The sequence below is a fragment of the Hymenobacter rubidus genome (assembly GCF_016734815.1).
In the GTDB taxonomy this organism is placed as follows: domain Bacteria; phylum Bacteroidota; class Bacteroidia; order Cytophagales; family Hymenobacteraceae; genus Hymenobacter; species Hymenobacter rubidus.
Genome location: NZ_JAERQF010000025.1, coordinates 1 through 57671, shown reverse-complemented (window position 1 = coordinate 57671; position 57671 = coordinate 1). Strand labels below are relative to the sequence as shown.

General features: G+C 60.5%; 48 protein-coding genes (1 of these 48 running past the window's edge). 23 read left to right on the top strand and 25 right to left on the bottom strand.

The genetic code is table 11. The features are described 5' to 3' along the window. The 3 genes from JKL48_RS16130 to JKL48_RS16120 form a co-directional block, all read right to left on the bottom strand. Positions 1-483: the start of a 5-methylcytosine restriction system specificity protein McrC gene (locus JKL48_RS16130; protein WP_201984467.1), read on the bottom strand. The gene continues 558 nt to the left of window position 1, outside the view; only the first 483 of its 1041 coding nucleotides appear in the window; the start codon lies at positions 481-483; its stop codon lies beyond the left edge, outside the window. A gap of 333 nt (positions 484-816) precedes the next feature. Then, positions 817-2148, bottom strand: a complete 1332-nt coding sequence (locus tag JKL48_RS16125) for an AAA family ATPase (RefSeq protein ID WP_201984460.1) — start codon at positions 2146-2148, stop codon at positions 817-819. A gap of 89 nt (positions 2149-2237) precedes the next feature. After that, on the bottom strand, positions 2238-3086 hold the full coding sequence (locus JKL48_RS16120) for a hypothetical protein (RefSeq protein WP_201984446.1): 849 nt from the start codon (positions 3084-3086) through the stop codon (positions 2238-2240). A 154-nt stretch (positions 3087-3240) separates the two neighbouring features. Between JKL48_RS16120 and JKL48_RS16115 the strand changes: the two genes are divergently transcribed. The 3 genes from JKL48_RS16115 (at position 3241) to JKL48_RS16105 (ending at position 7728) form a co-directional block, all read left to right on the top strand. After that, positions 3241-4218, top strand: coding sequence for an isopenicillin N synthase family dioxygenase (locus JKL48_RS16115; RefSeq protein WP_201984443.1), 978 nt, complete (start codon positions 3241-3243; stop codon positions 4216-4218). A gap of 145 nt (positions 4219-4363) precedes the next feature. Beyond that, a complete protein-coding gene (gene chrA, locus JKL48_RS16110; protein ID WP_201984438.1) occupies positions 4364-5674 on the top strand; it encodes a chromate efflux transporter in 1311 nt (436 codons plus the stop codon). A gap of 284 nt (positions 5675-5958) precedes the next feature. Further along, entirely contained in the window at positions 5959-7728 is a 1770-nt protein-coding gene (locus tag JKL48_RS16105) for a hypothetical protein (protein WP_201984435.1), read from the top strand. A gap of 210 nt (positions 7729-7938) precedes the next feature. Here the strand turns inward: JKL48_RS16105 and JKL48_RS16100 are convergent, their stop codons facing one another. Next, a complete protein-coding gene (locus tag JKL48_RS16100; protein ID WP_201984431.1) occupies positions 7939-9288 on the bottom strand; it encodes a lysophospholipid acyltransferase family protein in 1350 nt (449 codons plus the stop codon). Between the two features lie 110 nt (positions 9289-9398). After that, positions 9399-9890, bottom strand: a complete 492-nt coding sequence (locus tag JKL48_RS16095) for a DUF6799 domain-containing protein (RefSeq protein ID WP_201984424.1) — start codon at positions 9888-9890, stop codon at positions 9399-9401. A gap of 521 nt (positions 9891-10411) precedes the next feature. Here JKL48_RS16095 and JKL48_RS16090 point away from each other — a divergent pair. Next, positions 10412-11353, top strand: coding sequence for a J domain-containing protein (locus JKL48_RS16090; protein ID WP_201984534.1), 942 nt, complete (start codon positions 10412-10414; stop codon positions 11351-11353). Between the two features lie 18 nt (positions 11354-11371). Beyond that, positions 11372-11698, top strand: coding sequence for a hypothetical protein (locus JKL48_RS16085; protein ID WP_201984420.1), 327 nt, complete (start codon positions 11372-11374; stop codon positions 11696-11698). A 150-nt stretch (positions 11699-11848) separates the two neighbouring features. Here the strand turns inward: JKL48_RS16085 and JKL48_RS16080 are convergent, their stop codons facing one another. From JKL48_RS16080 to JKL48_RS16060, 5 genes are all read right to left on the bottom strand, one after another. After that, entirely contained in the window at positions 11849-12595 is a 747-nt protein-coding gene (locus JKL48_RS16080; RefSeq protein ID WP_201984417.1) for a ZIP family metal transporter, read from the bottom strand. Between the two features lie 172 nt (positions 12596-12767). Then, positions 12768-13136, bottom strand: coding sequence for a hypothetical protein (locus JKL48_RS16075; RefSeq protein ID WP_201984408.1), 369 nt, complete (start codon positions 13134-13136; stop codon positions 12768-12770). 27 nt (positions 13137-13163) lie between these two features. After that, the gene (locus tag JKL48_RS16070; protein ID WP_201984405.1) at positions 13164-13787 is read right to left on the bottom strand and encodes a hypothetical protein; all 624 of its coding nucleotides are present in this window, start codon (positions 13785-13787) and stop codon (positions 13164-13166) included. A 112-nt stretch (positions 13788-13899) separates the two neighbouring features. Next, positions 13900-14766: a carboxylating nicotinate-nucleotide diphosphorylase gene (gene nadC, locus JKL48_RS16065; RefSeq protein WP_394368861.1), complete on the bottom strand. Its 867-nt coding sequence runs from the start codon at positions 14764-14766 to the stop codon at positions 13900-13902. A 483-nt stretch (positions 14767-15249) separates the two neighbouring features. Further along, positions 15250-15651: a DUF4783 domain-containing protein gene (locus tag JKL48_RS16060; protein WP_201984403.1), complete on the bottom strand. Its 402-nt coding sequence runs from the start codon at positions 15649-15651 to the stop codon at positions 15250-15252. 171 nt (positions 15652-15822) lie between these two features. On the opposite strand from JKL48_RS16060, the gene gpmI reads away from it, so the two are divergent. Continuing rightward, positions 15823-17373: a 2,3-bisphosphoglycerate-independent phosphoglycerate mutase gene (gene gpmI / locus JKL48_RS16055; RefSeq protein ID WP_201984401.1), complete on the top strand. Its 1551-nt coding sequence runs from the start codon at positions 15823-15825 to the stop codon at positions 17371-17373. Next, complete coding sequence (locus tag JKL48_RS16050) at positions 17366-17935, top strand: hypothetical protein (protein WP_201984391.1); 570 nt, start codon at positions 17366-17368, stop codon at positions 17933-17935. The genes gpmI and JKL48_RS16050 overlap by 8 nt, the downstream gene beginning before the upstream one ends. A gap of 18 nt (positions 17936-17953) precedes the next feature. On the opposite strand, the gene JKL48_RS16045 is transcribed toward JKL48_RS16050, so the two are convergent. Continuing rightward, entirely contained in the window at positions 17954-19495 is a 1542-nt protein-coding gene (locus JKL48_RS16045) for a hypothetical protein (protein WP_201984386.1), read from the bottom strand. A 238-nt stretch (positions 19496-19733) separates the two neighbouring features. Beyond that, positions 19734-20807: a peptide chain release factor 1 gene (prfA, locus tag JKL48_RS16040; RefSeq protein WP_201984381.1), complete on the bottom strand. Its 1074-nt coding sequence runs from the start codon at positions 20805-20807 to the stop codon at positions 19734-19736. Between the two features lie 113 nt (positions 20808-20920). Here prfA and thrA point away from each other — a divergent pair, with 113 nt between their 5' ends. The 5 genes from thrA (at position 20921) to JKL48_RS16015 (ending at position 28172) form a co-directional block, all read left to right on the top strand. Then, positions 20921-23362, top strand: a complete 2442-nt coding sequence (gene thrA, locus JKL48_RS16035; RefSeq protein ID WP_201984378.1) for a bifunctional aspartate kinase/homoserine dehydrogenase I — start codon at positions 20921-20923, stop codon at positions 23360-23362. Positions 23363-23450: 88 nt separating this feature from the next. Next, positions 23451-24386 carry a homoserine kinase gene (locus tag JKL48_RS16030; protein WP_201984374.1) on the top strand — a complete coding sequence of 312 codons (936 nt, stop codon included), beginning with the start codon at positions 23451-23453 and terminating at the stop codon, positions 24384-24386. Between the two features lie 177 nt (positions 24387-24563). Further along, complete coding sequence (gene thrC, locus JKL48_RS16025; protein WP_201984372.1) at positions 24564-25859, top strand: threonine synthase; 1296 nt, start codon at positions 24564-24566, stop codon at positions 25857-25859. Positions 25860-26051: 192 nt separating this feature from the next. After that, positions 26052-26741, top strand: coding sequence for a c-type heme family protein (locus JKL48_RS16020; RefSeq protein ID WP_201984370.1), 690 nt, complete (start codon positions 26052-26054; stop codon positions 26739-26741). 129 nt (positions 26742-26870) lie between these two features. Next, positions 26871-28172 (top strand): protoporphyrinogen/coproporphyrinogen oxidase, encoded by a 1302-nt coding sequence (locus tag JKL48_RS16015; RefSeq protein WP_236668851.1) that lies wholly within the window; start codon positions 26871-26873, stop codon positions 28170-28172. Between the two features lie 82 nt (positions 28173-28254). Here the strand turns inward: JKL48_RS16015 and JKL48_RS16010 are convergent, their stop codons facing one another. The 5 genes from JKL48_RS16010 to JKL48_RS15990 form a co-directional block, all read right to left on the bottom strand. Beyond that, the gene (locus JKL48_RS16010) at positions 28255-29667 is read right to left on the bottom strand and encodes an MFS transporter (protein ID WP_201984367.1); all 1413 of its coding nucleotides are present in this window, start codon (positions 29665-29667) and stop codon (positions 28255-28257) included. A 94-nt stretch (positions 29668-29761) separates the two neighbouring features. Next, positions 29762-31585 (bottom strand): alpha-amylase family glycosyl hydrolase, encoded by a 1824-nt coding sequence (locus JKL48_RS16005; RefSeq protein WP_201984365.1) that lies wholly within the window; start codon positions 31583-31585, stop codon positions 29762-29764. A 119-nt stretch (positions 31586-31704) separates the two neighbouring features. Further along, complete coding sequence (locus JKL48_RS16000; RefSeq protein ID WP_201984363.1) at positions 31705-32412, bottom strand: SDR family oxidoreductase; 708 nt, start codon at positions 32410-32412, stop codon at positions 31705-31707. A gap of 147 nt (positions 32413-32559) precedes the next feature. Then, on the bottom strand, positions 32560-34470 hold the full coding sequence (locus tag JKL48_RS15995; protein WP_201984360.1) for an alpha-amylase family glycosyl hydrolase: 1911 nt from the start codon (positions 34468-34470) through the stop codon (positions 32560-32562). Between the two features lie 204 nt (positions 34471-34674). Then, on the bottom strand, positions 34675-36021 hold the full coding sequence (locus JKL48_RS15990; protein WP_317191955.1) for a hydrolase: 1347 nt from the start codon (positions 36019-36021) through the stop codon (positions 34675-34677). Positions 36022-36611: 590 nt separating this feature from the next. On the opposite strand from JKL48_RS15990, the gene glgP reads away from it, so the two are divergent. Then, positions 36612-38264, top strand: coding sequence for an alpha-glucan family phosphorylase (gene glgP, locus JKL48_RS15985; RefSeq protein ID WP_201984355.1), 1653 nt, complete (start codon positions 36612-36614; stop codon positions 38262-38264). An 88-nt stretch (positions 38265-38352) separates the two neighbouring features. Here glgP and JKL48_RS15980 read toward each other — a convergent pair whose 3' ends face one another. Both JKL48_RS15980 and JKL48_RS15975 read right to left on the bottom strand, forming a co-directional pair. Further along, on the bottom strand, positions 38353-42345 hold the full coding sequence (locus JKL48_RS15980; protein WP_201984344.1) for a T9SS type A sorting domain-containing protein: 3993 nt from the start codon (positions 42343-42345) through the stop codon (positions 38353-38355). Between the two features lie 156 nt (positions 42346-42501). Beyond that, on the bottom strand, positions 42502-43941 hold the full coding sequence (locus JKL48_RS15975; RefSeq protein WP_201984326.1) for a proprotein convertase P-domain-containing protein: 1440 nt from the start codon (positions 43939-43941) through the stop codon (positions 42502-42504). Between the two features lie 183 nt (positions 43942-44124). Here JKL48_RS15975 and JKL48_RS15970 point away from each other — a divergent pair, with 183 nt between their 5' ends. From JKL48_RS15970 to JKL48_RS15955, 4 genes are all read left to right on the top strand, one after another. Further along, positions 44125-44799, top strand: a complete 675-nt coding sequence (locus tag JKL48_RS15970; protein ID WP_201984317.1) for an SOS response-associated peptidase — start codon at positions 44125-44127, stop codon at positions 44797-44799. A gap of 137 nt (positions 44800-44936) precedes the next feature. Then, positions 44937-45296, top strand: a complete 360-nt coding sequence (locus JKL48_RS15965) for a hypothetical protein (protein WP_201984308.1) — start codon at positions 44937-44939, stop codon at positions 45294-45296. Positions 45297-45539: 243 nt separating this feature from the next. Further along, positions 45540-46055: an SgcJ/EcaC family oxidoreductase gene (locus JKL48_RS15960; protein ID WP_201984305.1), complete on the top strand. Its 516-nt coding sequence runs from the start codon at positions 45540-45542 to the stop codon at positions 46053-46055. A gap of 31 nt (positions 46056-46086) precedes the next feature. Then, a complete protein-coding gene (locus JKL48_RS15955; RefSeq protein WP_201984282.1) occupies positions 46087-48591 on the top strand; it encodes an outer membrane beta-barrel protein in 2505 nt (834 codons plus the stop codon). 152 nt (positions 48592-48743) lie between these two features. On the opposite strand, the gene JKL48_RS15950 is transcribed toward JKL48_RS15955, so the two are convergent. Further along, the gene (locus JKL48_RS15950; protein WP_201984273.1) at positions 48744-48938 is read right to left on the bottom strand and encodes a hypothetical protein; all 195 of its coding nucleotides are present in this window, start codon (positions 48936-48938) and stop codon (positions 48744-48746) included. A gap of 33 nt (positions 48939-48971) precedes the next feature. Then, positions 48972-49409 (bottom strand): septal ring lytic transglycosylase RlpA family protein, encoded by a 438-nt coding sequence (locus JKL48_RS15945; RefSeq protein WP_201984272.1) that lies wholly within the window; start codon positions 49407-49409, stop codon positions 48972-48974. A 69-nt stretch (positions 49410-49478) separates the two neighbouring features. On the opposite strand from JKL48_RS15945, the gene JKL48_RS15940 reads away from it, so the two are divergent. Further along, a complete protein-coding gene (locus JKL48_RS15940; protein ID WP_201984270.1) occupies positions 49479-49709 on the top strand; it encodes a hypothetical protein in 231 nt (76 codons plus the stop codon). A gap of 45 nt (positions 49710-49754) precedes the next feature. On the opposite strand, the gene JKL48_RS15935 is transcribed toward JKL48_RS15940, so the two are convergent. Then, complete coding sequence (locus JKL48_RS15935; protein WP_201984269.1) at positions 49755-50654, bottom strand: glycoside hydrolase family 25 protein; 900 nt, start codon at positions 50652-50654, stop codon at positions 49755-49757. 96 nt (positions 50655-50750) lie between these two features. On the opposite strand from JKL48_RS15935, the gene JKL48_RS15930 reads away from it, so the two are divergent. Together JKL48_RS15930 and JKL48_RS15925 are read left to right on the top strand one after the other, a co-directional pair. Further along, positions 50751-51026: a VF530 family protein gene (locus JKL48_RS15930; protein ID WP_201984268.1), complete on the top strand. Its 276-nt coding sequence runs from the start codon at positions 50751-50753 to the stop codon at positions 51024-51026. A 15-nt stretch (positions 51027-51041) separates the two neighbouring features. Further along, positions 51042-51365, top strand: coding sequence for a hypothetical protein (locus tag JKL48_RS15925; protein ID WP_201984267.1), 324 nt, complete (start codon positions 51042-51044; stop codon positions 51363-51365). Positions 51366-51675: 310 nt separating this feature from the next. Here JKL48_RS15925 and JKL48_RS15920 read toward each other — a convergent pair whose 3' ends face one another. From JKL48_RS15920 to JKL48_RS15910, 3 genes are all read right to left on the bottom strand, one after another. Continuing rightward, on the bottom strand, positions 51676-52059 hold the full coding sequence (locus JKL48_RS15920; protein WP_201984264.1) for an Hsp20/alpha crystallin family protein: 384 nt from the start codon (positions 52057-52059) through the stop codon (positions 51676-51678). A gap of 195 nt (positions 52060-52254) precedes the next feature. Further along, positions 52255-54120, bottom strand: a complete 1866-nt coding sequence (locus JKL48_RS15915; RefSeq protein WP_201984262.1) for a POTRA domain-containing protein — start codon at positions 54118-54120, stop codon at positions 52255-52257. Positions 54121-54186: 66 nt separating this feature from the next. After that, on the bottom strand, positions 54187-54810 hold the full coding sequence (locus JKL48_RS15910) for a hypothetical protein (RefSeq protein WP_201984259.1): 624 nt from the start codon (positions 54808-54810) through the stop codon (positions 54187-54189). A 383-nt stretch (positions 54811-55193) separates the two neighbouring features. Between JKL48_RS15910 and hemW the strand changes: the two genes are divergently transcribed. From hemW to JKL48_RS15895, 3 genes are all read left to right on the top strand, one after another. Further along, positions 55194-56351: a radical SAM family heme chaperone HemW gene (hemW, locus tag JKL48_RS15905; RefSeq protein ID WP_201984256.1), complete on the top strand. Its 1158-nt coding sequence runs from the start codon at positions 55194-55196 to the stop codon at positions 56349-56351. A 115-nt stretch (positions 56352-56466) separates the two neighbouring features. After that, positions 56467-56901, top strand: coding sequence for a hypothetical protein (locus JKL48_RS15900; RefSeq protein ID WP_201984240.1), 435 nt, complete (start codon positions 56467-56469; stop codon positions 56899-56901). 17 nt (positions 56902-56918) lie between these two features. Further along, positions 56919-57581, top strand: a complete 663-nt coding sequence (locus tag JKL48_RS15895; protein WP_201984234.1) for an alpha/beta hydrolase — start codon at positions 56919-56921, stop codon at positions 57579-57581. The last annotated feature ends 90 nt before the right edge of the window (positions 57582-57671 follow it).

The following is a 57671-nucleotide window of genomic DNA, read 5'->3' as shown; positions in this document are numbered from 1 at the left end:
GCTGCCCAGCCGCTGCCGCCGCAGCTCCCGAAACGTAGCGGCCGTGGGCGCCGCCCCCGCATCGGCAGTCAGCGCTGCCGGAAACCGCTGCCGTATCTGGCTCAGCTCGCGGCGCAAGGCCAGCGGTAAATCAGCAGCGTGGGCCAGCACCGCCAGGGTTTGGGCCAACAGGTGGTGCAGGGGCGAAACCGGGCTCAGCTCATCGAACGTGCAAACGGCCCGGCCGCGCTCCAACAAGCCCCGTCCGAGCGTAGGCGCCCACTCGATGCGTCCGCGCAGGCTGGCCAGCTCGGCTTCCCGGGCTTCAAACGTGCGCGGCAGCCTGTTGCGCAGCAAACGGCGCGTGCCGTGCAGCAGCACCTGCGCCAGCAACCCCAGCGGCCGATGAAACGGCGTGGCTGCGCTGGCTTGCAGCACGGCCGGCTCGGGCAGCCGGTTCCAAGCATAGCACAGGAAATAATAGAGGGTGGGCAGCGGTATCACTAGCCAGAAGCACGAACGCGGCTCAAACCGTTAGACTCTTTGTGAAAAACTAAAGACTCAAGCCCCATAGAATGAACAGCGGTGTGGCTAATAAAGAAACAAACAACGCTTTTGATTCCGTGCAAGGCGTATGCAAACGGTGATAAAGGAAATAGGCATATACATCGTACACACCCAAAAAAAGAAGGGTAAGTAGTGTGAAGAACCCTGTTGTATCGCTACTGCCATCAAATAGATTAACTTTTACTAGCCACCCGCCGACCATTAAATTGAGAAAGAGAATGCATCCTGTTCGAAAGTTGAGCATGAGGTTAATCATCAATGAAGGATTTGCTACGCCAGCAGCTTGCGCAACTGGGCGGCGGCCGTGGCCGGTTGCTCGCGCCAGTAGTCGGCCAGCAGCGGGCCTATTTCCTGCTCCAGAATCAGGCGCAGCCATTCAGCGGCTTGCTCGGGCTGCGGTGGTGGCTGGCAGAAGTAGCTATGGCCGATTTCGAAATCCGGGCCTAGCTCTGGGTCGTCGGCAATGGTTTGGTTGAGGGCGGCCATGCGGGTGCAAAGCTGCTCGATGAGTGCATCGGGTACTTTCCTCGCTGCCAGGAATGCCCGCAGCGGCGCCCCAAACTGCGGCCCCAGCGCCACAAAGGCAAACCGACGACGCAGGGCATAATCCAGCGGGCTGAGGGAGCGGTCGGCCAGATTGAGCGTGCCGATGACGTACAGGTTATTCGGAACGAAGAATTTAGGGGCCTCAGGTGGGGCGTAGGGCAGGCGCAGGGCATGGGTCGGGCCGCGCTTGTCGGCCTCCAACAACAGCAGCAGCTCGCCAAAAATGCGCGACACATTGCCCCGGTTTACCTCGTCAATCAGCAGGAAATAGGGCCGGTCAGGGTCGGCTGCCGCGCGCTGGCACAAGAGCGGCAGCACGCCGGGCTCTAGGTGAAAGCGCCCATCGGCATCGGGCCGGAAGCCCAGCATGAAGTCCTCGTAGCCGTAGCTGGGGTGAAACTGCACCAGCTCGACGCGGTGCTCGTCCTGCGCGCTCAGCAGCAGCCACGCCAGGCGCCGCGCCAGAAACGTTTTGCCCGTGCCCGGTGGCCCTTGCAGCAGCAGGTTGCGCCGGCGCTGCAGGCCGGCCAGCGCCGCATCCAACTCGGCTTCCGTGATAAAAAGCTCTGCCAGTGCCTCGGCACGGGAATAAGGCAGTGGCGCGTAGGCGGCAATAGGTTCGGCGGCTTTGGTGGGCAAGATGCTGCCTTCGGCATCTTTTGCCAAGCCGGTATACAGGTCCTCGGCCTGCTGGCGGGCCGTTTCGTCGCCATCGGGCCCCGAGCCCGATGTAAGCACGGGCCGTTTTGTGCTAATGGTGAAGTCCAGACTTTCGAGCAGGGCGTTGGTAGGCGCGCCGGCCGGGCGGGGCCACTGGGCGGCGGGGTTGCCGGTGGCCAGGCGGTAGGCCAGTTCGGCCACGGCGCGGGGTGGGTAGCGGCGGCCCCGGTACACCAGTTCATACACGGTGCCGGGCGGCAGCGGGCGGCCTTCGCGGGCTATCTGGCGCAGGGCGCGTAGTACCTGCTCGCGGGTGAGCAGCGAAGCAGCAGAAAATGATGGAGCGGCGGGCATGACGGGCAAGGTAGCGCCGAAGCAGCAAACGAGGACAAGCAAAAAAGTCCCTTGGCGAGCCAAGGGACCTTCTGCAAATGCTTAACAAAGAAATAACCTAGCTAATAAGCCCAGGCAGCCTAAAAAAGCCGTTAGGGCGCAACCGTGAACTTGCGCGTCACCGAATTGTACGGGCCGGGAATCAGGTTGCCGCTGCTGTCTACCAGCTCCAGTTTCACCGTGTTTTCGCCGGCGGGCAAGCCTTCCATCTGGTAGGGCAACCAGCGGTCGAGCATGAACTCGGTGCCGTTGATGGTGGCGCGCACGCGGTTTCCACCGGGCTCCAGGGTGGTGTTCACCAGGTAAAAGTCCAGCATGATGCGCTTGGCATCGGCGCCAGAGTACGTGTCTTTCGGACGGCTGTAGAACAGGTTCGGCGCACCCACGTTGATGATGGGCGTGGTGGCCGGCTTGACATTGCCCACGTTGATGATGCGCAGGTCGTAGGCGCCGCGGTGCTTCAGGCTCTCGTGGTACGAGCGTGACAGGAAGGACAGCACCACGTGCTGGCCATCGGGAATAGCTTTGGTAAATTTCGTCTCGTAATGGGCCGTGTAGGGCTCATTATCCACAATGTTGTGGATGTGCTGGCCCTTCATCGAATTGGCCATTTCGCCCATGTGCGGACCGCCGCTCATTTTGGTGAGGATAAAATTACTCACCTGGTAGTCGAAGGCCACCTCGCCGCTGGGCACCGTAGAGGCCGAAACCGGCGTGCGCAGCTGGAGCTGGGCCTCCGGAAACTTCGGCGAGTCGCTGAAGGGCGTCAGCCGAATGCCGTTCGACTCCATGCTTTCGCCGTTGGTGGTGGTGCGGCCGGCGGTGGCCGTTTGGCCGCCAGCGTTGGCGCTGACGTCGGTGGCGGGCTTGCTGGTTTCGCAGCTTGCCAGCAGCGCCAGCGTAAGGGTCGTGCTGCACAGCAGCCAAATGGGGCGTTTCATGTAAGAGAAGCGTAAATAAGGGGAGGGTAGTGCGTATTTCATAGGTTTATGGAGCTTGCCCGCTTACGGCGAAGGCCCGGTGCGGGGTTTTGCTTAACTTGCGGCGTTGCCCACCTCGGGCCATACCCGGCCTCAAAGTAAACCCAAAAATTTTATGCAAGACCAACTTCTTGACCACATTCCCTCGCTCGACCTCGCCGATTTCCGTTCCGGCGACCCCGAGCGCAAGGCCCGTTTCGTGCAACAGCTCGGCGAGGCCTACCAAAATATTGGCTTCGTGGCCCTCAAAAACCACGGCCTCAACGACGAGCAAACCAAGCAGCTATACGCTGATGTGCAGGCCTTTTTTCAGTTGCCCGACGACGCCAAACAGCGCTACGAGAACCCCGAACTGGCCGGCCAGCGCGGGTACATTAGCAAGGGAAAAGAGCACGCAAAGGGCCGAAATACCGGTGATTTGAAGGAATTCTACCATGTGGGCCAGGAAGTAGAAGACGAAAAAGACCCGATTAAAAACGAATACCCCGCCAACGTCTGGCCCGAAGAAGTGCCCGGTTTCCAGCAGAGCACTTTCACGGCCTACCGCACGCTGGAAGCCGCCGGCCAGGACGTGCTGCGCGCCATTGCCCTGTACTTGCATTTGCCCGAAAATTATTTTGACGAAAAAGTGAAACACGGCAACAGTATTTTGCGGCCGATACATTATTTCCCCATCGAAAACCCCGACGCGGTGCCCGCCGATGCCGTGCGCGCCGCCGAACACGGCGACATCAACCTCATCACGCTGCTGATGGGCGCCAGCGCCGACGGCCTGCAGGTGAAGCGCCGCGACGGCAAGTGGATTCCCATCACAGCCTTGCCCGACCAGATTGTGGTGAACGTGGGCGACATGCTCCAGCGCCTCACCAACGGCGTGCTCAAAAGCACTATCCACCGCGTGGTGAACCCGCCCCGCGAAAAAATGAACACCTCGCGCTTCAGCATTCCGTTCTTCATGCACCCGCGCTCCGAAATGAGCCTGGCGGCTCTGGAGCACTGCGTGACGCCCGACAACCCCAAGAAGGAGGCTGACATCACGGCCGGTGAGTTCCTGAACGAGCGCCTGATTGAACTGGGCCTGAAGAAAAAATAAGGAACGGGCAGTAGAATGATAAAAAAGAACGTCATGCTGAGCGCAGCCGAAGCATCTCGCGTGCAGCAGTAATCAAACCTGTTGAACGATTGAGTTACTACCACCCGCGAGATGTTTCGGCTGCGCTCAGCATGACGTTCTTTTTATGACTGCTCCGGCCTCCGTTCCCAATAATTCCCCGCATCCTACTGCTTCCGTTTCGCTCTCGCCCCCCCCGCGGCGATTGGGCAAACGGACGCGGCGGGTGCGGGGCATTATTTTTCTAAAAGACGTGGCCGCGCTGGCCTGCACGGCCTTTGGCGGTCCGCAGGCGCACTTGGCCATGTTTTTCCGGCTGCTGGTGGAGAAGCGGCGCTACATCACAGCGGCCGAGCTGCTGGAGCTACAGGCGCTGTGCGCGCTGCTGCCGGGCCCCACCTCCACCCAAACCATTACCGTAATTGGTTTCCGGCTGGGCGGGCCCAACCTGGCCTACCTCACCCTGCTGGTCTGGATGACGCCGGCCGTGACCCTGATGACGCTGGCCGGCCTCACCCTCAGCCACCTCGACCCGGCCCGCGTGGCGGCGCTGGTGCAGTTTGTGCAGCCGGTAGCGGTGGGTTTCGTGGCATTTTCGGCCTACAAGATTTCCGAAAAAGTAATTCACACCAAAACCTCGGTGGGGCTGATGGTGGCCGCCGCCATGCTGGCCTACTTTTTCCAGCTGCCCTGGATGCTACCGCTGCTGCTGCTGGCCGGTGGTGCCGTGACCACCGTGCGCTACCGCAAGCACGCCATTGTGCAGGAGAAAAAGCCCCTCCGCATCGAATGGGCCAACTTTGTGCTGTGGCTGGGCACGCTGGCCGGGGCGGCCGTGCTGGGCCACTATACCCAGCTGCTGCCGGTGCGGCTGTTCGAGAACTTCTACCGCAACGGCTCACTGGTGTTTGGGGGCGGGCAGGTGCTGGCCCCGCTGCTCTACGCCGAATTTGTGGAATTTAAGCACTACCTCACGGGCACGGAGTTTTTGTCGGGGCTGGGGCTGGTGCAGGCCATGCCGGGGCCCAATTTTTCGGTGGCGGCCTACATTGGGGCGCTGGCCATGCGGCCGGCCGGCGGGCCGGGCATGCAGGTGCTGGGGGCGCTGGTGGGCGTGGCGGGTATTTTTTTGCCGGGCACCTTCCTCATCTTCTTCGTCATCCGGTTCTGGGACCGGCTGCGGCAGTACCGGGTGGTGCAGGCCTCCCTGGAAGGCATCAACGCCGTGAGCGCCGGGCTGGTGTGCGCGGCCACGTTCCTGCTCTACCACCCGCTGCCTTACCGCTTGCTGGACCTGCCATTTCATTTCGGTCCCATCGACACGCTGCCGCTGAACCCGCTGCTGGTGGGCACCACCTTCCTGCTGCTACTGTGGGAAAAGGTGCCAAGCGTGGCCATTATCGTGGTGGCGCTGCTGGCAGGAGCTTTTATCAATTGACAATGAGCAATGAGCAATGAGCAAAAGGAACGTCATGCTGAGCTTGTCGAAGCATCTCGCGTGTGGAAGTAAATAAATCGTTGAAGGAAGCGGTAGAGATGCTTCGACTACGCTCAGCATGACGTTCCTTTTGCTCATTGCTCATTGCTCATTGCTAAACCCCTCCGTGCCAGTACGGACGGAAATATGCCTGCGGGCACGGATTGACGGGTGTGGAAGGGGGGAAGTCCTTTGTGTAAGCCACTGCGGTGGCAATTTCTCCACCACTTTTTTCTGTTTATTCCATGTCACATTCCGCCCTGGGGCGCTGGCTGCCGGCTACTGCCGTGCTAGCCGCTGCCTTGCTTCCCGCCCCGCTGCTGGCCCAAAAGCTGGCCATTGAGAAAACCCACGACGTATCGGGCAAAGCCAAGCGCGGCTTTCTGGACGAGGTGAAAGTGGACGAGGCCGCCAATAAGGTGGACCTTACCTTCTGCACCAAAGCCACCAACCGCAAGGTGAAGTTTGAAACCTATCATTTCGATAAGCAATTCAACTTCAAGAGCATGGATGAGAGCGAAGAGCCCGTGGAAAAGGTGAAACGCTACAAAGGCGATACCTACGACGTGCCCGGCGTGACCGTAGAGCCCAACATGACGGGCACACTGGTGCTGCGCCGCAAGCAGGCCCACTACACTTGGGACTGGTTTTGGGGAGGCTACAACAAGAAGATTGAAATTCTGGAAAAAGTGAAGCCGCGCGGCGACAACGGCTCCTTCTACCAGTATTCGGCCCACGCCGAGTACGACCAAACGGGTAACGTGGTAGTCATCACCTCCAGCAAGGACAAGTTGGGCAAAGGCACCGACCCGCTGCGCATGTACAAGGAGTACCACATTCTAAAATTCAACAAAGACCTGGATTTGGTGTCGGATACGCCGTTGCAGTTCGACAAGCCGCAGTACGTGGTGCAGGCCACCAAGCTGGACCCTAAAGGCGACCAGGGCGAGGATGCTGACGACTCGGCCGACCCCGAGTATGACCTGGGCATTGTGTTTGCGCCGGTGGCCATTGCCGGCATGAAAAAGCAGGCCGACCCGCAGGCCACCAACTACACCTACGTGCGCGTAGGGGCCGATACCAAGCAGAAAGAGCGGGTCAGCATTGCCTCGCCCAACAGCATTTGGCTGGTGAATGGCATGGCGACTTTCCGCGACGGCACAGTGGCCATCTTCGGCCCGGCCAACGACAAGCAGGACGAATATTTCAACGAGGACATCACGGCGCAGGTGGCCAACGAAGCCGTGCGCGGGCCGCTGGAAGACAAGTTCAAGGCGAAAAACTTCGAGCTGCTGAAAATCAAGGACGGGGCGGTGGCTTTCATCACCAACACGCCGGTGGCCGAGTTTGAGCAGAAGTTGCAAACCCCGCCCGCCCAAAAGCGCACCCCCGAATACACCGGCAAGCGCTTCCGGGTGACCGATGGCACGGTGCTGCCCAACGGCGACCTGCTCATCGGTGGCCAGAGCTACGGCCTGGAGCGCGGCGCGCTGGGCCTGGGCGCCCCCAAAACCACGAGTAGCGGCGGAGGCTTAGTGGGTGGCCTGGGCGGCATTATGAGCGGGAAAGGCGGCACCAGCATGGGCACCGCCGCCAACAACCGCGAGTACAAGGACATCATGATGTTTCACTTCGACCCGCAGGGCCACCTGCGCGCCCAGTACGGCGTGCGCCGCCAGGAAAACAACAAGTACAGCGAGCAGAACCCCAACGAGCAGCACACCTACCTCGGCCAGGACGGCCACAGCCTGTACTGGATGATTGGCGAAATCAGCGGCGTGCGCGAAAACAGCGGGATGGAGTCGGGCACGGCCAAAGTGCTCTACTACCCGGCCGTGGCCAAAATCGACCTGACTTCGGCTAAGCTCAGCAACTTCTCCAAGTTCGGCAACGAGCAGTATTTCCTCAACAACTCGATGCCACAACTGCCCATGGGCGGCAAAAACAGCATCGTGTATTTCGGCGAAAACAAAACCGGCAAAACCATGTGGTTTGGCCAGATGCCGCTGGATTAGCGGTGGGGTGAAGTGATAGAAAGAACGTCATGCTGAGCGGAGTCGAAGCATCTGTCCCGCGCCGTTTGTCATGCTGACGAAGGAAGCATCTTCTCGCATTCTGTCGATTCGTTCCGACGTGAGAAGGTCCTTTGCTACTCTCAGGATGACAAGAGGCGCAGTAGAGATGCTTCGGCTGCGCGCAGCATGACGTTCTGTTTTTCAGCCATTCTATCTTGCCAAATACGCCTCTCGCGCCTCCTCCAATTGCGCCACCAACGCGGCCCGCTGCCGAAGCAACTCCTGGCCCTCGGCCGGGGCGCGCCGAAACAGCCGGGCCGCCCGCAACCGCCGCAACCGGGCCGCCAGCGTGTTCCAATAGCTCAGGGCATAGAAGCCGCTGAGGGGCAGGCTGAGCGCATACAGCAGCGTCCAGCGCCAGTCCTGGGTGAAATGGTGGACGGCTGCAATTTGCAGGGTGTAGGCCAGCGGGAAGGTCAACATGCCCACCACCAGCATGATAGGGGCCACGAATTCCACTTCCTTGGTGGCGCGCTTCGCAATTAGCGACGGCAGAATGTAGGGCAAATAGTTGTTCAGCACGCCATAAAGCCACACCGGCACCCCCAAAACCAGGTTGAGCAGGCCCGCCACGGACCCGCGCTGCTGGTCGTCGAGGGCCTGGTCGGTGAGGTGGTGGCGGTGCAGGTCGGCGAGGTAAGTGTTGAGTTGGGCGCGGGCCAGGGTGAGGCGCTCCGGAAACGTCTGCTCGGCCCAGGCCAGGGCTTGCAGCAGCGTGCGGCTGAGCTGGAAGTTGTCGTAGAGCGTGGTGGGGTCGTCGTCCGGGTTCAGGTGGTCGCCGAAGGTGCGCTCAATCTGCTGCACGAAGGCATCGTCGGCCGCGTCCTTGCTCACCACCAGGCGGCGCTCCAGGGCTACACGAATGGCATCGGTGAGTTGGTCGGCGGCCTCGTCGGGGTCTTGGGCGTAGGCGGCGGCGTAGTCGGCCACCACAATGGGCGGCGCCACGTTCAGCAGCACATCGGAGCGAAAGCGCGCCGGGTCGAAGTAGTTGGTGGCAATGGGCACCACGCGCAGCCCCAGCTTGAAGCCGTGCCGGGCCTCGGCGCCCAGCGCAATGCGGGCCGCGCCGGTTTTGAGGGGCCGCAGCCGGCGCTCGCTCACACTGGTGCCCTCCGGAAATATCATGATGGTGCCGCCCCGGCCCAGGTAGTCGTAGCAGCGGCCAAAGGTGGCCTCGTTCTGGGCAGCGCGCTGCTCGGGCGTGGCCGGGCCACCCGCGCCCGCATCCTGCGCCCGGTAGATGGGAATGGAATTGCCGGACTGCATAATGGCCCGCACCACCGGATTGATGAAAAATGTGCTTTTGGCCAGAAACGCCACCGGTTGCCGGCACGCAATGGCCGTCAGCAGCGGGTCCATGAGGGTGTTGGGATGGTTGCCGGCAAAGAGCAGGGGGCCGGGTAGGTTCAGGCGCTCGCGGTGCCGCACCTCCATGCGCCGAAAGAATATCCGCAAGGCCACCTGCACCAGCGGCTTCATCACAGTGTAAAAGAGCATGGGCGGGCATACGTAAAGGCCCGAAAGATAGGAGATGCGAAGCGGCTCCCCGACCAAAAAAAGCGCCGCCGTTTCGAAAAACGGCGGCGCTCAACGGGCTGGTGCAGGTTCTACTTCTCTTTTTTAGCCAATGCTTTTTCGCGTTTCTCCTTCAGCTTAGCTTCCGCCTTGTCGCGACGCTCGCGCTCGGCTTCGGCTTTCTTGCGCTTGCCGGGGTATTTGAGGTCGTAGGCCTGAATCTTGGCAATGCTGTCGGCCTCCATGATGGCCTGCCGGGTGGTGATTTTGCCCGTCAGCGACACCTGGTCGCCCTCGGCCATTTGGGTCGTGGTACCGCCGGGGGCCGTCACCAGGCCGGAGGGACTGATGGTGGTGCCGTTGAGCAGTTTTTTATCGGCGGCCAGCGGGTTGGTAATGCCGGTTTCGGTCACCATCACGCGGCCTTTCTGCATGGTCAGGCCATCTTTCATGCCATCGGCCTTCGCAACCACAACCCGCGGCTTGGGGGCTACGTGGCCGGGGCGAGCGGTCTGGGCCTGCGCAGCCACACTCGTAAAACAGAATATGGCTAGTACGCCACCGAGGAGATGATTGATTTTCATGGAAAAATTAAAAATAGAATAAAGAAAAAAATTAGATGAATTGCCTTGAGGCTGCAAGTTACGGCTTTTATACGGTCCGCTTCATCAAAAGTTAATGCACGAGTGCAAAAGGCTGGCTGGATTTGCGGCAAGTGGCGAAATGACTTTCTACGGCCAACTTCGTTGAATAGTGCAAACCAATTATGGTGCCGTAAATCTTGTTTCCGCGGGGTCTTTGCTTCGCCACCCAGCCCTTCGGCAGTTGCGGACTGTTCTACGCTAAAGCCGGGGCAAACGGCGCAGCATTTGGGTATGGCACTAGGGCCGCACAGGCAGCACTGGTGCCATGAGTTTGGGAAGCCCTATTGCCATAGGACGGACGTGCAAGGAACGGGGTGATTTTTGCAACACTGCATCGAATAGGCCGCGTATAAGCCCATGGAAAAGAGGCGGCGCAGATTTTAGCGCGAAAGAACCCATCTTCGTAGCGCAATTGGCTACCGGGTGTGCATCTGCGCATCTGCTCCCTCACCATTCACCCAATGGAATACAAGGACTACTATAAAGTGCTGGGCCTGGAAAAAACGGCCACGCCCGAGCAAATCAAGAAAGCCTACCGCAAGCTGGCCCGCCAGCACCACCCCGACGTGAACCCCAACGACAAGGGCGCGGAGCAGAAATTCAAGGAAATAAACGAAGCCAACGAAGTTCTCAGCGACCCCGAGAAGCGGAAGAAATACGACCAGTTTGGGGCCGATTGGCAGCGCTACCAGCAGCAGCCCGGCGGGGGAGGCGGCCGCGGCGGCCAGCCCGGCGGGGGCTTCGACTGGAGCCAGTACACCCAGGGGGGCGGCGGTTTTGGCGGCGGGGGCAGCCCATTCGGGGAAGGCGAAGACTTCTCGGACTTCTTCAGCTCGTTGTTTGGCGGCATGGGCGGCGGTGGCCGGCCGGGCGGTACCCGCCCCGGCGCCGGCCAGGACTACCAGGCCGAGCTGGAACTGACGCTAGAAGAAGCCTACCACGGCGGCCCGCGCACCATCACGGTGAACGGCAAAAACCTGCGCATTACCATTCAGCCCGGCGTGGCCGATGGCCAAACCATCCGGCTGCGCGACCAGGGCGGCCCCGGCCGCAACGGTGGCCCCAACGGCTCGCTGCTCATCACCTTCCGCATCCGGCCCGATGCCCGCTACGCCCGCACCGGCGACGACCTGACCCAGGACGTGCCCGTGAGCATCTACAAAGCCCTGCTGGGCGGCGAGCAGACCGTGGAAACCCTCAGCGGCCCCGTCAAAATCAAGCTCAAGCCCGAAACGCCCAACAGCACCCGCCTGCGCCTGCGCGGCAAAGGCTTCCCCGTGTACCGCAAAGAAGGCCAGTTCGGCGACCTGTACCTGCGCCTAAACTTGACCTTGCCGCAGCACCTCACCGAGGAAGAGAAAGGATTGATTCAGCAGCTCGCGGCCCTGCGTCCCGAAGCCTAACCCGATGTTTCGTTTGCTATGGAAGCGCACTTCATCACCCTCACTTTTCAGGAATGCTCGGCCCGCTATGGTCTAGCTCCCGCTGCCCTACACGAGTTTTTGCAGGCCGGCCTGCTGCGCGCCGCCCCCGTTCCCGAAACGGTCATCGTTGACGAACCCGACGACCTGCCCCGGCTGGCCCGCCTTCACCACGAACTGGGCCTGCCCACCGAGGCGCTCGACATCATTCTGGCCATGCGCCGCCGCCTGGTGCGCCTTCAGGCCACGCTGGCCTACGAAACCGCCCGTGCCCGGCAGTTGGAAGAATTTCTGTATGGCACCGGAGCCGTGGAGGACTGTGGCTAACGTAAGGAGCTTTTGTCCAAAGGAAATGTCATGCTGAGCGCAGCCGAAGCATCTCGCGTGCAAGAGTAATCCTTTCGATTCAACGATTGAGTTACTACCACACGCGAGATGCTTCGGCTGCGCTCAGCATGACGTTCATTTTACTCACCACTACGCCACCGCCAGGGCCAGCGCCAGCCCAGCCAGCGTAGCCGCCAGTTTAGGCCAGTTGAGTCGATGCTCGGGGCTGGTTTCGAAAAGAATGGTGGTGGAAACATGCAGAAAATTGCCCGCTACCAACCCCAGCAGCGCCGCATACAATCCGCTGCTAAGCAGCTTCGATAGCACCACGTAATTGCTGACGATGATGCCCACCGGCGAAGCCAGCGCAAAAATCAGCAGCCCCGCCCACACCCGCCGAAAGCTGCCCAGCCGCAGGCGCAGCAGCGTGGCCAGCGCAAACGCCGCGGGCATGTGGTGCAGCGCCACGCCCACCACAATGGCGTAAAAATTCTGGCTCATCTCGCCCACAGCCGGCGTGCGCACCAGAATACTGCCTTCCAGAAACGAGTGCACCACCAGCGCCGCCAGCAGCAGAAACGGCACTTGGCCCGGCCCGTCGTGCCCGTGCGCAGCTTCGTGGTGTACGTGGCCGTGCTCGATGCCCTGCGAGAGCACCTCCAGCAACAGTTGCCCAAAAAAACCTGCCAGCACCCAGTAGCCCACCCGTTCGGGCTGCGCGGGCAGTAGCTGCAGCGCCTCGGGCAGAATATGGGTGATGGTCAGCGTGAATAAGTACGCCCCGCTGAAAGCCAGCAGCGGCTTCAGCCATTGGTTGCCGCGCGCCACCGGCACCCAGGCCGCCGCCGCGCCCGCGCCCAACACCGTGAGCAGCAGCAAAAAGATGGCAAACCCCATACGGAAAGAATGAGGAATGAAGAATGAGGAATGAAGAATTGAGGACCTCCGAGAATTCCTCATTCTTCATTCCTCATTCCTCATTCTGATAATGACGCAAAGCGGCAGCTTTGCGACCGCCGGTTGGCGGGCAAAGCTGCCACTCAAATGAGAATCAATAAGAAACCGGGCCTTAGCGCTGGATTTGGTGGCCGTTGGCCGCCGTGTCGTCCAGCACCGATTTGCCGGCGTCATTCAGCTGGCCGCGCTTGCGCATGCCTTCCTCGGCATTGGCCGAGATGGTGGATTCGGCCGTCGGCTTGGGCTTGGCACCGTGGCCGGCGGCTTCGGCTTCGGCGGCTTCCATCAGCGGCGAATGGACGTTTTCGATGGAGCCGTTGGGAACCGAACGGTCAAAGTTCTCGGTGTCGCGGGTGCCGGGCGCTACCTGGTCGAGCGATACTTTTTCGTTGGGGCGCCAGTCGGAGGGCTCGCTGCTGCAGGAGGTCAGGGCCAACGAAGCAGTGGCAACGGCCAGCAACAGAGTGGAGGTCAGTTTCATCGAAATAAAATTAGCAGAGGTTGAAATTTAGACGGTGGCGGCCCCGGCTTCGGCGGGCAGAAGGTTTTTGCGGCGCAACATGGCCTCAAAAAGCTTGCGGTCGTTGTCGGCGTTGAAAATTTTGTAGGGCAAATGTAGAAACACCGGCACGTCAAATGCACGCGCCATCCAGGCACGCCACGCGGCCGTGCCTTCGGGCGGAGTGCCGGGCTTGAGATAAAGCAGGTAGCTCTCGGCATCGCGGCGGGCCCGGCCAATCATGTCCCAAGTCAGCTGCATCGCCTTCTCGGGACCTACGCGCAGTAGAATCTGCTTGTTGTCCATCTCAAAGTTCATGCGCTCAAACAGCGGCTTGCTCTGCTCCATCTGGGTGATGCCCGTCACCTGCGCCGAGCGAAACAGCACAAACAGAATGGTGAGCACCACGGCCAGCACCAGCCACCACCACGAATGCACAAAAATGGCCGGCAGCAACCCCAGCGCAAAGGGAATCAGGGCATACACCCAGTCTTTTTTCCACACCTCGCCCATCACCATGCGGGTGTAGGCATCGGTCGTAAGCTGCGATTTTTTGGTCCGAATGGCGAGCGACGGTGCCTGCTGGGCCTGGCGAAAGCCGCCACCACTGCCGCGTTGATTAGGTTGGTTCACGATGATAATGTGAAAATGTAGTGATGTGTTGAGTTGTGAAAATGAATCAATTGCAATGTGTGGAAATGCCTATAATGCACCACATTTCCACATCAGCACATTTCCACATTTTTTAATATGCTTTTAAACTCAAATCGAGGCTTTTAACAGAATGGGTAAGGGCGCCTACCGAGATGTAGTCAACGCCGGTGCGGGCCACTTCGGCAATGGTTTGTTCGGTGATGCCGCCGCTGGCCTCGGTTGGAAACCGGCCGGCAACCAGGGCCACGGCTTCCCGTAGCTGGTCGGGCTTCATGTTGTCGAGCATGATGCGGTCGATGCCGCCGGCTGCCAGCGCCTGCTGCACTTCGTCCAGCGAGCGGGTTTCAATCTCAATGGGCAACTGCCGGCCAGTCTTTTCCAGATAAGCGTGCGTGGCCGCAATAGCTGCCCCAATGCTGCCGGCATAATCAACGTGGTTATCCTTCAGAATAATCATGTCGAACAGCCCGTAGCGGTGGTTCACGCCGCCGCCGATGAGCACGCCCCACTTCTCGCAGAGGCGAAAGTTGGGCGTGGTTTTGCGGGTATCGAGCAGCTTGGCGCTGGTGCCGGCAATCAGGTTATTCAGGTGCGCCGTGTAGGTGGCAATACCGCTCATGCGCTGCATGCAGTTGAGTACCAGGCGCTCGGCCGTCAGAATGCTGCGGGCCGGGCCTTCCACGGTGAAGGCGATGTCGCCGTGCTTTACAGGCGTACCGTCGGCCAGTAGCGGCGACATGCTCAAATTGGCGTCCACTTCCTTGAAAATGAGCGGCGCCAGGGCCATACCGGCCAGAATGCCTTCGCCCTTCACCAGCAGGTGGGCGCGGTTGCGGGCGTCGGCCGGAATGGAAGCCAGGGCCGAATGGTCGCCGTCGCCCACATCCTCGGCCAACGCCGTGCGGATAAAGGTGGTCAGGGCTTCGGGCGTGAGATAAGGGGCGGGATGGATTTGCACGGCGCAAAGGTACGGCCCTTGCGGCGGCAAAGAAAACCAGGGCAAAGGATGTCTTTCGTCAGCCTAATTCCCTGCCTATTCTATCAACGTGGGCCCCCATCATGTTAGAGCAGCATCTGTCATGATGAGAAGCTGTTTGAGTTGTTTTTTTAGTCGCCCGACCGGTGTAGAGACGCATCTTTGCGTCTCGTCGTTGAACAAAATCGGCCAACGATGAGACGCATAGATGCGTCTCTACACCGGTCGGCTGCTATGTCTCGCTAACGCAAACAGCTTCTTAGAGCGGTTTCGGCGTCCCTGTACAGTAGCGCGAACTTTGTAGTTCGCGTACCAGAACGATACTCGAACGGCGCGGGGACGCGAACTACAAAGTTCGCGCTACTACCTGCGCTGCCCATTGACTCCGAATCCGCTCTAGCATGACAGACTTTTTTAATGATAAGCCACAAAAAAATCCCCGACCTGTGCGGGCCGGGGATTGGGTTATTCTTTCGTAAAGTCCAGTGTGTCTATCAGCGGAGCGCCACGCGTGGGCTTAAGCTTGACATATACCCGATAGGTACCGCTGCGGCCCGTGTAGCGCCCAACGGCGTACTGAATACCTTCGCCGCTCTGGCCCTGATGAATCAGCTCGAACGTGCTGGGTGCATTCTTTGAGAAAAAGTCTTTCATCACAATTTCGGCCTGCGTCGAATTATAGATGTTTTTTTCACCATCGAAGCCAATCTCAATAGTAGGCGCAAAATACTGCGACAACTCCCGCGAAGAGCCGTTGCGCAGGGCCGACCGAACGGCCCCCATATTATCAGCCTGTGCGTGTGCTGCGCTGGCAAGCAAAAGGAAGAGCCATCCTAAAAATAGCGTCCTAACAAAATAGCGTTTCATTATAGGGGTAATAAGTGCGTCATACGCGAAGACTTTCAAGCGAAAATGGTGCCAGGAAATAAGGATAGTTCCCAGGAAGCTTGTAAACTTAGTAAAAAACCTGACATTTTTAACTACTTGCAAAGGTAGAAAATTTTCAACCCGTGGGCGGGGGTACTGTATCTTTGCCGCATGAGTAAACAGGTTTTGTTGGTGATTCTGGACGGGTGGGGTATTGCCCCGAACACAGCGGTTTCGGCAGTGGATGCGGCTAGTACGCCGTTCTACCACGAGCTGTTGCAGCGTTTTCCGCATAGCAAACTCCAGGCCTCGGGCGAGGCCGTGGGGCTGCCCGAAGGCCAGATGGGCAATTCGGAGGTGGGCCACATGAATATCGGGGCCGGCCGCGTGGTCGACCAGGAGCTGGTGCGCATCGGCAAGTCCATCCGGGAGCGCAAGCTGGGCCAGATGCCGGCTTTGGTGAAGGCGTTTGAGTACGCCATTGCCAACGACAAGCCCCTGCATCTCATTGGGCTGCTGAGCGATGGCGGCGTGCATTCGCACATCGACCACGTGAAGGCGCTCTGCACCATTGCGCACGAGGCCGGCGTGCGGCGCGTATTCGTGCACGCTTTCACCGATGGCCGCGACACCGACCCCAAGAGCGGCGTGCGCTTCGTGAACGAGCTGGAAGAATCGATGGTGCGCAGCGGCGCCAAAATTGCTTCGGTGGTGGGCCGCTACTACGCCATGGACCGCGACCGCCGCTGGGAGCGGGTGAAGGTAGCGTACGACTTGCTGGTGCACGGCATCGGCACGCCTTCGCAAAACCTGATTCAAACCATTCAGGAGCAGTACAAGGAAGGCGTGACGGACGAATTCCTGAAGCCCATCGTGAAAACCGGTCCCGATGGCCAGCCGCTGGCCACCATTCAGGAGGGCGACGTGGTGCTGTGCTTTAACTTCCGCACCGACCGGGGCCGCGAGATTACGGAAGTGCTGACGCAGCAGGACATGCACGCCTTTCAGATGCAGCGCCTGAACCTGCATTACCTGACGCTGACCAATTACGACGACACCTTTGTGGGCGTGACGCCCATTTTTGAGAAGGACAACCTGAACAACACCCTGGGCGAGGTGCTGGCGGCGCACGGCAAAACCCAGATTCGCATTGCCGAAACCGAGAAATATCCGCACGTCACGTTCTTCTTTTCGGGCGGCCGGGAAAATGAGTTTGCCGGCGAAACACGCATTCTGCGTGCCTCGCCCAAAGTAGCCACCTACGACCTGCAACCCGAAATGAGTGCCGCCGAGCTGCGCGACGCGCTAGTGCCGGAGCTGCAAGCCAAGTCGGCTGATTTCGTGGTGCTGAATTTTGCCAACCCCGACATGGTGGGGCACACCGGTGTGTTTGAGGCCGTGGTACGCGCCGTGGAAACCACCGATGCCTGCGCCCGCGCCGTGGTGGAGGCCGCCCTCGAAGCCGGCTACGCCAGCATCATTATTGCCGACCACGGCAATGCCGAGTTTATGCGCAACGCCGACGGCTCGCCTAACACCGCCCACACCACCAACCTGGTGCCCTGCATTCTGGCCGACAACGACTACCGCGGCACCCTGGCCGATGGCAAGCTCGGCGACCTGGCTCCCACCATTCTGGAGCTGATGGGCGTACCCCGGCCACCCGAAATGACGGGCCTGAGCCTGTTGCGCCCCACCACGCTAGCTGCTGCGAATGCGTAAGGGCATCGTATTGGCAACCGGACTGTTGGTACTGGCTGGCTGCGGCGATGCCGGTCCGGCTGCACCGCCCGCCCGGCGGCCGCTTTATTTTGACGTAAAAGGATTACTCGCCCGGCAGGTAGAGCAGCTAGACCAGCGCCACGCCGCCGTGACCAAGCGCGTGAGCCTGCGCGGCAGCATACCGGAAACGGTGCGGGTGCCCACGGTGAAATGGGCCGACGAATTGCAGATTTTTTTTCAGGCCGATATCAACAAAGCGGCTTTGCGTGGGGCGTATGCCGTGGATTCGGTGGTGTTGCCCGGCGGCTTGCTGCGCCGGACCTACACCCGCCGACCGGGCCAGCCCAACGCCCCCGTCGCGCGTTTGACGGTGGTGCAGCGGGGGACGGTAGCCCAGGAAGTATCCGCTACCATCAGCCAGAGCAATCCGTTGTTTTCGGCGCAAAAGCAACTGCGTTTTCAACTGCAAAACGGGCAGCTGCGGCACTACGACGTGCAGGGCACCCAAAAGCTGGTGCTGTTTGATACGCTGCGCTATGCCGCGGGCGGGCAGGTAGAATAGCCGCCGCCTGGCTACGACCTATTCGTAAGCGCCGAGGCTGGGCTGGGTCTGGCTGCGCCGCAGATTCAGCAAATCAACAGGCAGAGGCGCTCCTACCAGGGGGCGCTTTTTGGCCGGCGAAGTATCCTGAAGGCGATAGTCGGGCCGGCTGCTGGTAAGTGTGGTACGCTTAAAAAGCGGGTCGGCGACGGCTACCAGGTTGAAAAGGCCCGGCGCGCCCAGGCCGGGCTTGTCGGTGGCGTTGGTGGCCGCCGCGTAGTCTTTGGTGCGCAGGAGGGTATTGCGAATATTGATGGTGGAGAGGTAGTCGGCGTTGTTCTCCATGTATAGCTCGTTCTCGTAGTTGCCCCACACAATGCTGTTGGTCAGGTTGATAACCAGTGGGAATTTGACGGAATTTCCCTTAGCATCCTCCAGTGCATTTGAAAAATTGAGGGAGGCAGTTTCACGCCGGAACGAGGGCGTGTAGTTCGCGAAAGTGCAGAAGTTGAGGTTGAAGGTGCCGCCGTAGCCCAGCACGGCGTATTCGCCGCAGTTGGTGAGCAGGCAGTTGGTAGCGGTGATGTTGCCCAGCACGCCCACGATGCCGCCCGGCGGCAGGCCCGTGCCCACGTAGCTGGGGTTAGAGCCGGAGATGTTGCGCATCACCACGTTTTCCAATCGCAGGTCGGGCTGGGGAGCGCTGTTCTGCACATTCAGGATGGATGCACCGAAGTTGGCGTTCTTGATTTCGGTGTAGCGAATGACGTTGTTACGGCTGGTAGAGGTGAAGAAGATGCCGCCCCACTGACCCGGAACATCGGCGTAATAAGCTTCGAGTCGGTCGCCCTGAAAGCGTACTGTCGCGGCTTTGGCGGCCGTGGTGTCGCCGGCAGCGGGAGCAAAAGCGGCATTAATCCTGAGCGTGCCGTTGACCTGAATGGTGGCACCCGCGTGGCAATAAATCTTTGCGCCCGGCTGAATTTGGAGAGTAGAGCCAGATTCTACGTACACGCCGATATCTACCGGGCCAGTGGGCTGCGCATAAGGACTGTTGATAATGACATGCGGCTTGTCGCTGCGCCAGATTTCTGTTCGGTTGCCTGTAATAATAAGGGCGCGATGGAAGTAGGCATTTTGCCCATAAGCCACCAGTTTCACGTTCTGGTCGTTGCCATTGGTGAGAAAATGGACTTCATCCGTCACCAGGAAATTCTTGGCTAATCCAGCCGTCCCATTGTCACCAAGCACGGCGCGCACCAGCACCTGTAGGCTGTCGTTGCCCCGAATGGTTATGCCGTTGACTGCGGCGCCGGCGTCGCCGTTGATAATGAGCGAATAGGTAGTGCCGGAAGTACCTTTTAGGCTAACATTCGTTTTCACGGCACCGCTGTTGCGGTTGTACACCCACAGCCGCTTCGTCACGGTTTTGATGGTGGTAAACACTGTATCAAACAGCACCGTGTCGGCGCCCATTTCCAGGCTGCCGGAGGTCTGCACCAAATCTTCCTTGGGCTCGCAGCCGGTCAGGAGGGTGAGCAGGCAGCTCAGAATAAGGAACAGCGGGAAAAGATAGCGCATAAGGAAGCAAAAGCAGTCAACTCCCCTCCTTGCCAAGCAGGGGACGCGGCCGCGAAGCGGACGCTGGGGTGGTTGTGGCGTTGAACGACAGTTGAGAGCAGATAGTATGCTGGTCTACGGTCAATTCAAGAAGCAGACGTGCGGCTCGTTCGGGCGTCGTTCAACGACTTCACCACCCCCGTTTTTGCTTCGCAAAAACTCCCCTCCTTAAACAAGGAGGGGAGTGGTCGTGTTGCAATTACTTCGTCACGCCCTCCTGCAGGCGCTCGGCGCTTTCGGCGATGCGGAGCTGCTCCACGAAGTCATCCACGTTGCCTTCCATCACGCTGGCTAGGTTGTACACCGTATAGCCGATGCGGTGGTCCGTCACGCGGCCCTGCGGGTAGTTGTAGGTGCGGATTTTGTCGCTGCGGTCGCCGCCGCCAATCATGTTTTTGCGCACCAAGCCGTCAGCTTCGTTCTTCTTGGCTAGCTCCATGTCGTAGACGCGGGAGCGGAGCACGGCCAGGGCTTTGTCGAAGTTTTTGAGCTGCGACTTCTGGTCCTGGCACTGGGCCACCAGGCCGGTGGGCAAGTGGGTGAGGCGCACGGCCGAGTAGGTCGTGTTCACCGACTGGCCGCCGGGGCCGCTGGAGCAGAAATAGTCCTTGCGAATGTCGCTCATGTTCAGCTCCACGTCGAATTCCTCCACTTCGGGAATCACCACAATGGAGGCCACGCTGGTGTGGATGCGGCCCTGGGTTTCGGTGGCCGGCACGCGCTGCACGCGGTGCACGCCGCTTTCAAATTTGAGCTTGCCGTACACGTCCTCGCCGCGCACGGCCACGATGATTTCCTTGTAGCCGCCGGCGGTGCCTTCCATGGCGTCCATCAGCTCCATTTTCCAGCCCTGTTTTTCGGCGAAGCGCATGTACATGCGCTGCAAATCACCGGCAAAAATGGCGGCTTCGTCGCCGCCCGCGCCGGCCCGGATTTCCATGATGACGTCTTTCGAGTCGTTGGGGTCTTTAGGCAGCAGCAGGTCTTTGATGACTTCTTCGAGGCGCTCTTTCTCGGGCATTAGCTCGTCGAGCTCGGCCTTGGCCATCTCGCGGAAGTCCTGGTCCTTCTCCGTGGCAATGACTTCGCGGGCGTTTTCGATGTTGCTGAGCACACCCTGGTAGTTGCGGTATTCGGCCACAATCTTGCCCAGCTCCTTATATTCTTTATTCAGTGCTTTATAGCGCTTTAAGTCCGACATCACGTCGGGCTGCATCAGCTCGTCGTTCACATTGTCGTAGCGCTGGCTGATGGCTTCTAATTTATCAAGCATCGGTGTTCGGGAATTAGTCAGTAGTTTGCAAAGATACTGAATCTAAACACCGCTATGTAGGCCGGACGTTCATTCAGAATCATAACCCAACAGCCGCCCGGCGGCCTGAGTTTATGCAAGTGTTGAAATTCGGAGGCACCTCGGTGGCCTCGGCGGAAAATATCCGCAAGTCGCTAGCCATTGCGGCGAAGGCAGCGGAGCGCAGTTCGGTGGTGATGGTGGTGTCGGCGTTGGGCGGCACCACCGATGTTCTGATTGGGGCCGGCCGCGCCGCTGCCGCCGGCGACACTGGGTACCGCGACACGCTGTTGCAGCTGGCCACCCGCCACCGCTTGGCCGTGCAGCAGCTCCTGCCCGCCGCTCATACCCTGGAAGAAGGCCAGCTAGTGACCCAGTTTGGTGAGCTAACCACGTTGTGCAACGGCATTTTTGCCTTGGGCGAATTGTCGAATCGGACTCTGGACCGGCTCATGGCTTATGGCGAGTTGCTGTCGTCGCACCTGATAGCTTCGGTGGCAAAAGTGCAGGGGCTGGATGCTGCGTGGGTTGATGCCCGGCAACTCATTCGCACCAATTCCCGCTTCGGCATGGCCGAAGTGGATGTGGCCACGACGCAAAAGCTGGTGGCAGCATTCAAAACTGAGCATTCGGCGAAAATCTGGGTGGTGCCCGGCTTCATCGGCGCCGATGCCCACGGCACGACGACCACACTGGGCCGCGGCGGCTCCGATTATACGGCCGCCCTGCTGGCTGCTGCGCTGGATGCCGACGTGCTGGAAATCTGGACCGACGTGAGCGGCATGATGACGGCCGACCCGCGCCTCGTGCGCAGCGCCCGGCCCATTGCCCGCATTAGCTACCAGGAGGCCATGGAGCTCTCGCACTTCGGCGCCAAAGTGCTGTATCCGCCTACTATTCAGCCAGTGATGCAGCGCGGGATTCCGCTCTGGATAAAAAACACCTTCGCGCCCGACGACTACGGCACGCTGGTGGAAGTGGAGCCGCCACGTACGCCGGCTGTGGTGCAGGGCATCTCCAGCATCGGCAACCTCACGCTGCTGAATCTGGAAGGCAGCGGCATGGTGGGCATCCCCGGCTTCTCGAAACGGCTGTTTGAGGCGCTGGCAAGGGAGCGCATCAACGTGATTCTCATCACGCAAAGCTCGTCGGAGCATTCCATCTGCGTGGGGGTGAACGCGCAGGACGCTGCGCCCGCCCAAGTGGCCGTGGACGAGGAGTTTGCCACCGAAATTGCCGCCGGCCGCATCGAGCCACTACGGCCCGAGAAGGACCTCGCCATTGTGGCGCTGGTGGGCGAAAACATGAAGGACCATCCCGGCATCAGCGGCAAGCTGTTTGGCGCGCTGGGGCAGAACGGGGTGAACATCCGGGCCATTGCGCAGGGTGCTTCGGAGAAGAATATTTCGACCGTGATTCGGGCGGCCGACGTGCGCAAGGCCATCAATGTGCTGCACGAGGCCTTTTTCGAGGCTACCAAGAAGCAGGTGAACCTGTTCATCCTCGGGCCCGGCAACGTGGGTAGCAAGCTGCTGGAGCAGCTGGCGCGACAGCAGCCGCATCTGCTTGAAAAACTCGGTTTGCAGGTGCGCGTGGTGGCCATTGCCAACAGCCGCCACTGCCTGGTGGATGAAAACGGCCTCGACCTCACGGCCTGGCCAGAGGAGTTGGCGCAAGCTCCCGCTCAAACGTTGGAGGAATTCACGCAGCTCATCATCGGCCGCAACCTGCGCAATTCGATTTTTGTGGACGTGACAGCTAACCCGGCGGCGGCCGGCATTTACGCTCATCTACTGGGAAAAAGCGTGGCCATTGTGGCCTGCAACAAGGTGGCCGCGTCGTCGGACTACGCGCATTATGCGAAGCTGAAAAGCTTGTCGAAGGAATTCAACGCCAGCTATTTGTTCGAAACCAACGTGGGCGCGGCCCTGCCCATCATCGGCACCTTGAACGACCTCATGCGCAGCGGCGACGTGGTGCGGCGCATGCAGGCCGTGCTATCCGGTACGCTCAATTTCGTGTTCAACAACTACGACGGCACCCGGCCCTTTGCCGAGGTGGTGCGCCAGGCCCAAACCGAAGGCTACACCGAACCCGACCCGCGCCTCGACCTGAGCGGTTCGGACGTGGCCCGCAAAATCCTCATCCTCGCCCGCGAAGCTGGGCAGGTAATGGAAATGGCGGACATTGAAATCGAAACCTTCCTGCCACCTGCCTGCCTCGAAGGCGACGTGGAAGCCTTCTACACCCAAATGGCCGCCCACGAAAGCCACTTCCGCGCCCTCTACGACGCGGCCACGGCCGCCGGCCAGCGCCTGAAATTCGTGGCCCGCTACGCCGATGGTCGCGCCGCCGTGGGCCTGCAAACCGTAGCGCCCGGCCACGACCTCTACGACCTGCGCGGCAAGGACAACGTGGTGCTGTTTTATACCGACCGCTACGTAGACCAGCCGCTGGTGGTGAAGGGCGCCGGAGCCGGGGCTGAGGTGACGGCCTCGGGCGTGTTTGCGGATATTATCCGCGCCGCGCGGCTGTAGCACCGTAGCGCGAACTTTGTAGTTCGCGTTTCCGCACCGAATAAATTGTTCTGCCACGCGAACTACAAAGTTTGCGCTATTGCTCCTCATGCCTGATTCCGTTCTTGTTCATTCCCCCGCCACGCTCTCTAATCTGGGCTGCGGCTTCGATGTATTCGGCCTGTCCCTGACTGCGCCTTACGATACCGTCCGGGTCACGCGCAGCGCCACGCCGGGCGTTCGCATCCAACACCTCGACCCTTACAACCTACCCACCGACCCCACCCACAACGTGGCGGGCGTGGCCCTGCTGGCCCTGCTGAAAGAAGCGCCCGATGCCATCGGCTTTGAGGTGGAAATTACCAAAGGCATCATGCCGGGGAGTGGCGTGGGCAGCAGCGCCGCCAGTGCCGCCGGGGCCGTGGTGGCGGCCAACGCCTTGCTGGGCAATCGGTTCAGTAAAATGCAGTTGGTGGATTTTGCGATGGAAGGGGAGGCCGTGGCTTCCGGCGCTCGCCACGCCGACAACATCGCGCCGGCAATTTTCGGCGGGTTCACGGTGGTACGGGCCCTGGAGCCGGCCATTGACATCATTGCGCTGCCCGCGCCGCCCTTGTGGGTGGCCGTGGTGCACCCGCAGATTGAGGTGAAAACCAGCGACTCGCGCAAAGTGCTGCCGGCTACCGTGCCGCTGGGCCTGGCCGTGCGCCAGTGGGCCAACGTGGCCGGGCTGGTAGCCGGCTTTTTGACAGCGGATTATGAGCTAATAGGTCGTTCCTTGGACGACTACATTGTGGAGCCGGCGCGGCTGCCGCTCATCCCCGGCCTGGCCGAGGCAAGAAAGCGGGCGCTGACGGCCGGGGCCATTGGGGGCGGCATCTCGGGCTCGGGGCCATCCATTTTTATGCTCAACAAGACCGAGGCGACGGCGCAGGCGGTGGGCGCGGCGCTGGGTAGCGTGTTCTCCGAGTTGGGGATTGAGTTCAATGTGTACGTCGGGCCGGTGGGTACCGGGGGGGCGTATGTGGTTCCGGAGGAGGAGTAGTCGCTCTCCTCGCCAACCTCACCCCCTGACCCCCTCTCCCAAAAAGAGGGGGCACCGAATATGCCCCAGACGGATGCGGTGATATAATTGTCCTCACGAACCGGTGCCCCCTCTTTTTGGGAGAGGGGGTCAGGGGGTGAGGTTAATGGCTGCGCATTATCGAAAAACCAACTGAAAATGAAATACTACAGCCTCCGCCACCAGTCGCCGCCGGTTGATTTTCGCACGGCCACCATCACCGGGCAGGCGCCCGATGGCGGCCTGTACTTCCCCGAAACTATTCCCAAATTCCTGCCGGGTTTTCTGCGCGAGTTGCGCAGCCTCAGCAAAGCCACCGTGGCCCTGAACGTGATGCGGCCCTACGTGGGCAGCACCATTCCGGAAGCCGACCTCTACCGCATTTGCGCCGAGGCGGTCGACTTTGAGTTTCCGCTCGTGCCCGTGGTGGAAGGCGTGTCGGCCTTGGAGCTGTTTCATGGGCCCACGCTGGCGTTTAAGGACGTGGGGGCGCGGTTTATGAGCCGCTGCCTGGGCTACTTCGCGCAGCGCGGCGACACACCGCCCGTGACGGTGCTGGTGGCTACCTCCGGCGATACCGGTGGGGCCGTGGCCAGCGGTTTTCTGGGCGTGCCGGGCGTGGAAGTCGTCATTCTCTACCCATCGGGCAAAGTGAGTCCGGTGCAGGAGCAGCAGCTCACCACCCTGGGCCAAAACATTACCGCGCTGGAAGTGCAGGGCACGTTCGACGACTGCCAGGCGCTGGTGAAGCAGGCGTTTCTGGACCCCGAATTGGCCCGGCGCCGCTTCCTCACCTCGGCCAATTCCATCAACGTGGCGCGCTGGCTGCCGCAGCAGCTCTACTATTGCTTTGCCATGCAGCAGTGGCCGGCCGGGGCGCCCGCGCCGGTGGTGTCGGTGCCCAGCGGCAACTTCGGCAACCTGTGCGCCGGGCTGCTGGCGCAGGCTTCGGGGCTACCGCTAGGCCATTTCATCGCGGCCTGCAATGCCAACGAGCCCGTACCGGCCTACCTGCGTACCGGGACTTACGAGCCCCGGCCGGCTGTGCCCACGTTCTCCAACGCCATGGACGTGGGTAACCCCAGCAACTTTGTGCGCATTCTGGAGCTGTTTGGCAACGACCTGGGCCGGTTGCGCGCCGCCCTCAGCGCCGATACCGTGAGCGACGCCGATACCGTGGCCGCCATTCGCCAGGTGTGGGAGCAGGACGGCTATATGCTCGACCCGCACGGCGCCGTCGCTTACACGGCGCTGCGCCGCTACCAGACGCAGCACCCCGATGCGGCCGGGATGATTCTCGCCACGGCGCATCCGGTGAAGTTTCCGGACGTAGTGGAGCCCATTCTGGGCCGGGCCATTGAGTTGCCGCAGGTAGTACAGGCGTTGCAGGGCCGCACCAAACGAAGCGTGCCGCTGGCGGTTAACTACGAGGACCTGAAAGCTTACCTGATGTAATGAATACAAATAGCAGGTTCAAGTAATAACGTCATACAGAGGCGCAGCCGAAGCATCTCGCGTGCCACCACTAATTCTGTTTCACTCGATTGGATTACTACTCCACGCGAGATGCTTCGGCTGCGCCTCTGCATGGCGTGTCTTGCGTAAAACTTTCAACGTCACGTTCGAAATACCTTCCTGCTTTTGCCCGTGAAAACCCTGCTGTATAAAATTGCCCCATTGGCCGTGGTGTTAAGCATCGTCGCCTGCCGCCCCGACCAGATTGAACACCTCAAGGACAGCAAACGCATCGGCATCGAAGCCGAGAACTGGGAGGTGAAGCGCATCATGCCCAACGACTTACTGCGCGCGGCACGCTGGGCCGGCGATTCCCTCACCGCCACGGCCGATACCCTGTTGCGCCGCACCATAGCCCGCGAACTGGCAACCGGCGGCGTGGCCCACGCAATGAGCCTTTGCCAGCCCGAAACCTACCGCTTCGTCGATTCGCTGGCGGGCGTGCTAAAGGCTACCACGCGGCGCGTGAGCGAGCGGCCCCGCAACCCCGCGAACAGGGGCGTTCTGCTGCCCGAGGAACTCAAGCCTGACACGGCGCGCAGCATCAAGCGGCTGTCGCAGGAAGTTTTCTTCTACGGGCGGCCCATTGTGCTGAACAACAGCGTCTGTCTGCGCTGCCACGGCGAAATCGGCAAAGACATTTCGGCAGCTGACTACGCCCTTATCAAGCAAAAATTTCCGCAGGACCAAGCCACTGGCTACCGTTTGGGCCAGGCAATGGGCGCCTGGCAGCTCAGCCTACGCCGCGATGGCGTAGCCGAGTTTTGGACCATGAAGACGCGCAAGAAGTGGCGCGAGCACAAGATGCCCAAGCTGTTTTAGCGTTTGGTTTGTTTCGTGTGTGGCTCAAAACGCACGGAAATTGTGCCGGAGCCCAACCTTTCGCGCCCGGCGCCGTGAAGTTCAATGGCCTCTGTTGGCCAAGTGCACCCCTAATCCTTCCGCTCAGCTATGAATCCAGTGTCTAAACCCATTATCATCATCGGGGCTGGCATGGCCGGGCTTTCCTGCGCCACATGGCTGCACCGCGCCGACTGGCCGGTGCTCCTGCTCGATGCCGCCGACGCCGTGGGCGGCCGCGTGCGCACCGATGTTACGCCGGAAGGCTTCCGCCTCGACCGGGGCTTTCAGGTTCTGCAAACCAACTATCCCGAAGCCCGGCGCCTCTTCGACTACGGCGCACTGAACCTGAAGGCGTTTCGCTCCGGAGCCGTCATTCGGCTGGCCAATGGCAGCGAGACAACCTTGCAAAACCCCTTGCAGCATCCGCAGGGGGCTTTTTCGGCGCTCACCTCGGCCATTGGCACCCTGCCCGATAAGCTGCGCGTGCTGAGCTTTGTGCGGCATGTGCTCAAGTACACGCCCGAAGAATTGCTGGCCCGCCCGGCCACCGATACGCTGACCTTCCTGCAACGCTATGGCTGGAGCGAGCAGATGATAAACGCATTTTTTAAGCCGTTTTTTGGCGGCGTTTTTCTGGATAGAGAGCTGACCACGGCCAGCAATTTTTTCGAGTTCGTGTTCCAGCAATTTGTGACGGGCGAGGCGGCCATCCCGGCCCTGGGTATGCAGCAGCTGCCTGAGCAACTGGCGGCCCGGCTGCCGGCGGGCACAGTGCAGCTAAACACGGCCGTGACGGCCATTGTCAACGGCTCGCAGGTGCGGCTGACCACCGGCAAAGTGCTGGAGGCGGCGGCAGTGGTAATCGCCACCGACGGCCTGGCCGCCACGCGCCTGCTGGCCGGCCGCAGCGGCAAGCCCGACGACGCCATCAGCGCCGAAGCGGCGAGCTTCCCGACGGCGGCCCGCCTGACTACCTGCACGTATTTTGCCACCCGCGGTGGGCATTCGCCGGGCCGCAACGACAAGCTGCTGCGTCTCAATGCAGCCTCTAATGCCTTGGTGCACAACGTGGCGTTTCCGGCCGATGTGAGCGGGGCATACGCGCCGGCGGGTCGGGCGCTGGTGTCGGTGAGCACCCACGGCGAGCGCAGCACAAGCGAGGAGGAACTCACGGCAGGTGTGCGTAGGGAATTGGCGGCGTGGTTTGGGCCGGCGGCTCGGGAGTGGGAGCATTTGCGCAGCTACCGCATTGCTACGGCGCTGCCGGTGTACCTGGCCGGGCAGCCGGCGCATCAGTCCCTCCGACTCTCGGATAGCCTCTACCGCTGCGGCGATTGGACGGCTTATCCGTCGCTCAACGCGGCGCTGGCTACCGGGCGCGAAGTGGCCGAGATGATTATCAAAAGCTGATGCCAGCCGATGAAGCATGGCTTGACATGAAAAAGGCTGTCTCTGGTTGAAGAGACAGCCTTTTCTGTCAAAATAAAGCAGCTTATACCTGCGGATTGGCCGGAGCCAGGGCGTCGTAGCCGAGCGTTTCGGCAGGCTCTTCCACGGGCAGCCGAATATCATCGGCGTCGTGAACACGAAGGGTGAGCAGGCCCGATATTATCATCGATACGCCGCCCATGACCAAGGTGTAGATGGGCTGGTCGTGGAACACATGTTTGGTGAGCGGGCCCAGAATAAGGCCGGCTGCGCCCTGCGGAATCACGATGAAAAAGTTGAATACACCCATGTAATAACCCATTTTGTTAGAGGGCAGAGCGCCGGCCAGCATGGCGTAGGGCACTGACAGAATGCTGGCCCAGGCAATGCCCACGCCCACCATCGACAGCAAAATGTAGTGGTAGTCCTGAATGAAATAAATCGAAATCAGCCCCAGGCCGCCAGCCACTAGGGCCAGCATGTGGGTGAAGCGCCGGCTCGTGGCCTTGGCTATAATGGGGAGCAGCAGCGCCACCACCGCCGACAGGCCGTTGTAGACCGAGAAGCACACGCCCACCCAGTCGCCGCCTTTGTTGTAGAGCGCGGAAGAGGTGTCAGTGGTATGGAAAACGTGACTGGTGACAGCCTGCGTGGTATAAATCCACATCGAAAACAGGGCAAACCACGAAAAAAACTGCACCACAGCCAGTTGCTGCATTGTTTTGGGCATGTGAAAAATGCCCTCAAACGACTCCTTCAGACCGTTGGCAAAGCCGGCGGTGCGGGCCTTTTCAGCCTCAAACTCGGCCAGGTTTTCGGGCGGGTATTCCTTGGTGCGCAGAATGGTCCAGAGCACGGCCGAGAAGAACACCAAGCCGCCCACGTAAAACGCATACTTGAGCGAGAGCGAAATATGGCCTGGCTCGGGCGTGTTAGACACGCCAAACCAGTTGGCAAACATCCACGGCAAGGACGAGCCGACGATGGCGCCCACACCAATGAAGAAAGTTTGGGCTCCGAAGCCGGTGGTGCGCTGCTGCGAGGGCAATAAGTCGCCGACCAGCGCCCGAAACGGCTCCATGGAGATGTTGATGCTGGAGTCGAGAATCCAGAGCATGCCAGCCGCCATCCAGAGGGCCGTTACGTTGGGCATCACCACCAGTGCAAGGGAGGCTAGCACGGCACCCACGAAGAAGAACGGGCGGCGCCGGCCAAACCGGGGGCTCCAGGTGCGGTCGGAAAGGTAGCCGATGACAGGCTGCACCAGCAGCCCCGTGATGGGCGCGGCCAGCCATAGGAAGGCAATTTCGTCGGTTTTGGCGCCCATGGTTTCAAAAATCCGGCTCATGTTGCTGTTCTGCAACGCAAAGCCGAACTGAATGCCGAGGAAACCAAAGCTCATGTTCCAGATTTGCCAGAAGCTGAGCCGGGGCTTGATGCTGGTGCTGGTGGTGGGTGCGGCGGTGGGAGCTGCCATAGAGAAGGCGGGGAAAGAGTGAGAGCTGCGAACGCCACCTCAGGGGCGAGCACAGCGTTGAATTTACTGGATTTGCCTCAGTTTTCGGGCCAGATTACCGCGACTTTATCTCAAAAATGTGGGCCGATAGTGGCTCCAAAGTCAGATTAAGCGCGTTGCGCGGCTCCTCGTTGGCCAGGAGGTCGGTGTAGGTGTAGAATTTTTTGGTGCTCAGGCCCATGGCGGCCATGGCTTCGGGCGAGATGGTGAGGGTGGGCCGGTAGGTTTTGTCGGTCGAGAAGTTCACCACCACCAGCACCTGCTGCTTGTCGGTGTAGCGCAGGTAGGCGTAGAGGCGGCGCTGGTCGTACTCTTTGCCGAGGTTGTTGGCGTCCTGCAACTCGTAGAAGCGGCCTTTGCGGATGGCCTCGGTGTTGCTGGCCACGTTCAGCAAGCGGCTGTAGAAATCGCGCAGGCTTTTTTGCTCGGGGCTGAGCCGGGCACCGTCAAACTTGCCCTGATTCAGCCACTTCTGGTGCTCGGGCACGCCCCAATAGTCGAAGATGGTGGTGCGGCCGTCCTCGGCGCTGAAGCCTTCGGTGCCGTGGGCGGGCTCGGCCACTTCCTGCCCGAAATAGAGCATCACCGGGCCGGTGCCCAGCGTGGCCGTCACGGTCATGGCCGGGATGGCGCGCTTGGGGTCGCCGGCAAATTCCTTGGACGCAATGCGCTGCTCGTCGTGGTTTTCCAGGAAGCGCAGCATGTGCGACGAGAAGCCGTTGCTTTCCTCCTTCCAGACGTGGGTGATGTCCTCGGTGGTGCCGCCGCCGGTCATGAGGCGGCGCAGGCCGTCATACAGGCCCACTTTGTCGTATAGAAAGTCGAATTTCCCTTTGTCGAGGTAGGTTTTGTATTCCTTTGGATTGTAGGCTTCGCCAATAAAAATCAGGTCGGGCTTCGCTTTTTTAACTTCCGGAATTACCCAGGTCCAGAACTCGACGGGCACCATCTCAGCCATGTCGCAACGGAAGCCGTCCACATTTTTGCCGGCCCAGAACAGCAGAATGTCGCGCATCTTCTTCCACGTATCGGGCACGGGGTCGAAGTGCATCTTGCGAGCGTTGACATAGTCCACGCCGTAGTTCAGCTTCACGGTTTCGAACCAGTCGTTGATGCTGGGGGCTTCCGAGAAAACGTCGTTGCCGGTGGCTTTGGCAGGGGTTTCGGCAAATTTGCCATCCTCGCGCGGGCCTTTCAGCGGGCCCAGCGGGTTGTAGCCAGCGGGCACCACGAAGCTCTTGCCGGGCAGGTAGTAGAAGTTGTTGTTGGGCGCAAAAGCCTTGGTTTTATCGTCCTGCGCACCCAGGTCGACCACGTTCTGAGGCTTGGCGTCCGACCTGTAGGAGCGGGCCACGTGGTTCGGGATGAAGTCCATGATGACCTTTAAGCCGTGGTCGTGGGTGCGCTTGATGAGGGCTTCGTACTCGGGCATCCGGTTTTTGACCACCACGGCCAGGTCGGGGGCCACGTCGTAGTAGTCCTTGATGGCGTAGGGCGAACCGGCGCGGCCTTTCACCACGTCGGCATCGTCGGGCGGAATGCCGGCGGCGGTGTAGTCCGTCATGGTGGCGTGCTCAATCACGCCCGTGTACCAGACGTGGCTCACGCCCATTTTCTTGATTTCGTCGAGGGCCTTGTCGCTGATGTCGTTGAACTTGCCGCAGCCGTTTTCGGTGATGGTACCGTAGGGTTTGTTCAATGCCACTTTGTTACCAAACAGGCGCGTCATCACCTGGTAAATGACCAGCTTGTGGTCCTGGGGCACCTCGGCGGTGGTATTGGGGTCGGTGGCGTGGGGGTGTTTTTTGTCCACAGGCGGGTTGGGCAAAGAGAAAGCGGCCAAGGTGAGCATGCCGCCGGCCAGCAACAGTTTTTTCATGGTGCGGCAAGATAGTCAATTGGTGAGTTGGTGAAATGGTGAACAGGTGAGTTTGATGTTCTGACAACGCATTCGGTGCAGTTTGCACCTCAAACTCACCAGTTCACCAACTCACCATTTCACCACTCCTGCGTGAGTGGGTGCAGCATCAGTTCGTCCACCACGACGTGGGCTGGCGTTTCCAGTACGTAGCGCACGGCCTGGGCCACGTCGCTGGGGCGCAAGTGGGTTTTTTCGGCCTCGGGGCTGCCGGGGGTGGTGTCGTTGAAATAGGTATCGACCAGGCCGGGGTAGATGGTGCTCACTTTGACGCCGTGCGGGCGCACTTCCTTGCGCAGGCTGGCCAGCACAGCATCCTGGGCAAATTTGCTGGCGCCGTAGGCAGTGCCGTGCGGGAAAGTGCGCTTGGCCACATCGGAGGTGATGCCCACGATGTGGCCCCGCTTCTGGGCTTTAAAGTGGGGAACGGCGGCTTTGCAAAGCAGAAAAGTGCCTTTCACGTTGGTATCGAAAATCCGGTCCCACTCGGCGGCTTCGAAATGCTCCAGCTCATTGAAGGAACCCACGCCGGCGTTGCAGACGAGAATATCGAGGCGGCCGTAGTGGCTCAGGGTTTCGCTGACAATATATCGAGCATCGGTTTCGTCCGAGATGTCGGCCACGATGCAGAGGCCCCGCGTTTTCTGAGTGAGTTCTTCCAACTCCCCCTCGCTGCGGGCCACGGCTACTACTTTGGCGCCCTGCAGGGCCAGCAGCAGCGCAATGGCTTTGCCGATGCCGCGGCTGGCGCCGGTGACGATGGCTACTTGGTCGGTGAGGTCAGTCATGAGCGCAAGGTTTCGCTAAGTTAAAAATCAAGTTTCGCAAAGGCAGCCCAAGAGGCTGCTAGGATAAAATAAAACGAACCGGAAACAAGAAGTTGCAAAACGCTTCGCCTTTGCGAAACCTGATTTTCAACTTAGCGAAACCTTGCGCTACTTCCGCAACTCCACCACCCACACCGTGTGCGCCGGAATGTTCAACGTCTTCAAATCCGAAACCGTCGCCCCGCTCACCACTTCTATCCCCGACGAAAACCCATCAAACCGCTCGGCAAACCGCGTTCCGTCCACCTTTTTCTCGTCCTTGGTGTTGTTGGCAATCACCATTACGCAGGCAGAATCATCGTACCGGAAGTACGTATACACGCCGTCCTGCGGGATAAACTGCATCAGCTTGCCCGAACTCAAAACCGGGTGCGCCTTCCGGTAATTCGCCAGCTTGCTCACGTAGTCGAAGGCCTCGCCCGCCTGGCCACTGGGGCGCGTGGTGAAATAGTCCAGCTTGTCGCCCGCCCAGCCGCCGGGGAAGTCCTCGCGCACCTTGCCGTCGGGGTTCGAAAAGTTCTTCATCAGCACCTCCGTGCCGTAGTACAGCTGCGGCGTGCCGCGCAAGGTCAGCAGCCAGGCAATGCCGGTTTTGAATTTGCCGAAATCCTCGCCAATTACCGAATAGAATCGACTCATGTCGTGGTTATCCAGAAACGGCACGTTGCGCGTGGCATCTACGTACAGCCAGTCGCCCTGCAAGGCATGGTAGAGCTTGCTCAAATCGCCGTTTTCGGTCTTCAACGCATCTGAAATCGCAAAGCAGATTTGGAAATCAAGCACGCCTGGCAGGTTCGATTTAAAGCCGTTTACCGGCGGAAAAATGTTCTGGGCAAAGAAAGCCTGCTCGGCTTCGGTGCCTTCCCAGGCCTCGCCAAACAGAGCCAGCTTGGGGTATTCTTCGCCAATGGCCTTGCCCCAGGCCATCAAAAACTGCGGTTGGGAATAGGGGTAGGTATCAATGCGATACCCGTCGATGCCCGTCGACTCGACCCACCACAGAAAGTTCTGAATAATATAAGTAGCTACCAGCGGGTTGCCTTGGTTCACGTCGGGCATGGTAGTGTCAAACCAGCCGTCGTTGAACAGCTGGTAGTCGCGCTTCGAGCCGTAGGGGTCGTTCAGCGCAAAGGCGTTGTAGTTGCTGCGCGTGAACTTCGGGAAGGCGTGGAACCAGTCGGCCGCCGGCTTGTCGAGGAACAGGTGGTGGTAGCTGCCCCAATGGTTGAGCACAATGTCCTGCACCACTTTCAGGCCGTCGGCGTGCGCGGCTTTCACAAATCGCTGGTACTCTTCGTTGGTGCCGTAGCGCGGGTCGATTTTGTAGCAATCCGTGACGGCATAGCCGTGGTAGCTGGCCTTGGGCATGTCGTTTTCGATGATGGGCGTGGGCCAGATGGCTGTGGCGCCCAGCTTCTTGAAATAATCGAAGTGATTTTGAATGCCTTTCAGGTCGCCGCCGTGGCGGGCGTACATCGAGTCGCGGGCAATGTGGTTCACGCGGGTGCCCTTCACCACGTCGTTCTTCGGGTCACCGTTTGCGAAACGGTCCGGCATCAGCATGTAGATGAAGTCGGCCTGCGTGAGGCCCTGCACGCGGTTGGGGTCGGTGTTGCGGGCCCGCAGCTCGTAGGCATACGTGAGCTTTTTGCTGCCTTTAAATTCCAGCTTCAACTGGCCGGGTCGGGCTTCGGAACCAATGTTGAGGTTGACGACGAGGTAGTTGGGGTTCTCCAGTTTCTGGGTGCCCTCCAAGGCCACGCCAGGGTAAGTAGCCAGGGCCGCCGTGCTGCCGCCAATGCCGGGCGCGTGCACCAGCAGCTGCAGCTTGGGGTTTTTCATGCCCACCCACCAATAGGTTGGGTCGATGCGCACGTCCGGTGCTGCTTGCGTGGCGGCGCTATGGCTGGGAGAAGTGGCCTGCGCGGCCGGAGCAAGCGGTTCGGCCTTGGCTAAAATGGGCGCGATGAGCCCCAAAGGGAACACTGCGGCGGCCAGCAGCAAACGTGGGAATTTCATGGAAAAGAGCGGTAAAATGGCGTAAAAGCCAAAAGTAGCGCTTTCCTTTTCCGGGCCGAAAATGCAACCGTTTCCACTCCAAAAATAAATTTCCCGGCCCTGCTTTAGCAATTCTGTTTCGCTCACTCGCCTAGCTTCTGACCCACAAAAAAGCCTGCCCCCGGAACCGGGAGCAGGCTTTTTCTACTAGTCATTGCTAACGACTCATTGCAGCTTGGCCAACCACAGCGAGGCATTCAGGTGCAGCTTAGCGTGGCTGGCCAGCTCGGTCCAGCCGGGGTACACGGTGTTGCCGGGGCTGCCGGTGCCGTCGTCGGCCGGCGACGAATCGGTGATGCACACCACGCGGCCCGTGCCGTAGGTGCTGCTCAGGCACATGATATTGGTGTTGCCCTGCGAGGCGGTGCTCTGCCAAATCAACGGCACGGCGGCCGAACCCGAGGTTTTGGTGAGGGTGGCGCCGTTCGAGAATTTCAGCTGCGTCACGTCGCCCTGCGAACCGTGCAGAATGGTGTTGGTGGGGCTGGCCAGTACGTTGCTGGTGGTTTCCGAAATGTTGGTCAGCGCAATGCTGTAGCCGAAGGGGTTGGCCTGCACCGAGTTGTTGGTCATCAAATCGTTCCAGATGGCGGGCGAGTCGTAGCCGTCGTTGTTGCGGTCCGATACGGTGTGGTCCGAAATCATGAACAGGCCGCCGCCGTGTTGAACGAAGCTGACGATGGCCGTTTTCTCCGTCGCTGTGAACAACGTGTTCGGCTCGTCCACCACAAACACGCTGTAATTAGCCAAATCCTGGGGGTTCGACGCATTGCCATACGTAATGGCCGTGCCCGCAGGCAGGTTTTCCACGGTGTTGCCCAGCTTCACCAGGGCCACGCCCCACGAGGAGAGGGCGGCGGTCCAATAAGTTTCCGAGGTGCTGGCCGTGATGCCCGACGCGGCCGGCGTGGGGTAGCGCGGCGTCACGCCGCCGTCCACGTCCAGCGCCCAGTCGGCGTTGCCGGCCAGTTCGGCGTGCGAGGCGTCGAACAGGAATTTCTTGCCACCGGTGCCCGTGCCACCGCCGCTGGCGTAGCTTTCCACGGTGATGTTATCGAAGTTGATGCGGTTGGTGCTGCCGTCGGTTTTGCGCACTTGCAGGCGCACGGGGCCGGCGAGGTTTACGGTGAAGGAGGCCGTGCTGAGCGTGGTGCTGCTGGTGGTGATGGTGCTGCCCACTTTGGCATAGCTGCTGCCGCTGTTGCTGCTGGCCCACAGTTCCCAGGTGCCGCTGGCGTCGGAGCCGTACAGGGCGTGCGCCACAATCACCACGCCGGCCCCGCCGGTGAGGTCGAAGTTCATGCTCAATGAGCCACTGTTGCGCACCCTGGCCGATTGCGTGCCGGTTTTGGGGTCCGAGGCAGTGTTGCCCAGCAGGGCATCGTTCAGCGTCCAGGAGCCCGAGCCGAGCGTGACGCTGCCGGTGGCGTAGGCCGTTTTGGTGCCCGTCTCAAACCCCTCGGGGAAGCCGGGCGCCGAAACGTTTTGCGTGGCAACGTCTACTGTTGGCACTTCCGGCGAGGTTTCAGACTTGGAACAGCTTGCCAATAGGACAGCACCCAGGAACGGCGCTATCAGATAACGGCCAAAAAATGTCATGCGCATACGTGAAAAGTTTGTTTGTGAGAATGAAACGATGGAGCCAAAGCTAAAAGGATTAGGTAGATACATCGCACTATTGCTTGTCAAAAGATTATGGCCTTTTGTTGATGAATCGATAATTAAATGGTAAATAATTTTAATTATTTCAATAAAATAATTTTTTATCCAGATTGATTTTCACTGTCATTTTCCAGCAGTTACCTGAATAGACTGCTGCCAGAGGGAGTAATTGTAGCGATGGTTGCCGAGCCATGTGCCGAAGCAAGCAGGTGCCTCATAAAATAGCGACTAGTATAGCCCTGACTATGTAGGGGTTGCGGAGTGCTAACGTTTGCTCAAAGACAGGCTCTGTATCAGAACTTTGCGTTTTTTGCCGAATGCTTCTGACCTTGCGGCGCCAACCCAAGTGGCAGCCGCAGCATTGGTCGCGGCCCGGAAGCGTCATTTTTCACCAGCACCTCACAGTTCCAGTTGCGCGCCGTGGCCCGCACTACCCCTCTATGGCTTTTACCTACAAACCCTACACGCCCGCGGCCAAGTACAAAACGGCCGCCGCATATTTTTCCATGGAATTCGCGGTCGACCAGGCCCTGAAAACCTACTCCGGCGGCCTGGGCTTTCTGGCCGGCTCGCACATGCGCTCGGGCTACGAGCTAAAGCAGAACCTGGTGGGCATCAGCATCCTGTGGAGCTACGGCTACTACGACCAGGACCGCGCCGTGGACCAAACCATGCGCCCCGAGTTTCGCCTGAAATACTACTCGTTTCTGGAGGACACGGGCATCATCTTCCCCATCACCATCCACGGCGCCGATGTGCACGTGAAGGCCCTGTACCTGGCTCCGGAAGTATTCGGCACCGTGCCGATGTTCTTCCTCACCACCGACATTGCCGAGAATGACCACCTCTCGCGCACCATCTCGCACCACCTCTACGACCCAGACTCGGCGGCCCGCGTGGCCCAAAGCATCCTGTTGGGCGTGGGCGGCGGCAAGCTGCTCGACGTGCTCGGCCGCAAAACCGACGTGTACCACCTCAACGAAGGCCACGGCCTGCCGCTGGCGTTCTACCTCTACGAAAAGCACGGCCGCAAGCTGGCCGAGGTGCAGAAGCGTTTGGTTTTCACTACGCACACCCCCGAGCTGGCCGGCAACGAGGAACGCCCCATGAAGCTGCTGACGGACATGACTTTCTTTGGCCCTGTGCCGGAAGAAGAAATCCGTCGAGTGGCCCTCATTGGCACCGGCGACTCGTTGAACTACACCCTCACGGCCCTGCGCTTCTCGCGTAAGGCCAACGCCGTGAGCAAGGTGCACGGCACCGTGGCCAACGAAATGTGGGGCCACTACGAGGGCATCTGTCCCATCATTCCCATCACCAACAGCCAAAACGGCACCTACTGGCGCGACCCGCAGCTGGCTGCCGCCCTCGCCAGCAAGGACGATGCTGCCCTGCTGGCCCGCAAACAGGAGCTGAAAAAAAACCTATTCAAAATCGTGGCCGACCAAACCGGCAACGTCTTCGACCCCAACGTCCTCACCATTGTGTGGGCCCGTCGTTTCGCCGGCTACAAGCGCGCCGATTTAATTCTGCGCCACTTCGAGCGCTTTGTGGAGTTGGCCAACAATGCCAAGCATCCCATTCAGATGATTTGGGCGGGCAAGCCCTATCCGAAGGACTACGGTGCCGTGGCCTTGTTCAATGAAATCATCAAGCGCACGGCCAACCTGAAAAATTGCGCCGTGCTCACCGGCTACGAGCTGGGGCTGTCGGCGGCCCTCAAAAAGGGCTCCGATATCTGGCTGAACACGCCGCGCTTCCCCCGCGAAGCCAGCGGCACCAGCGGCATGACCGCCGCCATGAACGCCAGCGTGAACCTGAGCGTGGCCGACGGCTGGATTCCGGAGTTCTGCCGCGACGGCGAAAACGGCTTCCTCATCCCGATTGTGGACGTGACCCTGCCCGACAACGTGAAGGACGACGCCGAAGCCAAAGCCCTGCTCGACGTGCTCGAAAACACCGTGCTGCCGCTTTACTACGACCAGCCCAGCGACTTCCTGAAAGTGGTGAAAACCGCCATGCAGGATGTAGAGCCGGAGTTCGAATCAGGCCGCATGGCGCGCGAATACTACGAGCTGCTGTACGAGGCGTAGCGTGGGTTATACCCTCGATTGCCCGTAAAAAAGCCCCGATGCTCACGAGCATCGGGGCTTTTTTATGGAAGACTGACCACTCTCCGGATTATTCTTTTACGAAGCGGCGGGTAAGTTGCTGGCCGTCGGCGGTGCGCACTTGGAGCAGGTACATGCCAGCCGGTAGCTGCTGCACAGATACCGTAGCGGAAGCCTCGGCTAACTGGTGCAGCAGCAGCTTGCCCGACAGCGCGTAGATGGTGAGTTCCTGCCCACCTTCGGGGCCGGCCATCAGTACGTGCAGCACATCCTGCGTGGGGTTGGGCGAAAGCTCTACGGTCAGGCGCGCGGCTTTGGTGGAGGCCAGCAGGGCGAGTACCGGCGAGTAATGGAAATCACCGTCCTTATCGACCTGGCGAAGGCGGTAGTACGTCAGGCCCTTGCTGGGCAGCGAGGTAGCATCGGTGAAGCGGTAGGAGTGGGCCGTTGCAGTCGTGCCCGAGCCGGCCACTTCGCCAATGGTGCTGAAGGCCGCACCGTCGGCGGAACGCTGCACGTCGAAGCGCAGGTTGTTCAGCTCCTGGGCCGTAGACCAGGTGAGCAATACCTGGCCGCTGCTGAGTACTTGACCGCTAAAGGCCGTTAGCTCGATGGGTAGGGCGCGGCTGTTACCCAGGGTGACGGCCGACGCGGTATTGCTGGAGCCGATGCTGCACGTGCCGTTGCTGGTGGTGACGGTGAAGGAATAGGCGCCGGGGCTGAGTTTGGTCCGGTCGGTTACGATAAGCACGCCGTTGTTGCCGGATATCTGCAGAGCCGTGCCGGCGGGAATATTACCACTGGCCAGCGCAATGGTGGTGATGGCCCCATCCGGGTCGGAATAAGTCATCAGCACGTCGTTGTTGGCGTAGCTTTCCAGCACCTTTTGCACGCCGGTGGCCTGGGTAGCAGCCTGGTCTGGGCCAAAAGTCAGGGTAAATGTCTTCTGGGTTTGGCCGGTCATTACATCGGTCGTTGTTACCGTGAAGCTAGGAGGCGAAGCGGGCAGGCTGGCGGGTGTGCTCACGCTGAGGGTGCCGTTGGTAGCCAACGCTACTCCCGCCGGCAAAGAGCCTGAGGTGACGGTAGTATTTGTAATAGCACCGTTGCCGTCGGTCGCGCTGTAGAGCACATCGCCGGCAGCATAGCAAGTGGCTTTCTTAATGGAATTGTACGCCACCGCCGTATAAACAGTCGGCTGGTTAATGTCTACCACTTTAGCACTGGCCGCGCTGGTGCAGGTGCCATTGCTGGCCGATACATAGATGGTGCCGGCGGTTGTACCGCTCGTAACGGTAATGCTAGGTGCCGTAGTATTGAGCGTGGTGCCGCCGAAGGGACCAGCGGTAACAGGCGTGGTGGCGGTAATCGCCCAGCCGGTGGGCACCGTCCAGTTGTAGCTCGTCGCGCCACTCACGGCGGTGATGCTGTACACCAGACCCGTTTTAGAGGCTGTCGGAAGCGCTGAGCCGTTGATGGTACCCGGCGCGGTAGAACCAGATGTGACAGCAGCCGTCGCCGTGGGGCTGGTGCAACCGTTGCTATTAGTGAGCGTGGCCGTAATGTTGCCGACCACGGCATTGGTGCCGGGCGTAGCCACTACAGTCGAACTAGTAGGGGTAGTGGTGGGCGTTCCGAACGTCCAGCCCGCGGGACCGGTCCAGGCCACGGTGCCCGCGCCAACTGCAAACGTAGCTGTAAAGGTGTTGGACACGCCGCCGCAGAACGCACTACTGCCGGGAGTGATAACCGGGGCTGCTGGCTGGGCCTGCGGCGTAACGTTGAGCTGGGTGTTCTGCGTAGGCGAGCCGTTGCAGGGCCCTGAAAGCGTTGCCGTGACGGTGCCGGCGGTACTGTTGGGCGTTACGGTAATGGCATTGGTGCTGGTGCTGAAGGTGGTACCCGAGATGCCCGTGGGCGAGGTTACTACCCAGCCGCTGGGCAATGTCCAGTTATAGGTTGCCGCGGTTTGAGCAGTTACCTGGTAGATGTAGCCGCCGTTGTTAGCGCAGGGGTTGGTGCTGTTCGTAGAGCCGCTGCTTGCTGTAAACGAAGGCGCGTTCAGGTTCTGGCCGACGGCCACGGCGTAGCCGGCGCTGGTGGGGCCGGTGCCGCAACTGTTGGTGGCAGCAGCCGTTACGTTGCCCGAGGTCGACCCGGTCGTCACGTTGACGGTAGCCCCTCCCGAGGAGTAGGACTGAATGTTCCAGCCGCTGGGCACGGTCCAGAGGTAGCCGCTGGCGCCGCTCACGGCAGTAGCTGTGTAGCTTTGGCTGGTGTTCTGGCAGGGCGCGGCTGGGCCGCTGATGGTGGGAGCCGTCAGGGTGGCGGAAGGCGCCACCGCGTAGGATGCTGCCGCGCTGGTGCCGCAGGCGTTGCTGGCCGTCACGGTCACGTTGCCGGACGTTGCGTTGGCCGTGGCCGAAATGCTGGTGGTGCCCTGGCCGTAGTTGATGGTCCAGCCGCTGGGCACGGTCCAGGTATAAGTGCTGGCACCGCTCACGGGCGCAATGCTGTAGGTGAGGCCGCCGCTAGCCGAGCACACAGCCGCGCCGGTGCCGGTGATGGCACCCGGCGTGCTGGGCCCGCTGCCGGTCGATACCTTCACCAGCTTGGACGTGTAGTTGTAGGCCGAAGCCGATGCGCCAACGGTTTTGAGGGTAATAACGCCGTCGGCAGTGCCCATCGTGACCGTGATGCTCACGTTGCCGGTGGTATTGGTGGTGTTGATGATGGCCGTGGTGCCGCCGCCCGAAATGGTGCCCGCCGGCGAAGTAGCCGTGATGGTGTAGCCGCTGGGCACCGTCCAGATGTAGCTGGTCGCCCCGCTCACCACCGGCACATAGTACACCTTGCCGGTGCTGCCGGAGCACACTTCGCCGGCACCCGTGATGTCGGTGGCCTTTAGCGAAGCCGTGGGGGCCACGTACTGGCAGCGCGTGGTAGTGGTGGAAATCCCGTAGTTCGTGCCCTGGTTCGTGTTGGCGTTGGAGTCGAATATGTTCGGCAGGTTGTTGGCATTGTTGCCCGACACACTCGGGTCGCAAATGTCAACGGTGCCGGTTACCTGCCCGTTGGAGGTGTTCGTCGAGGTGCCGCCAATGGTGTAGCCGCCGCCGTTGCCGCCAATGGCCTTGTCGTTGGAGAAGTTGCCGATAATCTGCACAAAGCCGTCGTTGCTCAGAATAGAGCCGGTTTTGTTGATTTGGGTAAAGTTGGCCCCGATGCGGATGTTGGCCCCGGCGTAGTTCGAAAAAATGTCGCCGTTGATGAAGTTGCTGCCCACCATCACCGAGTCGGTGTTCATCATCAGCGCGCCGTCGTGGGTTTCCAGGTTCAGCACCCCGATGTAGTTCTCGTTGTTGATGATGGTGCCAGCGGCTTGGTACAGGCCGCCATTCAGCATTTTGAGCCGCCCCGTGGGCCGGTTGTAAAAAGAGGCGTTGGTGCCTTGCAGGAAGAAGCTTTTAGACACGTCAGTTGCAGTGCTCACGATGCGGCCCGTGTTGTCCCACTTGCTGGCCCCGTTCAGCGTCACGGTGCCACTCACGGTCAGCGTGCCGTAGATGGCATCGTTGCGCAGCACCCCATCCGCCTGCAGGATGCTGCCATTTACCGTCAGGTAGCCCTTGTTTTCAATATAGCTGCCCGAATTCCAGGTCTGGCTGGTGTTGAGCGTGGCCGTGGCGTTGTTGGCGAACGTAGCCCCGCTGCCGTTGAAGCTAATCGAGCCAATGTTGACCGTGCCGTTGTTGGTGAAGGTGTAGGCCGCGCCGCCGGTAATGCTGATGGTTTGTCCGGTGCCGGTGAGCGAGGCCCCGTTGGTCACGCTCAGGCCGCCGTTACCGTTCTGGCCCACGGTGAAGGAAATATCCAGCGTCACGGCGTGGTCGACGACCACAAAGTCGCAGGAAGTGGGGACCACGCCGCCCACCCAGGTGCTGCCAGTGTTAAAGTTCCCGGCTTGTGCCGAGCGGATGAGGCGCGGCGTGTTGCAGTCGGCCTGGGCGCGCAAAGCTCCGAAGAGGAACAGGAGACTCAGAAAGCTACGCTTTCGAGCCAAGAGGAGGAAGAAAGTTTGCATAGACGTTACCTTATGGGATGAGTTTTCCCAAAAATAATTTCGCCTACAGCAGACCTTATATAATGTTAGCTGAATATGCTTTTTCGCTCGTTGAACATGTCCTGACACTCCTTGAACGTCCAGCTGTTTTTCGAGCTATTGCTTTTTTGGTACTAACCTTCTGTTGGTATTCAGTGATTTAGTTGCAGTAGATTGCAGCTTCAACTCGATGGGGATGGCCACTACGTTGTTGGTTTCGTCCGATTCCTGGTACAGGTTCAACGGGTCTACTTCCACCACGATGTAGTAGCTCCCGTTGGGCGTCCCCATCGGAATAGGAATGGCCTGTCCCTCGAAGCTGATGCCGTAGTGGTCGATGCCGCCCACGGAAATTCCCTGGGTCGCGGCCTCGCAATCCACGTAGTGCCCAAAGCCGAAATTGGGCAAGGTGCCTTGGCCCACGGTTTGGCCGCGGCCGTTCTGGCACACGCCGTCGGCCTCGCCGCAGTTGCCCGAGTCGAAGAGGCAGTAGCTGGCTTTGGTACCCTTGCCCAGCACGGGCCAGCGGCGCGGGTCGGGCTGGCGCGGGAGGCGGCGGCGCAGGGTAAAGTCGACCCAGGCATCGGCGTGGTAGTGGTTGTGGCCGGGGCGCTCGTCGAAGTAGTTGCTGCCGGCCACGCGGGTGCGCGAGGCCAGGCGGTCGCCTTCGCGGCGGTAAATCACCTGCACAATTTCCTGGCGGGCGCGCTGGCCGTCGGGGCAAGTCACGCGGCCGTCTTTGGCGGGTTGCGCGCCGCAGGTCCAGCGGCCGGTGCCACGCGTTTCCATGGGGCCCCAGCCAATATTGGCCGTGGCCACGGCCAGCCGAATCTGGCGCGGGTAAGTGGCATCGGAGGCGCCGTATTCCTGGTGCAGCTCGCGCAGAATCTTTTCCGAAACCACCAGGTCGGGCAGCAAATCGCAGGTGCCCGTGCCATCGGGGCAGCGGCAGGCGGCGGCGCTTTTGGGGTTGCAGGGTGCAAAATCGGGCTGGGCCGGGTGCGGGCCGAAACTGAGACTCCATTGGTCGAGGCTGCCCGCATTGCCGGCGGCCAGGTCGTGCACCAGCAGGTACCACGTTCCGTTGGGGTTCAGGCCCTGGTTGAAGAATTGCAGCTTACCATCGGGAATGTAGGTGCCGGTGAAGGGCGACTTGCCTTCGTACACGTAGCCGTTGAAGCCGTCCATGCGGAAGCAGGTGGCGCGGTAGTCGGCGCCGTGGTCGCCGCCGTTGCGGTTGGTGAGCCAGACGCTGGTGCCGTCCGGGGCCAGCAGCTCAATTTTCAAATCGGCCGTTTTGGGGTGCGTGATGCTGAGGCAGGCGCCTTCCAGCCCAAACTGCGCCGTAGTCCGGGCCGCCAGCCCCTCCACCACCAAAGGAAACCGGACGGCCTCGTCGCGGCCCGTAAAGTCGGTCACCGGGCCGCTTTTGCCAAAGAAAACCTGGGCCCGTGCCCGCGAGCCAATGCCCGAAATCAGCCATAAGGCAGCAATGGCCCAAAGAAAGAACCCCACTTTTGAAACGACTCGTGGTTGATGAGGGAGGGAATGGGCCATGCGAAAAAAATTTGTCAAAGTAACGCAGCCAGCTGCGCAACTGCGATAGCTGCCGAAGTTTGGGCGGTTGCACCGTTCAGGCTTTTGGCCCTGAGCAGCCCATCACAATTTCAGTCGCTATTTCGGCTGCCAACGAAGGCGGGTATCAGCGCGTAAGCTTCTGGTTGCTTTCCTCTCTTTCCCATGTGTGGCCGCTACACCTTCATTGCCCCCGCGCCCGCCATTGAGCAGCGTTTCGACGCCCAGTTCACCGAGCCGGCCCCCACGACCTACAACGCCGCGCCTTCGCAGCGCCTGCCCATCATCACCAACGCCGCGCCCGGCCAGATTCAGCTGCTGAGCTGGGGCCTGGTGCCCAGCTGGAGCAAGGACCCCGCTGCCGGCCCCAAGCCCATCAATGCCCGCGCCGAGACGCTGGCCGAGAAGCCTTCGTTTCGGCAGCTGCTGGGGCGGCGGCGCTGCCTGGTGCTGGCCGACAGCTTCTTTGAGTGGCAGGCTACGCCGGCGGGCAAGGTGCCGCACCGCATTTTGCTGCGCGACGAGCAGCCGTTCGCCTTTGCCGGCCTGTGGGACGAGTGGCTGGACCGCAGCACCGGCGAGCTGCATCCTACCTTCACCATCATCACCACCGAGCCCAACGCCCTGATGGCCAATATCCACAACCGCATGCCCGTCATCCTGCCCACCCGCGCCGCCGAGCGCGCCTGGCTGGACGACGGCCTGGGCCTGGCCGCTCACCAGCAATTGCTGCTGCCCTACGACGCGGCGGCCATGCGCGAGTACGTCATCAGCAAGCGCGTGAATTCGCCGGCGAATAACGATGCCGAAGTGCTGGACGCTGCGCTTAATGAAGAATGAAGAATGAAGAATGAAGAATGAAGAATGAAGAATGAAGAATGAAGAATTTTGGCCCTGACAGCTAATTATTCATTCCTCATTCTTCATTAAGCGCAGCGTTTACCTTTGCCGGCATGAACTGGCGCAATCCCTGGCTTTTGCCAATACTCATTTTGGTGCTGGCATCTGCCGTGCAGCTGGATTTGCCGTGGTGGAGCGTGGCCGTGGTGGCGTTTGTGGTGGGGCTGGCCATAGCGCCCTCGGGCCGGGTGGCGTTTTGGGCAGGCTTTAGCGGGGGCGGACTGAGTTGGGTACTGCCGGCCGCGTGGCTGGCCCACCAGAACGAGGGCTTGTTGGCGCATCGGGTGGCGCAGCTGCTGCCATTGGGCGGTTCGGTGCCGGCCTTGGTACTGGTGGCGGGGGTGGTGGCGGGACTAGCGGGTGGGCTAGCGGCCTTGGCGGGCGCGTGGCTGCGCGCCGCGTGGCAGCCGACCCCTGCGCCCAGCCGCCGCCAATAGCCGGAAGTAGCGGCATAAACCAGCAGCAGCAAAACAATAATAGCGAATAAAAACGCCCGAAACCGCCTCAATAGGGCAGTTTCGGGCGTTTCGACTTATAGCTGGTTTGCGTATAGAATAATATATATTAACTTTAATTCAATGCACCATTTTTATGAGCTTTTTTCCGCCTGATGTTAAAGCCTTGGGCGGTGAGCTGTGCTGGTGATTGGTTTTCTCAACTCCAATTTTCGATTCTTTATAATGAAGTTCCTAGGTCTATTCCTGTTGGTAGTGGGACTGGTTGGCAAAGCGCAAGGCCAGAAAGCCCCGGTACTCAGCCCCGATGAAACGGCGGTGCGCGCCACGGTGAGTGCCTGCGTCCGAAGCTGGAACAACCACAATTACAGCGACCTGGCCACCTACACCACGCCCGATGTGGACTGGGTGACCAACGTGGGCATGTGGTGGCAGGGCCGCGCCGCCGTGCGCCAGGCCCTGCAAGCCTACCACGAAGGCATGTTTAAAAATACCCTGCTGCGCAGCGAACAGGTGTCGGTGCGCTTTGCGGCGCCGACCGTGGCCGTGGTGCATCAGGTGGTGTACATCGGCCGGTATTACCCGCCCGATGGCGTGGACCAGGAATACAACCGCCAGGGCGACAACCAGGCCATGATTACCTACACGGTGTTGAAGCAGCAGGAAAAATGGCTGATTTCGACCGCGCAGGTGTCCGACATCAACCAAGCCGCCGCGGCCTATAACCCTGTGAAGCAGTAGTACCTGTGGAATCTGCTTTTTAGCTCAACTAATGATGGGGACTGTTCTTGCCCGCTTGGCGCAGCGCTGCTGCTGGAGCCTGTTGCTGCTGTTTTCGCTGGGTGCGTCCGCGCAGTCGGGCGGAGTGGTGCGCGGCACGTTGCATGATGCCGGCACCGGGCTGCCGGTCCCGTTTGCTGGCGTGCTCCTGTACGCCGCCGACTCGACGCTGGTAACCGCTGCCCAAACCACAGAGACGGGTACGTTTATCATCAGCAAAGTGCCTTGGGGCACGTACCAGCTGCGCGTATCGGCGTTGGGCTACCGCGTGGTGCGCCGGGCGGTGGTGCTGTCGGCGGGGGCACCGGAGGTTTCGGTGGGCACGCTCCGGCTGCCCGCCACGGCCACGCAGCTGGGCTCGGTGACGGTGCAGGCCCAGCGGGCCGTGGTGCAGGACGACCTCGACAAAAAGGTTATCAACGTGGCCAAGGACCTGACCAGCGTGGGCGGCACCGCCGTGAACGTGCTGCAAAATGTGCCCTCCGTGAGCGTGGACCAGAACGGCACCGTGAGCCTGCGCGGCACCCCCAACGTGACCATCTACATCGACGGCAAACCCACGGGCGCGGCCGGTGGGGGGCGCTCCGTGAACCTGGAGCAGATTCCGGCCAGCCAGATTGAAACCGTGGAGGTGATGACCAATCCTTCGGCTCGCTACGACGCCGAAGGTGCGGGCGGCATCATCAACATTGTGCTCAAAAAGCAGAAGAAAGACGGTTTTAACGGGCAGGCAGCGGCCACTGTGGGCACCGGCGACAAATACAACACCTCCGTGAGCCTGAACCGCTGGCAGGGCAAGGCCAACTACTTTGGCAGCTACGATTTCCGGCAGGACCACCTTACCAACCACTACACCACGGCTCAGATTTCGGCCACCGACGACCGCAGCACCGACGCCCTGCTGCACTACGACAACCGGGCGGGCAGCCTCACGCACGCCCTGCGCCTGGGCTTGGATTACGTCCTCAGCCCCGAGCAAACGCTGACCCTCACGGCCGTGCCGCGCCTGAACCGCGTGAATACCCCAGAGGAGCAAACTGGCCAGCTCGCCACCACGTTCCGCAGCCCCGGCCAGCCCAACCGGGTGGAAACCAACAGCGTATACAGCCGCAACTACACGGCTTCGCATTCCGCTTCGGCCGATTTTTCGGTGGACTACCGCCGCACCTGGGCCGCCAAAAAGCGCCGGGAATTAACCGCCAGCGCCATTTTCACGCCCGTAAATGGCGAGCAGCTGGTAGAGCAGTACCAAAATCCCGACTTGCCCACCAGCCTGCGTCAGCAGCAGAACACCAGCTTCGCCATCCGGCAGGGCGCGGTCCAGGCTGACTACGTGAACCCCATCGGCGAAAAAGGACGGATGGAAACCGGCCTGAAAACCACCTACCGCAGCACCGACGGCACCCTCGATTTCTTGCGTGCCGCGGCCGATGGGCAGCTGCTGCGCCTCGATGCGCTCTCGAATAGCTACCGCTACACCGAAGTCATTCCGGCCGCGTATGGGCAGGCGCAGAACGAATTCGGGCCCTTCACGGTGCAGGCCGGATTGCGGGTAGAGTACACGGCCACCGTTGGGCTGCTGCGCACCACGGGCGAGAAGTTTGCGCGCTCCTATTTCAACCTGTTTCCCAGCGCCACGGTGGCGCGGGCGCTGGCCCACGAGCAGCGGTTGCAGCTCAGCTACGCCCGCCGCATCAACCGGCCCGACCTGCCCATTCTGCTGCCCTTCCCCAACTACGGCGACCCCCGCAACTACCGCGTGGGCAACATCCGGCTGCTGCCCGAAAACATCAACGCCCTGGAACTGGGCCACCAGAAAAACTGGGGCGAAATCACCCTCACCAGCACCGCCTTTTTCCGCCAAACCAACAATTCCATTCAGCGCTTCCGAGACGTGGATACGGCCGCCACCCGCCGCAATGCCCAGGGCAGCGTCGCCACCCAAAATGCTACCATCACGCGCACGTCCTACATCAACGTGGGCCACAACCGCACTTATGGATTGGAAGTCAGCCTCAACCTGCCCCTGGCCAAGTGGTGGCGCGTGGTGGCCAACGGCTCGCTTTACCGCAACGAGCTGTCGTCGATGCTCAACAACGAGGCCGACAACCGCAACCTCGCTTATTCCGGCCGCCTCAATACCACCATCACCCCCGTCAAGGGCTTCGATGTGCAGCTCACCAGCACCTACCGCTCGCGCCAGGTAGGGCCCACGCTGGGCGGGCTGGAACCCATCTATTTTACTGATGTGGCCCTGAAAAAAGACGTGCTCAAGGACCGGGGCACGCTCTCGCTGCGGGTTTCGGACGTGTTCAACACGCAGCTGTTTGAGGTGCAGGCTTACGCGCCGGGCCTGGATTTCCACATCCAAATCAAGCGAGAAACCCGCATCGGCTTCCTCACCTTCACCTACCGCTTCGGCAGCGACCAGGCCCCGCGCCGCCGCCCCCGCGCCGACCAGCCCGCTGCCCCCACTGGCATCGATATCGGTGGCTAACCTTATTGGGTTCCGTTGAGCAGTTGTGCAAAAGAACAGTCATGCAGAGCGCAGCGAAGCATCTCGCGTGGAGCAGTAATTCAATCGATTGGTTTACCAAGGCACGCGAGATGCTTCGCTACGCTCTGCATGACGGCCTCTCGAGGCAGCTACTACTTGGCGGTGTACCAGGCCAGTACTTCCAGGCCGGCGGCATCGTCGTCGGCTTCCACCACTTCGTTGATGACGTATTGCACCTCGTCTTCGCTCCAACCTTCGTCTTCGGCGGCGGGCACCCAGAGGTCGAGGGCGGCGTAGCGGTTGGTGCCGGGCGGCAGGGTCCAGCGCACTTTTTTGCGAATGTTCATGGGGCAGGAATTAGCAGGAGAATGACCGGCGGTTTAGGGCGCGCTGGCGGGTTTGATGACGGTAACCAAGACCGGTACCACGCCGGCCTCGATGATGTCGAGCTGCACGGCGGCGCGGCGCGATACGTCCACGATGTAGCCTTTGGTGTGCGGGCCGCGGTCGGTCACGGTTACGTCCACTGAGCGGCCGTTGCGGGTATTGGTGACCCGGATGACGGTGCCGAAAGGCAGGGTATTGTGGGCCGCCGTCATCTGGCCGGGGCGATAGATGGAGCCGCTGGCCGTGGGCCGCCCGTTGAATTTGTCGGCGTAGTACGAGCCCAGCCCTTTCTGCACCGCCGCCCCGCGCGGGGCCTTGCTGCTATTGCTGGCGCTACGGCTGCCGCCGCACGAGGCCAGCAGCGCCAGTGCCAACAATAGCAACAGGCAATGTCGGACATACAGAATTTTGGCTTTTTCGGTCAACTTCATCTGAAATTTACAATCAAAGCTAACCTTTCGTTCAGATTTTTACCCAACCCCCTAACCCCAACCAAAACCATGAAGACCCTCCTGAAACTGGCTTCGGCCGTCGCCCTGTCATGTACGTTCCTGGCCGCTCACGCGCAAGAAGTCGATGGCAAAATGGCTAAAAAAGAAGTGAAAGGCGACGGCAAGATGATGAAGCACGACGGCAAAATGATGCACGATAAAATGGCGAAGAAAGACGGCAAAATGATGAAACACGATGGCAAGATGATGAAGGACGACAAGATGAAAGACAAAATGTAGTCCTTCCGGCGTCTATTGCCAGCTGAGCCGTCCGGCTCGCCTGCTTCAGTGGGAGCGGCGGGCCGGACGGTTTTTTTCATGCCGCGCCGCTGGCTGGAGGGCCCCGGCTGGCTGCGGCGCGGCTGGCACCCGCAAGGCCTGAAGCGCCGCAAAGCTGCCCTGAAACACGTTAAAATCGACTACGCCGCGAATGCCGGGCACGTAGGCCTCGTCCGAATGCTGCCAGATTATCCACTTGCTGCGGGGCAGGGTGGGGCGCTCCACCTCGTAGTGGGCCAGCCAGAGGGGGTAGTCATCGAAATGCCCGGCCAGGTGGCGCTGGTAGAAGCTATGGTTGGAATAGAGGATGGGCCGCACGCCGTAGTGCGCTTCCACGAGGCGCAGCCAGCGGGCCACCTCGCGGCGCAACACGGCCACGTCGTGGAAATTGGCCGCCTCCACGTCGAGCACGGGCGGCAGGTCGCCGGGGGCCAGGGGCACGGTGTGCGCAAAAAGGTCGGCCTGAATTTTCCCGTCGCGGTTGGGCTGGAAGTAGTGGTAGGCCCCGCACAGCACCCCAGCGGCCCGGGCCTCGCGCCAGTTGCGGGCAAAGCGGGCATCGCGCAAGGTGGCGCCCTCACTGGCCTTGATGAACGCAAACCGGACCTTGTTGCGGGCCACCTCGGGCCAGTCGATGCGGCCCTGGTAGGCCGACACATCAATGCCGTGCACGGAAAAGCCGGCCAGCAGCGGGGTTTTTTCACGCCCTGTGAGGCCGCCTTTGGTGAGCGTGGCCCAGGCCCGGCGGGCGTAGCGGTTCATTTGCACCTGGTGGCGCAGGTAGTAGGCTCCGCCCAGCAGCAGCAGTGCCAGCAGGCCCGCCAGCAGCACGCGCCGCCACGGCCGGCGCGGCGCGGGGCGCGGCACGGTGGGCGGGGCGGAAGGGGCGAGCGGGGTGAGGGGCATGGGGCGTGACGCCCAAAAATAACGACGGGCCCGTCGCCATCGTGCGCCAGCCCGCAGCTTTTCGCCAACTTTACACTTTCCGTCGACTATTTGCCTATGTCTTTCCTCCGCGCCGCCGATGCCCGCGACGAAGCCGGCCACCTCATCCGGGAACTGCACGGCGTCACGCTCGCCCAGATTCTGGAGTACCTCGTGGCCGCCTACGGCTGGCCCGAGCTTGATGCCCGCCTGCGCATGAACTGCTTTGCCGAAAACCCTAGCATCAAGTCCTGCCTCACGTTTTTGCGGCGCACGCCCTGGGCTCGTACCAAGGTAGAGGAATTGTACATCAAAGCCCGTAGCGCCGAAGTGCAGGGCCGGCCGCGCCCGTAAATTCCCGAAACCATTATGGCCGACGTTTCCGAAAAATCATCCGCTTCGGCGCTGCTGGCGGGCCTGCTGCTGTTCGTCGCCTTCGAAACCGTGGCGTTCTACAGCTTGCAGTACCTGACGTCGGGCCTGGGCGAGTCGAACCAATACCAGGAGCACAACACCATTGTCAGCAATTGGGTGAAGACGATGGTGTTTTTCGTGGCGCACCTGGTGCTGGTCATCGTGGCCATGCTGGTGCTCAGCAACCGCTTGCCGCGCCGCTACCGGGGCCAGGTAATGGGCTGGTTTTACCTGGCCCTACTCATGAGCTTCGTGCTGATTATCCCGCTGTTTGGATGATATAGGCCGTATAGCCTTCTGTCATCCTGAGCGCAGCGAAGGACCTTATCACGCTAGAAAAGTTAGCAGTAGTTCCTCCCGTTGCGAACGTGATAAGGTCCTTCGCTACGCTCAGGATGACAGACATTTCAAATTGGTCGGCCCACAAAAACAAAACCACCGCTGCTGGCGGTGGCTCAAGAGTGAAAACCCAGATGACTTCGGAAAGGCTGCCGGTCGGCCCCGGCGTTATGCGTAGACTGCGGTGCCGGTCGGTCCCGGCGTTATAACTGGTTGGTAGAGTAGATGAGCGCAGCTAGTAGGCTTGCGCTTAATTATGGCGGATGTCGATTTCGCGCTGCTGGTCGCTGGGGTTCAGGAAGGGGATGCGCACTTGCAGCTCATTGCCTTCGTGCACGGCGTCGATGCGGGCCAGGTCGAGGTTGTTGGGCAGGTCGAGGGTTTGCACGAACAGGGGCGCGGCGAGCTGGTCATCGGGCTCGTGGCGGTACTCGCCAAACACCGTTAGCTTTTGCTGATTGAGCACCACGCGGAAGCTGTCGGCGGGCACCGTGGGCATGGCCACGCGCAACACCACGCCCTTCGGCCGCTGGTCGACACGGAGCTGGGGCTGGGCCACACCGCCACCGATGGTGTTCAGGAGGTCGAGCTGAGGGGCAATGGAACGAATGAATTTCGGGCTGATAAATTTCATGGCAGGGAGCCGGTTTTAGGGGCGGCTTCGGTGCTATTATTACAAATGATGTACCAATCTGAATCGAAGTTTATCTGCCCTGAATATCAGCCGTATTGACGGGTTTTTTAGTGACGTTTTTCCGTTTTCGGCCAAGCTGGCCGGGTTCCTGTTTTTGGCCCAAAAAACCCGGACGAAATGGCCGCCTCAGCCCGCTTAAAAGCGGCTGGTCAGGCCAAAATGGATTTTCGAGGTGCTCAGCGCAAAGTGCTGGTTGGCGCTGCTGGACTGGCCCACTGAGTACACGAACTGAAACAAGCCCGCCGCCGTCCGGAAGCTTAGTCCCGCGCCCAGGCCGGTGGGCTGGTCGCTAAACCGGTCGTTGGGTACGTCGTGGCGCAGGTAGGCCTGGTCGGCGAAAGCAAAAACGTACGAGTCGGCCCCGATAAACTGCCGGAATTCAGCCGTGGCCAGCGCGAATGAGCTGGTGTAGAACTGGTTTTCGTTGAAGCCGCGCAGCGAATTCAGGCCGCCCAATCGCAGCAAGTCGTTGGTAAACAGGCGCGGGCTGAGCAGGCCCTCAGCCCGCAGGCGCAATAGCAACACGCCCGCCCGCTTCACCGGAAAGTAGCGCTCGGTGCGCAGCGCATACGTGTATTGGGTGGAGCGTAGCGGGATATCAGCGTACAGCTCGGGGGCCAGCTGGGAATTCTTGATAATGTTTTTGGTGCCGACGGCCGCTTGCAGGGTGAGCAGGTAGCCCCGATGCTGGAAAAACAAGTCGTCGAGGTTGGTGACGGCGTAGGCCAGGCCGTAGGAGTTGTACTGCGTATCGAGGTTGGCGGGCAGTTGGGTTACGTCCTTCAGCGAGTCGAGCGAGGAGCCGCGCTGTTCGGCAAAGAAGCTGATGCGCCCGGCCCGGGCCGTGGGGTAAGTGGCCTGCACGCGCGTTTTGATGGTGGTGAAGGCGTCGGTTTGCTTGTAGAGGTTGAACGAGGCGGACAATTCCAGCGGCGTTCCGAAAAAGTTGGGGTGCACGTACTGCGCATCGAGCAGCTGCGAGAGGGCGTCGGTTTTGCGCCATTGCAACCCCACCTGCTTACCGCCGCCCCGGAGGTTGCGCAGGTTGATGGTGACATCGCCGGTGAACTGCACGCCGGTCTTGGCGGTGTTGGAGTTCGGCAAAATGCCCACCACGGCATCAAACTGGTTGCTGGGCCGGTCATCGAGCAGCAGATACACCCGCGCCAGGCCCTTGGCAAAGCGCACTTCCGGCTCGGCGCGCAGCTTCACGTAGGGCAGCTGGCGCAGCAGCTGGGCGGCGGCAGCCACGCGCTGCTGGCTGAACGGCTGGCCCGGAAAAATCTGAAGGTACTTGGTCAGAAAGCGCTTTTTGGTCTTGGTATTGCCCACAATTTGCAGCGAGTCGAACGTGACCACGCGCCCGCGCTTCAACACCACCCGCCCCGCAATGTCGTGCCCATCAAGACGAATGGAATCGAGCCCGACGGTGGCAAAGGGAAAGCCCTGGTTTTCGGCTTCGGTCAGAATTCGCTCCTGCAGCCGGACCCAGTCGTCGGGCACAAACGGCTTGTGGCGGAAAAACTTCTCGCGGTAGCCCGCCCGCGTCAGCAGGCCGTCGCCGAGGTTGCCGTTGCGCAGGTAGGCCCAGCGAAACGGCTCGCCCACGTACAGGCGCACCCGCACCGTGTCGCGGGTCCAGCGCATCTCATCGGCCGAGGCCGTGAGGTAGGCGTCGCCCTGCAAGGCCAGCACTATTTGCCGCACTTCGCGCAGCGCGCTCAGCGAGTCGGGCACCGTCGCCTTGGCTTTGAAGCGGCGCAGTAGCGGGCGGTCGGCAGCTTCGGCATCGAGCACTAGCACGCGCGGGTGGGCCAGTACCCGGCGTGCCGAGGGGGCCGCGGGCGGCGCGGCCTTCGGCGGCAGGGGCGGGGAGGCTAGGCCGGGTTGGTTGGGCGCGGTGGGGTCGAGGCCGGGTGTTTGGGCGCGGGCTGTCGGGCCCATCGTCAGGTAGGCCAGCAGCAGTATTCCCCAAATGCGCAGCAGGAACCGGGTAGTCATTCGGGGAGATAACGCGAAAGCCGGCGTTTAATTTCCCGAAGGTAAATCCAGCGCTTGGTCCCCTCATTAGAAAGCAACCCCAACGGTAACCCCCGCGCGAACATTTAGCCCTCCGGTCATGACTTCAACAAATTCGTTGGCGCTATTTACCTCACCAAACACATGCTGCGCCTGTAGTCCAGCAAATCCATCCAGTGTAAACCTCTGCAAAACAATTACCTGAATGCCGGCCATAAAGCCCAGCACCCCTACCACATTTTCTTCGGTTCGCCACTCGCCCGTGATGTGCTGTGAGGGCGGGTCGTAGACATAGTAGCCATCACGTAGCTTCCCCAAACGCAGATAGGAGCCCAGGTAAAAGCCCTGTAGGCCGGCTCCCTTACCGTAGCGGCGCACTTCTATAGTGCCCCTCCGAAAGCCACTGCCATCTTTCTCAATGGCGCGACTGAAGCCATAGTTCTTGCCTGCGCAATTGTAGCCCACCACCACGCTCAACCGGTCGGTCAGGGCATGTTCATAGAAAACGGAAACGCTTTGTACTAGCAAGGCCGGCGGATTGAATTTGAGAATGTTGTGCCAAAGCGTTGGGGCGGCCTTCGCAGGCTTTGAGCGAATGTCGGCCGCCGGACTGGTTTGGGCCTGGGCCGAGGTTGTGCAGCCGTAACTGAACAACACAGTCAGCAGGGCCATACGCATTCGTAGTGAGCAAACAAGTAGCCAAGGGTATGATGTGGATTGCATGTGCCGAGAATAAAGGGCGGGAAAATCATCGAAGACTCGTGTGTCTCCTCGAGTCAAACCTACGCCATTACCCAAAGCCCCCCAACGTAAAAGTTTAAATAATTGGACTTTATGTATGGAAAATTATTGATTAAAATGCTCTGTAAATCAGTTTATTGTTGATATAATATTAGACAAATATTATTGTAAATTTTAATATGTTATCTAGGTGGTTTTATCTGTATTACCGCCTCTGAGCCGCGCCTACCTTTGTATCGTGCAAGCCGCGTGCTGATGGGAATTGTTGTTGGTTGAGAATTGGTTAGCAAAGTGACTTTCCGCATTCATCGTTTATGGCTGGCCTCTACTTCCACATCCCCTTCTGCAAGCAAGCCTGCCATTACTGCGACTTCCACTTCAGCACCTCGCTGGGCTTAAAAAGCCGTTTGGTCGAAGCCATTGTGCGGGAATTGGAGCTGCGCCGCGCCTATCTGCCTGCCGACACGGTGCTTGAAACCATCTACTTTGGCGGCGGTACGCCTTCGCTGCTCACGGCCGGGGAGCTGGACCAGATTTTTATGGCCATTCACCACCACTTCACCGTCGCCCCGCAGGCTGAAGTCACCCTCGAAGCCAACCCCGACGACCTGAGTGCCGCCAAGCTGCAGGAGCTGCGAGCGGCCGGAATCAATCGCCTCAGCATCGGCCTGCAAAGCTTCTACGAGCCCCACCTGCGGCTGATGAACCGCGCCCATACCGCCGAAGAATCGACTACCGCTGTGCGCCGGGCCCAGGATGCGGGCTTCGAGAACATTTCCATCGACCTCATTTACGGCGTGCCCGCGCCGGGCCACCACATCTGGGAGGCCGATTTGGCCAATGCGTTTGCGCTAAGCGTGCCGCACGTGTCGGCCTATGCGCTTACCATTGAGCCGGGCACGGCCTTCGGGCACCGGCTCCAAAAAGGCACGTTCAAGCCCGCGCCCGATGAGTTTGTGGCCACGCAGTTTGAAATGCTGCTGGCGGCCATGCGTGCCCACGGCTATGCGCAGTACGAAATCAGCAACTTCTGCCAGCCCGGCCGCGAGAGCCGGCACAACGGCAACTACTGGCGCGGCGTGCCCTACCTCGGCCTCGGGCCCAGTGCCCACAGCTACGACGGCGTGGACCGCCAGTTCACCCTCGCCAACAACCCGCAATACGTGGCCGCCGTGCTGGAGCGTAACGAAGTGCCCGTGACCCTCGACGCCCTTACAGCCACCGACCGCGCCAACGAATACCTGCTCACCACCCTGCGCACCGCCCGCGGCTGCGACCTGGCCCACCTGCGCGCCCACCATGGCCTGGACCTGCCCGGCACCCGCGCCGCCTACCTGGCCGAGCTGCAAGCCAACGGCTGGGCCACGATTCAGCACGAAATCCTTACCTTGACCGATGCGGGCAAGCTGCTGGCCGACCATATTACGCTGGAGCTGTTCCTGACCACAGATTTAACGGATTTCAACGGATGAAGCGGATTTTCTGTGGTTGTGCCCGACAGGACTTGGTCGCTTCGTTCTACATTTGTGCATAACCACAAAAAATCTGTTTCATTCGTTGAAATCTGTTAAATCTGTGGTCTAATCCGTGGTCAAGCTATTGAGCGACAGCATTGCCGACGACGCCGACTTCTTCGTGGAGCAGATTCACCTTGTGGCCATCGTTTTCGACAACACCGATGACGTGACGGTGTGGGCCACCACGCTGTTCGACAACGAAACGCATTTCTTTCACCTCGCGCTGCCCTTCAAAGCCCTCGATACGCTCCTGAGCCTTGCCCATACCCGCGCCGATGCCTTGCAGGAAGAAGTCGCCGATGCCCTCGCCACCGCCGACTGGCCCGCGCTGCTCGAATACAATTCGGAAGAAAAGCCGCCCGTGCCGCTGCCCAGCGTAGCCCTGAAGCTCTCGGTGACTTACCCGGCCCTCGAAGACGATGAAACCGACGAAGAAGGCCCCGACGACCCCCAGCCGCACAACATCTTCTACCTCGAAGGCGTGTTCGTGCGCCTCGATTCGTAGCGGGCGTGGCGCTGTCTTTGCCCGTTTTTTACCTGATTCCCGGGCTGGGAGCGGATGAGCGGGTGTTTCGGCTTCTACGGCTGCGGGGCGAGGTTCACATCCTGCGCTGGCTGGCGCCCCAAACCGCTGAAGAATCCCTGCCGCACTACGCCGCCCGCCTGGCAGCGGCCGTGCCAACGGAGCAGCCCTGCTGGCTGGTTGGTGTTTCGTTCGGGGGCGTGCTGGCTCAGGAAATTGCCCCACTCCGTCCCTTGGCGCGGGTGGTATTGATTTCCAGCTTTGCGGGTCCGGCCGAGTTGCCTTGGCTGGGGCGGCTGGCGCGTGCCACGGGCCTGTACCGTCTGCTGCCTGCTCACCTGTTGCCGCGCCTGCCGCGCGTGGCGCAATGGTTTTTTGGCGTGAAAAACGGCCGCGAATACCAGCTGCTCCGCCAGATTCTGCAAGACACCAACCCGTCTTTCACCCGCTGGGCCATTGCCCGGTTGTTGCAGTGGCCGGGCGGGGCCGCAACGCCCGTCATCCGCATTCACGGCACCCACGACCGATTGCTGCCACTTGGAAAAGTGCAGGTTCAGTACAGCCTCACTGGTGGGCACCTCATTATCATCAGCCGCGCCGCCGAAATTAGCCAAATACTGAATGAGTTGGCGGGGAGCCAGCAGGATAATGAATCTGTTTAGGAAGTCAAGAAACTAGAGCGGATTTCAGGATAGTTTACGGATTTGGACGTACCTTCTGCCGATGAAAGCTTATTCGTTTGATTTGCGCGA

What these genes read in the sequence shown, in the direction of transcription:
- JKL48_RS15975 (WP_201984326.1), bottom strand. Translation starts at nt 43,941, where the DNA reads ATGGCCCATTCCCTCCCTCATCAACCACGAGTCGTTTCAAAAGTGGGG.
- JKL48_RS15910 (WP_201984259.1), bottom strand. Translation starts at nt 54,810, where the DNA reads ATGGCCCTGCTGACTGTGTTGTTCAGTTACGGCTGCACAACCTCGGCC.
- JKL48_RS15925 (WP_201984267.1), top strand. Translation starts at nt 51,042, where the DNA reads ATGGCCGACGTTTCCGAAAAATCATCCGCTTCGGCGCTGCTGGCGGGC.
- JKL48_RS16115 (WP_201984443.1), top strand. Translation starts at nt 3,241, where the DNA reads ATGCAAGACCAACTTCTTGACCACATTCCCTCGCTCGACCTCGCCGAT.
- JKL48_RS16045 (WP_201984386.1), bottom strand. Translation starts at nt 19,495, where the DNA reads ATGCGCTATCTTTTCCCGCTGTTCCTTATTCTGAGCTGCCTGCTCACC.
- JKL48_RS16075 (WP_201984408.1), bottom strand. Translation starts at nt 13,136, where the DNA reads ATGAAACTGACCTCCACTCTGTTGCTGGCCGTTGCCACTGCTTCGTTG.
- JKL48_RS16095 (WP_201984424.1), bottom strand. Translation starts at nt 9,890, where the DNA reads ATGAAAATCAATCATCTCCTCGGTGGCGTACTAGCCATATTCTGTTTT.
- gpmI (WP_201984401.1), top strand. Translation starts at nt 15,823, where the DNA reads ATGAGTAAACAGGTTTTGTTGGTGATTCTGGACGGGTGGGGTATTGCC.
- chrA (WP_201984438.1), top strand. Translation starts at nt 4,364, where the DNA reads ATGACTGCTCCGGCCTCCGTTCCCAATAATTCCCCGCATCCTACTGCT.
- JKL48_RS15995 (WP_201984360.1), bottom strand. Translation starts at nt 34,470, where the DNA reads ATGAAATTCCCACGTTTGCTGCTGGCCGCCGCAGTGTTCCCTTTGGGG.
- JKL48_RS16120 (WP_201984446.1), bottom strand. Translation starts at nt 3,086, where the DNA reads ATGAAACGCCCCATTTGGCTGCTGTGCAGCACGACCCTTACGCTGGCG.
- thrA (WP_201984378.1), top strand. Translation starts at nt 20,921, where the DNA reads ATGCAAGTGTTGAAATTCGGAGGCACCTCGGTGGCCTCGGCGGAAAAT.
- JKL48_RS16085 (WP_201984420.1), top strand. Translation starts at nt 11,372, where the DNA reads ATGGAAGCGCACTTCATCACCCTCACTTTTCAGGAATGCTCGGCCCGC.
- JKL48_RS16010 (WP_201984367.1), bottom strand. Translation starts at nt 29,667, where the DNA reads ATGGCAGCTCCCACCGCCGCACCCACCACCAGCACCAGCATCAAGCCC.
- JKL48_RS16050 (WP_201984391.1), top strand. Translation starts at nt 17,366, where the DNA reads ATGCGTAAGGGCATCGTATTGGCAACCGGACTGTTGGTACTGGCTGGC.
- JKL48_RS16005 (WP_201984365.1), bottom strand. Translation starts at nt 31,585, where the DNA reads ATGAAAAAACTGTTGCTGGCCGGCGGCATGCTCACCTTGGCCGCTTTC.
- prfA (WP_201984381.1), bottom strand. Translation starts at nt 20,807, where the DNA reads ATGCTTGATAAATTAGAAGCCATCAGCCAGCGCTACGACAATGTGAAC.
- JKL48_RS15955 (WP_201984282.1), top strand. Translation starts at nt 46,087, where the DNA reads ATGATGGGGACTGTTCTTGCCCGCTTGGCGCAGCGCTGCTGCTGGAGC.
- JKL48_RS16000 (WP_201984363.1), bottom strand. Translation starts at nt 32,412, where the DNA reads ATGACTGACCTCACCGACCAAGTAGCCATCGTCACCGGCGCCAGCCGC.
- JKL48_RS16080 (WP_201984417.1), bottom strand. Translation starts at nt 12,595, where the DNA reads ATGGGGTTTGCCATCTTTTTGCTGCTGCTCACGGTGTTGGGCGCGGGC.
- JKL48_RS15945 (WP_201984272.1), bottom strand. Translation starts at nt 49,409, where the DNA reads ATGAAGTTGACCGAAAAAGCCAAAATTCTGTATGTCCGACATTGCCTG.
- JKL48_RS15935 (WP_201984269.1), bottom strand. Translation starts at nt 50,654, where the DNA reads ATGCCCCTCACCCCGCTCGCCCCTTCCGCCCCGCCCACCGTGCCGCGC.
- JKL48_RS15915 (WP_201984262.1), bottom strand. Translation starts at nt 54,120, where the DNA reads ATGACTACCCGGTTCCTGCTGCGCATTTGGGGAATACTGCTGCTGGCC.
- JKL48_RS16100 (WP_201984431.1), bottom strand. Translation starts at nt 9,288, where the DNA reads ATGCTCTTTTACACTGTGATGAAGCCGCTGGTGCAGGTGGCCTTGCGG.
- glgP (WP_201984355.1), top strand. Translation starts at nt 36,612, where the DNA reads ATGGCTTTTACCTACAAACCCTACACGCCCGCGGCCAAGTACAAAACG.
- JKL48_RS16030 (WP_201984374.1), top strand. Translation starts at nt 23,451, where the DNA reads ATGCCTGATTCCGTTCTTGTTCATTCCCCCGCCACGCTCTCTAATCTG.
- JKL48_RS16090 (WP_201984534.1), top strand. Translation starts at nt 10,412, where the DNA reads ATGGAATACAAGGACTACTATAAAGTGCTGGGCCTGGAAAAAACGGCC.
- JKL48_RS15960 (WP_201984305.1), top strand. Translation starts at nt 45,540, where the DNA reads ATGAAGTTCCTAGGTCTATTCCTGTTGGTAGTGGGACTGGTTGGCAAA.
- JKL48_RS16015 (WP_236668851.1), top strand. Translation starts at nt 26,871, where the DNA reads ATGAATCCAGTGTCTAAACCCATTATCATCATCGGGGCTGGCATGGCC.
- thrC (WP_201984372.1), top strand. Translation starts at nt 24,564, where the DNA reads ATGAAATACTACAGCCTCCGCCACCAGTCGCCGCCGGTTGATTTTCGC.
- JKL48_RS15970 (WP_201984317.1), top strand. Translation starts at nt 44,125, where the DNA reads ATGTGTGGCCGCTACACCTTCATTGCCCCCGCGCCCGCCATTGAGCAG.
- JKL48_RS15940 (WP_201984270.1), top strand. Translation starts at nt 49,479, where the DNA reads ATGAAGACCCTCCTGAAACTGGCTTCGGCCGTCGCCCTGTCATGTACG.
- JKL48_RS16105 (WP_201984435.1), top strand. Translation starts at nt 5,959, where the DNA reads ATGTCACATTCCGCCCTGGGGCGCTGGCTGCCGGCTACTGCCGTGCTA.
- hemW (WP_201984256.1), top strand. Translation starts at nt 55,194, where the DNA reads ATGGCTGGCCTCTACTTCCACATCCCCTTCTGCAAGCAAGCCTGCCAT.
- JKL48_RS15930 (WP_201984268.1), top strand. Translation starts at nt 50,751, where the DNA reads ATGTCTTTCCTCCGCGCCGCCGATGCCCGCGACGAAGCCGGCCACCTC.
- JKL48_RS15920 (WP_201984264.1), bottom strand. Translation starts at nt 52,059, where the DNA reads ATGAAATTTATCAGCCCGAAATTCATTCGTTCCATTGCCCCTCAGCTC.
- JKL48_RS15950 (WP_201984273.1), bottom strand. Translation starts at nt 48,938, where the DNA reads ATGAACATTCGCAAAAAAGTGCGCTGGACCCTGCCGCCCGGCACCAAC.
- JKL48_RS16060 (WP_201984403.1), bottom strand. Translation starts at nt 15,651, where the DNA reads ATGAAACGCTATTTTGTTAGGACGCTATTTTTAGGATGGCTCTTCCTT.